This is a genomic window from Vibrio sp. B1ASS3 (genome assembly GCF_905175355.1).
Taxonomy (GTDB): domain Bacteria; phylum Pseudomonadota; class Gammaproteobacteria; order Enterobacterales; family Vibrionaceae; genus Vibrio; species Vibrio owensii.
On the sequence record NZ_HG992742.1, the window covers coordinates 3,575,631 to 3,633,301 of the forward strand.

A 57,671-nucleotide genomic window follows, 5' to 3' on the forward strand; every position below is an offset into this window, starting at 1 on the left:
GGTAGTTCGTTGCGAATAAGCTGTAGTGCTTGGCGGATTGGGCCAAACAGTTGACGAGCGCGTTGAGTTGGTTGAATACCACGACCCTGACGCATGAATAGCTCATCATTAAACATTACTTTTAGGCGAGCAACCGCGTTACTTACCGCTGGTTGAGACATGCCTAGGTTGTGTGCTGCACGAGTGATATTTTGCTCTTGCATCACAGCATCAAATACAGTCAATAGGTTTAAATCTACACCACGCAATGTGCTTTCCATACGGTAGCTAGCAATTGCGCTCATCGCGTCTTTTTTATCTAACATGGAGTGCGCCTCTTATGTAATCGTCAACTTGGTTCAATGAATTCTTAACGAATAGAATCCCTTTGCGCACAAACGACCGTGGCTGGATTCAAATCATTTTTGAAGGAATAGAAAACCGAATTTGTATTATATTTATCGTCCGGATATTTCCGGCCTGAACTGTACTATCAACTAATCAATCAAGGTTTCGCAACTAGATTGATATTTAATCATTAAATTTTAGCCAATTAGGTATTTAATCCATATTTATCATAGCGTTAAGAAAAACATAAAAAAGTATAAAACAACTAAATCAGAGATTTCTGACAACCTATTTAGCACGTTAATGACAATCTACAGGGGTTATACAATCCATTTGCGGAAATTATTATTTCCATTTCACTTCAAAAACCAGCATCAATAGTTCCGTTCACAAAACACACAAATCAGTTAAAGAGGCAGCAAAATCGCAGTGAATAGAAATGATTTTGAGGGCATAAAAATGCAGCCAATCAGGTCATGAATGACTGCAAGAGAAATATGAGGTGAGAGTTAAATATTGGCTACATAACTTGGAAAATCCACTTGTTCCCAAAGTTGTTCAGAAAGCTTCTCCGGCGCGTCCCATGCACCCTGTAATACCCAACTTGCGATGGCTTTGGCTACATCGGGATACTTTACGCTTTCGGCATGTTGCTCCTTCAACCACTGACGTACGATCGAAATATCCAGATTATCCATAGAAGTCGCCAAACCAAGATCTTCTAACGTAGCGACATTACTCTGTTGCTCAAATTGTCCCGCCAGTGGTTTAAGCAGTAATTTCTTACCAAGCGACAGGGCCTCTGAAGGGAGTTCAAACCCACCGTTGGCAATCACGCCGCTACAACGCTGCAAATGATATTGGAAATTGGTGTGACACAACGGACGCAATTCAATGTTTTCGATACGCTCACACTCAATCACGTTTGGGTGGTAACAGACGAAAGACTGTTGATTAAAATGAAACAGCAAATCACTGATGTCTTCAATTGACTCAAACGGCAGATACACCAATACAAAGTCTTCACTGCCTGAGGCATGGTCAAGTGTATGAACAATAGGAGGAAGGATCGGCTGATCAAAGTGGTACCAATGCAAGCCTAGGTGATGTCGCGAAGGAGCAAAATGTTCAATCACCGATTTATCAAACCAACTCGCCCCTTTAAGAGGTACTGGGTAGCGAAATGCATTTTGATGACTGATCCCAATACAAGGTTTGTTTTGCTTACGAGCCGCCCAAGCCGAAACGGGTTCAAAGTCATTGATGACTAAATCATAAGAAGAAAGATCAAGCTGCTTCACTTCTTTGAAAAACTGAATGAGATTATTGTTCAAAGCCGTTTTGGTGTAGTTCACCGATCCTTTTTCCGTCACAAAAGTGAATCCACGACGTGTCTGATAGTCCCCAAATGCTTCCATGGAAAAGTACTTTTCTGGCTCACGTCCTGAAAAAAGAAAATCGACCTGCACATCGTGCTCTTTGAATGCTTCACTCATGGCTCTTGCCCGAGCGATGTGACCATTCCCCGTACCTTGAACACCGTAAAGGATTTTCATCCACTAGCCTCCTACTATAGCAATTGCTAAAGAACCACAAAGGCTGCCCAACAAGGCGCCAATAATGATGTCCGTAAAGAAATGCACGCCGAGCAAAATTCGTGACGTGCCAATTAAGCTCGCCCATACAAAGGCGAAAGTTCCAAGCTCTGGGTAAAAGTGATTGATGATGGTCGCCATAACAAAACCGGCAGCAGTGTGACCAGAGGGTAAGCTATAGCGATCAGACGGCGTGATAAATGCAGGTAGAAGTGCACTCAATTCTTCAGGACGACGACGCTTGAAACTGTTCTTAAGCATCCAATAGATTGGCAGTTCAAACGCAAATGCGGTAAGCCCTGCGAGTAAAAACCATTGCCCATGCTGCTTATCAAGGAACCAGGCCAGTAAACCTAGCACCAAATAAAGGTGCCCATCCCCACTGTGGGAAACACCTTTACTGATGTTTGCAACTTGTTGGTTAAAGCGGTGCTGTAAGCACACACTAGAAAACGCCAAATCAAATTTAGCGATGCTTGCTATTGGCTGTGAAATTGTCTCTAAAGCTCGCATGTGACTTCCCTATACTTTGACAACGCCCTTGTATGAAAAGTAGGCGCAGAAAGTGACAGCTACATGACGAGAATTTGGACAATTAATGACACGTGATGGCTTAGGAGAAAGAGATAAATAACCAATGATTAGACGGTACTAAAATGCTCGGTGACAAATACATGATCGACCGAGCTTTATAATTGAGAGGGGCGATTACTTAAGATTGGTTCGAGCTCGCCATCGGAACATCGATATACCAAACTTTTCTTTTTTTACGGCATGCTCTGAGTGAACCCGCAGTTATATGACCGTCTTTCGTCAGCTCATAACTCAAATCACGGCAAGTGTAGTTACCGAACAGCTCACTTTCGGCCGGCTCTACTGGCGCAGGCTCATCACCACATAACAAAGGGTTTGGCTTGATAGAAAGAATATCGTGATTGACTTGGTTAGTGCGCGCATAGTCCTTATGAACATAACCTCGAACCATGCCCTTTTGCTCGACTAACAGCCAAGGTTCACCCTTAACTTTTGCAATCGCATTAAACTCTTCATCCTTATTTAGCTCCCCGAGCTTTTCTCCGTCTAAGCTTGGCTTTGAGCGTAAATTCAGGTTGGCTTTAGAGCGGTATGACACATCCATAAACTCTAGTGTTTTGGAGGTGTCCACTCCGTCGACGATTGGGCGACTGACTTCCGCCTCTTTCCATTGGTTAGGCTGAACTCGAATCTTCCACCATGAATATGTATCGGGGTCTTTGCCTTTGAACTTGTTACGATTGTCAGACTCCAACGCCACCAGCATCTGATTCAGAAATGATGCCCGTCCATCTTCACTCAGGTACTGATCCATCTGTTGATTGATCACCATAACGCTTTCAGCATGATAATCCATCATCACAGAAGAAACCGTATGGGGCTGAGAACCAAACTGCAACAATTGGCACCCAGATAAAGAAACCACAGCGATTGCCAGCGCAGAACGTCCAAATTGTTTTGCTAAATCCATTAATCCCTGACCTATTTACTTTGAAACTCTATAAATGCATCCGCTCTACTATAAAACGCTCTGATGGAATTATGCCAACCAATTGACCCCTTTGTGTGATACCTCGCAAAGCGTGCGGTATAAAAAGTCATCTCAACCGTGCTCCGCTTTCTTGTTCACCTAAGAAACAGCTCGTTCTATAAAAAAGCGGCTACCGAAGTAACCGCATTCAGACTTATTAATGGTTGGTGGATGTTCGATTCCACACTTCTGTTGACCAGGTGTTATTGCTTCGCTCTCGCTGTACGATACCCTTGCTATCGTAGCTATCGGTCTGACGTTGCCACTCGGTCATATCGTTTAACTTTGTGCCTGATTCATCGAAGTATTCCGATGTGCTGTAGCTAAACTGTTGGCATACCTCAGCCTGATATTGCTGACCATCCACATCGTAATTAATCGTTTTCTTGCCCGCGTAGGTTTGGCTGTACATCACGTTACCAGTGCGCCAATCGACGAGCTGGTCGTCATCACTATCGCCGCCATACTGAGTTGAAGGATCATGGATTGAGAATTGACTGTACGTGACATTAGGAATTCGATAATAAGCATTTTCACCCCACGCTAATTGCTTAGTCGTTCGAGAGCCCCATTTAATATCAACGTCACTATTCGGCTCATACCCTTCTACGCCCAGCCAATCTCCGTTTTGACTAGTGTGATAGTGCTCTTTAAACCAAGCAGAACTATCGAGTAACGTCGCAAACAATTGCTCCAGACGAACATTCATGTCATTCCACTGATAGTTTTCATTCACTAACAGGTGCCACTCGTAATTCGCCTCCTGCTCAACATACTCATCAAACTCATTGAAGCGAGAGCGCTGCATTCGGTAGGTGTTGATATCGCCAACCTCTGCGACATATTCACCCTCTTCTAGAGATGCCAAACATTGCTCGAAAGTCGCGAACTCACCTTCTGGGACTCTAGAGAGTATCGGGTCTTTACCATAAGCTTGATTATTGATGGTAAAGCCTTCCAATTGCTTGACGTAGTTACTCAATCCCCAGACAGGCGTCACTTTTGCCTCGTCTGCATACTCCATGTATGAACGTTCACTTTTCACCACAAGATTTTGGCCAGCGGTGTAGTTTGTCGTTGTCTCTGAAATATATACTGGCGCAGGCTCGCTGCTGCCATCGTTGTCTACAAAGGCATAGTTGCCCTCATGTCCTGAAATACACACTTCAACTAGAGTGCCATCCACATTTAAAATATCTTTTCCTTTGTAGAACAACGTGGTGGCATCTTGATTAAAGGTTGGAGACTCGGCATCAGTGTTCCATTTATGGATGCGAGTGTAATCAACAACTAGTGGAGTATTGAGTACCGCGTCGTGCTCTTGCTGAATCGTAGGGACAAAACCCCACCAGCGGTAGTAGGTATCATGGAAGCCGTAATACATACCGCTTACCGCGTCGGTATACTCTAACTCTGCAATCGGATCCCATTCGCTAACAGCACCACCAAAATCAGGTGTCACTTGGGTAACGTGGAAAGTTCGATCCGACAGTAATCCATTAGGTAACCCTGATTGCTGGCCAAGTAAGATTTCGGTTTGAGAAAACTGTTGGGTGTCGCCATTGTTCATTTCTCGCGTAATGGAATAAAGCTTACTGTCTCGCCTTTCATCAATCCCCACTGTAGAGAACTGATTCTCAGGTAAAGAAGCAACACATTGCGCTAACGTATTCGGTATGTTGAGGGCTTCAAGTGGTTGGTTATCTTCAGCATCTAAGTAACCATCACCATCATCATCTGTGTCAGCATTGTTACCTATTCCATCCCCATCGGTATCGAGTGTTTCCGTCGGGTCGTTTGGCAAAGCATCAGCATTATCGCCTACACCATCTTTGTCACTGTCTTTCGATTCTGAGGCATCACTTGGGAAGGCATCATTGTTGTCACCAACACCGTCCTTATCGCTGTCTTTAGATTCTGATGCATCATTTGGGAAAGCATCGCTGTTGTCGCCCACGCCATCTTTATCGCTGTCTTTAGATTCTGTCGCATCAGATGGGAAAGCATCGCTATTGTCACCAACACCATCTTTATCGCTGTCTTTAGATTCTGATGCATCAGTTGGGAAAGCATCACTATTGTTGCCGACACCGTCTTTATCGCTGTCTTTAGATTCTGATGCATCAGTTGGGAAAACATCGCTATTGTCACCAACGCCATCTTTATCGCTGTCTTTAGACTCTAATGGATCATTTGGAAACGCATCGTTATTGTCACCAACACCATCCGTGTCACTGTCTTTAGACTCTGAAGCATCATTTGGGAAGGCATCGCTGTTATCACCGACACCATCTTTATCACTGTCTGTCGTTTCTGATGGATCGTTGGGGAAAGCATCAGCATTATCGCCAACAGCGTCTTTATCCGTATCTTTGCTCTCACTTGGGTCGAGAGGGAAAACGTCTTGATTATCCCCAACTTTATCACCGTCGGTGTCGTACCATTCGGTATCATCATTAGGGAAAGCATCAAGCGCATCAATAATAAGATCGCCATCGCTGTCATGAGTGGAAACCAGCATCAACTCATTCGTTTCAGGATCTTTAATCACGATATGATCATCACTAGCATTCTCGACCAAAAGGTTCACTTGCTCAGAATCTGCGATAATATTTTGGGCTTGTTCAAGCTCTTGAACGGAGGCAGGCATAGCGCCAGAAGCAACTAAAGAGACCGCACTTTTTTGTACTTTCTTCGCCTCTTCTGTTTGAGATGCAATATAGTCAGAAACCACCGATGCTTCACTTACCCCAAGAGCTTGTGCAACCTCGCTTATTGCCTGCTGATAAGCATCCGCTTCACTAGTATTGGTGACGCCAATGCGCATTTTAGCTTCAACCAATGTCGTTAATGGCGTAACAACCTTACCCTGATAAGCGACCATCAACAGATCTTCAGCAATGGGTTTACCATGATCTAAGTCGATCGCGACACCTGCTTCAGCAAAGGTGATGAGTTGGTAGTCGTTAATGTCATCGATTTGAGTCAGATCCAGAGAAACCGCACCAGTTTCATCAGTGATACCACTTAGCTCTCCGTCTTCCAAAATGTAGTTAACGCTGTCTTTTCTTTCTAACCATACTTTTGCATTTTGAATGTAGCCATCTATCACCTTAACGGTTAACACATTGTCGGTAACCGTTGGCTGATTGGAATCGTCACCGCCACAGGCAGAAAGAACCAAAGCACTACTGATCGCCAATGCAACTCGGGATTTATAAAACATAACTCACCATCCTTGATTAATTTGCCCTCCATTTTAAATATCTCTCCGCTAGCCGTAAGGCATTCACTAAACTAATAACAAGAACTCGATCGAAAACAGTTAAGAAATATTACGTAACTAAAACGCAGCAAAACAAACGGTTACATTTAGTATCAAAGCGCAATAAACACCTGCATTTAAAAGCTATTGTGAGACTGAAAAATCTCCTCCTCTGAGCAAACTAAAAACGATTCACGCTGCGAATAACCGCCAGCGCTTGAGTCCTCCTAAAAACCATTAACAGAAATCCACTCATCCGATATGAATAAAAAATCGACTTTAGGGTTGACGTGCTCCATTGAGTGCGGTACTAATTTGTTAACTTAATTTTGTGGAATGCTTAACAACTATGTCAGCACGTTTTTCTATCCTGCTTAGCCTCCTCCTTATCGTGACCAATTCGCGCGGGTAGGCTGTGGAAGAAAAATAACCACACCAATTTCTAAGAAACCCGCATGAAAATGCGGGTTTTTTTATATCTAAATACCGGAAGTAAACGATTAAATTGCACGAAAAGTGCAGAAATCATGAAGGAAGCAAACATGAACGATCAGGTCATTATATTCGACACCACATTGCGTGATGGCGAACAAGCGTTGTCAGCAAGCTTGACGGTTAAAGAAAAACTGCAGATTGCCTATGCGCTGGAAAGGCTAGGCGTTGATGTTATCGAAGCGGGTTTTCCTGTTTCTTCTCCGGGTGATTTCGAATCCGTACAAACTATTGCAAAACACATTAAAAACAGCCGAGTTTGTGCCCTTTCGCGTGCCGTTGCGAAAGACATCGATGCTGCCGCTGAAGCGCTAAAAGTCGCAGACGCATTCCGAATCCACACTTTCATCTCGACTTCGACTGTTCACGTTCAAGACAAATTGCGCCGTAGCTACGACGATGTGGTTGAAATGGGCGTGAAAGCCGTAAGACACGCACGTAATTACACGGACGACGTTGAGTTTTCTTGTGAAGACGCTGGTCGCACGCCAATCGACAACCTATGTCGCATGGTTGAAGCGGCCATCGATGCTGGCGCAAGCACCATCAACATTCCTGACACCGTTGGCTACACCGTACCAAGCGAGTTTGGTGGCATCATTGAAACCCTATTCAACCGTGTACCAAACATCGACAAAGCGATCATCTCTGTTCACTGTCACGATGACTTGGGCATGTCTGTTGCCAACTCTATCGCAGCGGTTCAAGCAGGCGCTCGACAAGTAGAAGGTACCATTAACGGTATCGGTGAGCGTGCAGGTAACTGTTCTCTAGAAGAAATCGCGATGATCCTAAAAACTCGCCAAGAGTTCATGGGCGTGCATACGGGTCTAAAACATGACGAAATCCACCGTACCAGTAAGTTGGTCAGCCAGCTATGTAACATGCCAATCCAGAGCAACAAAGCGATCGTTGGTGCTAACGCGTTCAGCCACTCTTCAGGTATTCACCAAGATGGCATGTTAAAGAACAAAAACACTTACGAGATCATGACGCCTGAGTCGATTGGCCTTAAGAACCAAGCATTGAACCTAACCAGTCGCAGTGGCCGTGCTGCGGTTAAGAGTCACATGGACGCAATGGGCTACAAAGAAGAAGAGTACAACCTAGATGCGTTGTACGAGGACTTCTTGAAACTTGCTGACCGCAAAGGTCAGGTGTTCGACTACGATCTAGAAGCACTAATGCACTTCTCGAACTTGCGCGAAGAAGACGACTTCTACAAGTTGAACTACCTAAGCGTTCAATCTGGCAGCGTAATGGCAACCACCAGCGTCAAAATGCAATGTGGCGATGAAGAAATGTGTGAAGCTGCCGTCGGTAATGGTCCGGTTGATGCGCTATACCAATGTATCTACCGCGTGACAGGTTACGAAATCGTCCTAGACAAGTTTGACCTAACCGCAAAAGGCGAAGGTGAAGACGGTCTTGGTCAAGCAGACATCATCGCTAACTACAAAGGCCGTAAGTACCACGGTACCGGCGTTTCTACCGATATCGTAGAAGCATCTGGCCAAGCGCTATTACACGTTATCAACAGCATTCATCGTGCCGATAAGATTGAAGAGATGAAGCAAAAGAGAATTGCGACGGTTTAATGATTAATTCATTGGAGCATGAGCCTCACAACTCAGGCTCCAACCAAATTCGTTTTAGACAAGCTCAAAAATTTAGAAAACTTAAAGGATTACCATGACAGACAAATCATACAAAATCGCCGTTTTACCAGGCGACGGCATCGGCCCAGAAGTAATGGCGCAAGCACACAAGGTGCTAGATGCAATCGAGAAGAAACACGGCATTGCGTTTGAGCGTGACGAGCACGATGTAGGTGGTATCGCGATTGATAATCACGGCTGTCCACTTCCAGAAAGCACAGTAAAAGCGTGTGAAGAGTCTGATGCAGTCCTATTCGGCTCAGTTGGCGGCCCTAAGTGGGAACACTTACCACCAAACGACCAACCTGAGCGCGGTGCCCTACTGCCGCTACGTAAACACTTCCAATTATTCTGTAACCTACGCCCAGCGCAGATCCACTCAGGTCTTGAAGCTTTCTCACCACTACGTGCAGACATCTCCGGTCGTGGTTTTGATATCGTTGTTGTCCGTGAACTGACGGGCGGCATCTACTTCGGCCAACCAAAAGGTCGTGAAGGTGAAGGTCCAACAGAGAAAGCGTTCGATACTGAGGTGTACCACCGTTACGAAATCGAACGTATTGCAAAAATTGCTTTTGAGTCTGCTCGTCTACGTCGCAAGAAAGTGTGCTCTATCGACAAAGCGAACGTTCTACAAAGTTCTATTTTATGGCGTGAAGTGGTCGAAGAAATCGCAAAAGACTACCCAGATGTCGAGCTGTCACACATGTACATTGATAACGCGACTATGCAGCTTATCAAAGACCCTGCTCAGTTCGACGTAATGTTATGTTCAAACATCTTCGGCGACATCATTTCTGATGAGTGCGCGATGATCACAGGCTCTATGGGTATGTTGCCTTCAGCGAGCCTAAACGAAAGCAAATTCGGTCTGTACGAGCCAGCAGGCGGCAGTGCACCAGATATCGCAGGTAAGAACATCGCTAACCCAGTGGCACAAATCTTATCTGCTGCACTGATGTTGCGTTACAGCCTAGGTGAAGAAACTGCGGCGCAAGACATTGAAGCCGCAGTATCAAAAGCACTTTCAGCTGGGGAGCTAACGGGCGATCTTGCTGGTGACAACCCTGCACTTACAACATCTGAGATGGGCGATAAGATCGCTGAGTACATCTTAAACTCATAATACAGAACAGATTCATAATAAATACTAAATCCTCTATCCACCAATGGCTTACCTCTCAGTCATTGGTGCTAAAACAAAGCGACAAGGATAACGAGGAAAGGAAGCAAACCAATGGGCAAAACACTATACGAAAAAGTCTACGACGCACACGTTGCCGTCGCAGCAGAAGGGGAAAACCCAATCTTGTACATCGACCGTCATTTGGTACACGAAGTGACGTCTCCGCAGGCATTTGACGGCTTGCGTGAAAAAGGTCGTAAAGTGCGTCAGGTCAGCAAAACTTTTGCGACTATGGACCACAACGTTTCCACGACGACAAAAGACATCAATGCTTCCGGCGAGATGGCCCGTATCCAGATGGAAACGCTATCGAAAAACTGTGAAGAATTTGGCGTTACGCTTTACGACATTAACCACAAATACCAAGGCATTGTGCATGTAATGGGACCAGAACTTGGCATTACGTTACCGGGTATGACCATTGTTTGTGGTGACTCACATACCGCAACTCACGGTGCATTTGGTTCACTTGCATTTGGTATCGGTACTTCAGAAGTGGAGCACGTGCTAGCAACTCAAACGCTAAAACAAGCACGTGCAAAAACGATGAAAATCGAAGTGAAAGGCAAAGTAGCTCCGGGCATCACTGCTAAAGATATCGTACTTGCCATTATTGGTGAGACCACCGCTGCTGGCGGTACAGGTTATGTCGTCGAGTTCTGTGGAGAAGCCATCACTGATCTTTCCATGGAAGGTCGTATGACGGTATGTAACATGGCGATTGAGCTAGGCGCAAAAGCAGGCTTGATTGCACCAGATGAAACCACATTCGATTACATTAAAGGTCGTAAGTTCTCGCCACAGGGTGCTGAATTTGATGCGGCAGTGGAATACTGGAAAACCTTAAAAACAGATGATGATGCTCAGTTTGATGCCGTAGTAACGCTGAACGGTGCAGACATCAAGCCACAAGTCACTTGGGGCACAAACCCAGGTCAAGTAATCGCTGTAGACCAGCCCATCCCAACACCAGAGAGCTTTGCAGATCCAGTAGAAAAAGCCTCTGCTGAAAAAGCGTTGGCTTACATGGGACTTGAAGCTGGCAAAGCACTTTCTGATTACAACGTCGATAAAGTCTTTATTGGTTCTTGTACTAACTCACGAATCGAAGACATGCGTGCAGCAGCAGAAGTAGCGAAAGGTCGTAAAGTCGCAGGGCATGTTCAAGCTCTTATCGTTCCGGGCTCAGAACAAGTAAAAGCCCAAGCTGAAGCGGAAGGCTTGGACGTTATCTTTAAAGAGGCAGGATTTGAATGGCGTCTACCGGGTTGCTCAATGTGTCTGGCCATGAACAACGACCGCTTGGGTCCCCATGAGCGTTGTGCGTCTACTTCAAACCGTAACTTTGAAGGTCGCCAAGGTCGTGATGGTCGCACCCACTTGGTTAGCCCTGCTATGGCAGCGGCAGCGGCAATCGCTGGTCACTTTGTTGATATTCGCGAATTGACTTCTTTTGAGAACCAGGACTAGGAGAGAACAGATGTCAGGTTTTAAACAACACACAGGCTTAGTTGTTCCTCTAGATGCAGCGAACGTAGATACCGATGCCATTATTCCTAAGCAGTTCCTACAAAAGGTATCTCGTCTAGGTTTTGGTAAACACTTGTTCCATGACTGGCGTTTCTTAGACGATGCTGGCGAGCAGCCGAACCCAGAGTTCGTGATGAACGCTCCTCGCTACAAAGGCGCTTCTATTTTGCTAGCGCGTGAAAACTTCGGTTGTGGTTCTTCTCGTGAGCACGCACCGTGGGCACTAGCGGATTACGGCATCAAAGCGATGATCGCACCAAGCTTTGCCGATATTTTTTACGGCAACTCGATCAACAACCAAATGGTGCCAGTTCGTTTGACTGAGCAAGAAGTGGATGAAATCTTCCAGTTTGTTGAGGCTAACGAAGGCGCAGAAGTGGAAGTAGATCTAGAAGCGAATGTGGTTCGCGCCAACGGCAAAGAATATGGTTTTGAAATCGATTCGTTCCGTCGTCACTGCTTACTAAACGGTTTGGACAATATCGGTCTTACCCTTCAACACGAAGATAAGATTGCTGAGTACGAGGCGAATATCCCAAGCTTCTTAAGCTAATTAAAATCGCAATTTAAACAAATAAAAGGTTGGCTTATGCCAGCCTTTTTTCTTTTATTTTCATTGCCTCAAGAAAGAAACTTCGCCTTATGCAGGTCTACAATATCAATAAGGTTTAACCCAAAGGTATCTCTATGAAGCGTCTGTTATTACTCTTGTGTGCGCTCGTTTCTTTCTCAACATTTGCCGCACCTAAATCCGACTTATGGCCATATTGGAAACAATCGAATCAAGCCAATCAAAGTCAAATCTCTCCTCAAGATTGGCAGCAATTACTCGATGCTTATTTAGTTGAACAAGGCGAGAATACCTTGTTTCGTTACAGCCAAGTCACCTCGGCCGATAAAACTAAGCTGAAACAATACATCCAACGTTTGGCAAAACTCGACCCTTTACAATACAGCCAAGCAGAGCAATACGCCTACTGGGTAAACCTTTACAACGCCATCACTGTAGACTTAATCCTAGATAACTATCCTGTCGAATCGATTACCAAACTTGGTGGGCTATTCAGCTTTGGCCCTTGGGGGGATGATGTGGTCGTGGTCAACGGGAAAGATCTGACTTTAAACGATATTGAACATCGCATTTTACGTCCAATTTGGAATGACCCGAGAACACATTACGCAGTTAACTGTGCCAGCCTAGGATGCCCTAATCTGCAGTCTCAAGCATTCACTGCTGAAAACACGCAAGCTCTACTAGATAGTGCCGCCAAAACATTTATCAACAGCAGCAAAGGCGTATCCATTCAAGGTAACACGGCACAGCTGTCTTCTATTTATGATTGGTTTGCAACGGACTTTGGTGGAGAAAAACAAGTCTTCAACCACATCGTAAAGTACGCACCGCAATACAAAAATTTCTCTGGCAAAGTGAAATACGAATACGATTGGGACTTGAATCAGGCCAACTAAACTGGGGGATTTGAGGTCAATTAGCATTAGGATCATGATAGGTCAAAAGCTAAAGACACCGGCAACTCAAAGACTAAGACATGAAAAAAGGGCACTCTGTGCCCTTTTTAAATCCAATACTTGATAGAAAACGTCCGACTACTTAAAGCCTTTGACTTTCTTAATCAGATCGTAAGCGTTTTGAATCTCTTGAGATTTCTCTTTCGCAACGTTCATCATCTCTGGTGGCAAACCTTTTGCCATCAATTTATCTGGGTGATGTTCATTCATTAACTTACGGTAAGCACGTTTGACCGTTTTGCCGTCCGCATCTGAAGAGACATCAAGGATCTTGTAGGCATCCGCCAGTTGATCCGCTTGTGAAGCTTGCTGCCAACCTGCCCCTGAAGATTGATATTGTCCTTGTTGCTGACCATGGAAACCACCTTGGCTTTGAAAACGAAACGCGGCTTCTTGCATGTTCAGGCGACGTTCTAATTGCTCCGAAGAGAACCCTAAACCGCGGGCAATTTTGTGTAATACACTGCGTTCACTCGGGTGGATGGAACCATCAGCAAACGCCGCTGAGATTTGTAGTTCCAAGAAGAACTGCAACAGGTCAAAACGCCCTGCTGAAGAGATTTTCACGCGAACCAATACATCTTCAAGTGGGAAATCACTCTCTTTACCATCACGGAACGCTTCTTGTGCTGCACGACGTTGCTCGCCATGCAAGCTCATGCGGTCCATCATTGCAGACGCAAGTTGAATCTCTTCTTTGGTCACTTGACCTTTGGCTTTTGCCACATGTCCCATAACTGCGAATGCAGCCTTAAAAAATTCTTCTTGGCGCTGGGCTTGGCTTGGACCTTTACCAAAGCCTCCGGTAGAAAACCCAGCTTGGCTTAAACGACGAGCTTTATCGAATTGGTGACCGATAAATAGGCCAAACAACAAACCGAATGGACCACCGAGTAACAAGCCAAAAAAGGCACCCAAAATTTTGCCAAAAATATGCATTATGTGTTCTCTATCAATGAATTTTTATCGACGACGGCGGTCTTATAGTGCCGGACGCAACGATTTCCTTTATGATAATGGAATTAGTTTTTTTATGATCAGGCTATTTCGCCTGCTTATCTTTGCAGCTATTTTATATCGGCATTATGCCACAGCGAATCCATGCTCTGGGATAATTGCAAACTATAGTTGATTCATTTGGCTATAAAGCGAGGGTACAACAAGCCCTATAGCCATCGAGTAGTAGTGACACAGGAAAGTTCAATTCAATGCAACATTTCTCCCGCACATGTTTAGCGGCCTCTATCAGCACCGCCTTGTTTGTACCCACCACTCAAGCTGAAGCGAATATCAATGATAGTGTGCAGGAAATGCCCACCACAGATCAATGTTTGGTCGAAACAAGTGGTGAGGAGGACGCGCTTAACTCCGAAGTCGTAGTACAAGCAGACCGCTTACAAGCCATCAATGGTGACAAAGCTCAGTACTCTGGCAACGTAGAAGTCACGCAAGGTCCGAAGAAAATCACCGCGGATAGCGTAACGCTTCACCAACAAGACAATGTTGTTGTCGCTGAAGGTAACGTAACCTTCAACGATGGCAAAGTAAAAGCACGCTCAGATCGCGTCACCAACGACATTAATCAAGATACTTTCTCGCTAGAAAACACCGATTACCAATTCCTCTGCCAACAAGGTCGCGGTACAGCTGCGTACATTGCACGCACGGGCCAATCTGTTTACGAACTAGAAGATGGTTCCATTACCTCTTGCCCACAAGGTGATAACTCTTGGCGGTTAGTGGCATCAGGAATCGATGTTGACCAAGACGAAGAAACCGCAACTCTGCACCACCCTCGTTTTGAGGTGTTGGATGTGCCAGTGTTCTACGTACCTTATTTGACCATGCCAATTGGCGATACGCGTAAAACAGGTTTCCTCTTCCCTTCTATGTCGTACGGTTCAAGCGATGGTATGGAAGTTGAAATTCCGTTCTACTGGAACATCGCCCCTCAATACGACATGACGATTACGCCTCTGTACATGCAAAAGCGTGGTACTAAGCTAGATACTGACTTCCGATACTTAACCAATGGTTGGGGTGACGGTGAGCTCAAAGGCGAATACATGGGCAGCGATAAACGTTACCAAGACGAATCGCGCTGGGGTTACCAATTCAAACATGATGGTATTATCAATAAACAATGGGTTGTCAGTCTTGATTACTCCAAGGTAAGTGATATCGACTACTTCCGAGACCTCGACTCTGACATTGGTAACCGCGAAGATGGTCAATTGCTACAAGAAGGCGAAGTTCAATACCGTTCTGACTTCTGGGATGCGTCACTGCGGGTACGTGATTTCCAAATCCTACTCCAAGAAGACAACCAACCATATCGCTTGCTTCCCCAGCTCGATCTTAACTACTACACGCCGCTTTGGGGTAACTACGTTAACTTCGATGTGAAGAGCCAAGTGAGCCGCTTCGACACCGATGACGCTGCAAAACCAAACGCAACTCGTGTTCACGTCGAACCAGGTATTACGATCCCACTATCAAACTCATGGGCAGATTGGACGACTGAAGCACGCATCTTATCGACGTACTACTCTCAAGACCTTACTGGCCTGACTGATACCGACTTGCGCAACACACTGGATGAAAACGTGTCACGTGTGATCCCAGAGTTCCGCACGCACGCTCGTATGTACTTAGAGCGTGATACTAGCTGGATCGAAGGTTACACACAGACGTTAGAACCACAGTTACAGTACTTGTATGTTCCTGATGAAGATCAGAGCAACATTTACAACTACGATACCACCTTGCTGCAAACCGACTATTACGGCCTATTCCGCAGTCGCAAATACAGTGGCATCGATAAAATTGCTTCAGCAAACCAGTTAAGCTACGGTGCAAGTACTCGCTTTTTCGATGATGACTACAAAGAGCGCTTGAACGTCTCGTTTGGCCAGATCTATTACTTTGATAAGAAGACTAAGATCAGTAACAACCCAAGCTTGCCGGATGAAACATCAAACTACTCATCGTGGGCGGTTGAGACTGACTTCAACTACAACGATTACCTGTTCTACCACGGCGGTATCCAGTACGACATCGACTTGAGCTCGATGCAGCTCGCAAACAGCACGTTGGAATACCAATTTAATGGTGGCTTTATTCAAGGTAACTACCGTTATGTAACGCGTGAATACATTGAAGATACGATCATTGTCGAAAACCTAGATACGATCACTCGTAAAGGTATTTCACAAGCAGGTATCGTGGCGGCATACGAGTTCAACCCGAACTGGTCTGCAAGTGGCCAGTACTACTACGATCTGAATGAAAACATTGATATGGAATGGCTTGCTAGCGTTCGTTACCAATCAGATTGTTGGTACTTTGGTCTGACTTACTCGAACCAACTACTGGGTTGGGATGACAGAGCAATCGGCAGTGATGGTGCATCACCAGAATACGAAAACAACATCAGTGTGAACTTCGGTATTCAAGGCTTTGCAACCAACCAACGCGCAGATTCGGCCGCGAAAGAGCTTGATGGCTCGGACAACGCGATTAAATACGGTCGTCCATTCTATTTGAACAATTAATTGAATTAAGCGTCTTACCTATAACAAGACGCTTAAACACCATTACTGACGGAATTTTTAATGAAAATTTGGAAATCACTCTTATTCACCACCCTACTATCTTGTGGTGTAACAGCAGCGCCAGTAGAGCTTGATAAGGTTGCAGTCATCGTTAACGATGGTGTAATTCTACAAAGCGACATCAATACCGCGATGAAAACGCTGCAAGCTAATGCTCGCCAAAGTGGCAAGAGTCTCCCTTCAGCAAGTGTGCTGAAAGACCAAGTGGTAGAGAAACTGATCATCGACACATTGCAAGGCCAAGAAGCGGAGCGTATCGGTGTTCGTATTGATGACAACCGCCTGAACCAAGCGATCGCAGAAATTGCTCGCAACAACAATCAAAGCGTGGAGCAACTAGCTGCGTCTGTTCAAGCAGAAGGTCTCAGCTACCCAGAATTCCGTGAGCAGATTCGTAAAGAAATTGCGGCTTCTGAAGCTCGTAATGCACTAGTTCGTCGTCGTATCAACATTTTGCCAGCGGAAGTCGATAGCCTTGCCGACCAATTAGCGACCGAAACTAACGCTACAGTTCAATACAAGATTGGCCACATCCAACTTCGTTTCTCTGACGATAAAGACAAGTCAGAAGTCGAAGCAGAAGCCAATGCATTGGTTAAGAAACTAAAAGACGGTGCAGACTTCTCTGAAATGGCATACACCTACTCAAAAGGTCCTAAAGCACTACAAGGTGGTGATTGGGGTTGGATGCGTAAAGAGGAAATGCCAACCATCTTTGCTGACCAGATTAAGATGCAAAACAAAGGCAGCATCATTGGTCCATTCCGCAGCGGCATCGGCTTCCACATCCTAAAAGTAGAAGATGTGAAAGGTCTTGAGACCGTAGCGGTAACAGAGGTAAATGCTCGCCACATTCTGATCAAACCAACCGTTATCTTGAGTGACGAAGGTGCCCAGAAAGAGCTAAACGAGTTCATTCGTCGCATCAAAGCAGGTGAAGCAACCTTTGCTCAACTGGCAACACAGTACAGCCAAGATCCTGGTTCAGCGGCTCAAAATGGTGAGCTAGGTTACCAAACACCTGATTTGTACGTACCAGAATTTAAGCACCAAGTAGAAACGCTGCCTGTAGGCTCAATCAGTGAACCTTTCAAAACGGTACACGGTTGGCACATTGTTGAAGTTCTAGACCGTCGCCAAGTCGACCGTACAGACTCAGCAATGAAGAACAAAGCTTACCGAATTCTATTTAACCGTAAGTTTAATGAAGAAGCTGGCGCATGGATGCAAGAGCTACGCGCAAGCGCATTCGTTGAAATCGTGGATGACAATGATGGCAACTAATTCGATTCGCAGAATCGTCGTAACCGCAGGGGAACCTGCGGGTATCGGCCCGGATTTGGTACTGGCTCTGTCTAAGGAAGACTGGGCTCACCAGATTGTCGTCTGCGCAGACAAGAATATGCTGTTGGAACGTGCCAACTTGCTTGGCATTGATGTTCAACTGACTGATTACAATCCAGAAGAAACGCCAAAGGCACAAAAAGCAGGCACCTTGATCGTTGACCATATCGAAATGGCAGAAAATGTCATCGCGGGTCAACTCAATGAAGCCAACGGCCACTACGTGTTAAAAACACTAGAAAGAGCCGCTTTGGGCTGTATGAATGATGAATTTGATGCTATTGTCACCGGCCCTGTACATAAGGGGGTGATCAATCGCTCTGGTGTTGCGTTCAGTGGGCATACTGAATTCTTCGCCGAGAAGTCCAACACACCGTTGGTCGTGATGATGCTAGCCACCGAAGGGCTGCGAGTTGCTCTAGTAACAACGCATATTCCTTTGGCTTACGTATCTAAAGCCGTCACGGAAGAGCGATTAGAAAAAATCATCGATATTCTTCATAAAGATCTTGTAGAAAAATTTGCCATCTCCCAACCAAACATCTATGTTTGCGGGCTAAATCCACATGCGGGAGAAGATGGCTGTTTGGGTCGCGAAGAGATCGAGACCATCACTCCGACATTGGAAAAGATTCGACAAGAAAAAGGAATCAATCTGATCGGTCCATTACCGGCAGACACCATTTTCAATGAAAAGTATTTAAACGATGCTGATGCTGTTTTAGGCATGTACCACGATCAAGTATTGCCAGTTTTAAAATACAAAGGCTTTGGTCGTTCAGTAAACATTACTCTTGGTCTACCTTTTATTAGAACATCGGTGGATCACGGTACTGCATTAGAACTGGCAGGGACAGGTCAAGCGGATACAGGGAGCTTCCGAACAGCGCTCACGCATGCGATAGAATTGGTAGAGAAGAAACAATGAGAAATGATGTCCATTTAGGACACAAAGCGCGTAAACGTTTTGGTCAAAACTTCCTGAACGACCCATACATTATTGATGGCATCGTATCAGCAATTAACCCAAGACCAGGGCAAAACCTGGTTGAAATCGGCCCTGGTCTAGGTGCAATCACCGAGCCTGTTGGTCGCGAAGTCGATAAGTTCACGGTTATCGAATTGGACCGTGACCTAGCAGAACGTCTACGTAACCACCCTGAATTGGCAGACAAACTTACGATTCATGAAGGCGATGCAATGCGCTTTGACTTCACGCAGTTAGTGAAGCCAAACAACAAGCTACGTATCTTCGGTAACTTGCCATACAACATCTCTACACCATTGATGTTCCACCTATTTGAATTCCATAAAGACATTCAAGACATGCACTTTATGCTTCAAAAAGAAGTGGTAAATCGCTTAGCTGCAGGTCCTGGTAGCAAAGCATACGGCCGTCTAACCGTAATGGCACAGTACTACTGTAAAGTGGTTCCAGTACTAGAAGTACCGCCAACGGCATTTGTTCCGCCACCGAAAGTAGACTCTGCCGTAGTACGCTTGGTTCCTTACGAAGAACTGCCACACCCAGCAAAAGATCTACGTTTGTTGGAGCGTGTATGTCGCGAAGGTTTTAACCAACGCCGTAAGACTGTACGTAACTGCTACAAGTCGCTATTGAGTACTGAAGTACTTGAAGAACTGGGTATCAACCCTAGCATGCGTCCAGAGAACCTAACGCTACAACAATTCGTCGCCATGGCGAACTGGCTCGCGGACAACCCGCAGCAATAAAGAACTCAAACGATAAGCCAAACCCTTGCCGGTTTGGCTTATTATTATTGGGATACAACGTTTCTCGAGGAGTGCACATGGACGTCATTCAACCTTGCATCAAAATCCAAGTTCATACCAAATACATTGAAGAACAGTCCAACCCAGAACTGCAGCGATACGTCTTCGCTTATATCATCACAATAAAAAACCTCAGCCAACAAACTGTCCAATTAATTAGCCGTCGTTGGTTAATCACCGATTCAAACGGTAAACAAATGACGGTCGAAGGTGAAGGTGTGGTTGGTCAACAGCCTTTTATTCCGGGCAACGACGAATACACTTACAGCAGCGGAACTGCGCTTGAGACACCGGTTGGCGTTATGCAAGGACACTACATGTTGTTGGATGAAAAAGGACAGCAGTTTATCACCGAGATTGATCCATTCCGTTTAGCGGTTCCAAACGTCTTAAATTAATCAGGAGATTCAGTGGCAACTTATATTGTTGGTGATATTCAGGGCTGTTTTGATGAACTTCAGCAGTTACTAGAACAGGTTAATTTCTCTTCACAACACGACCAACTTTGGCTAGCCGGAGATCTCGTCGCTCGCGGACCTAAATCTCTAGAAACATTACGTTTTGTAAAGTCTCTTGGTGACAGTGCCAAAGTGGTACTTGGTAATCATGACTTACACCTTATGGCGGTGTCGCACGGACTGAAAAAAGTCAAAGACAAGGACAAGACGGCACCTATTTTTTCAGCTCCAGATAAACAAGAGCTGCTTACTTGGTTGGCTCAGCAACCTCTTATGGCCGAACATGACGAGTTCGTTATGTGCCACGCTGGTATCTCTCCATTGTGGGATCTTGATACTGCAAGATCGTGCGCACGTGAAGTTGAAAGCATCATACAAAGTAAAGAGCTACCTTGGTTGCTAGAAAACATGTACAGCAACCAACCCGATCTTTGGGATGAGTCCTTATCGGGTCTCGATCGTTATCGCTACACCATCAATGCGTTTACTCGCATGCGTTTTTGCTTTACTGATGGTCGCTTAGATATGGATTGTAAACTGCCACCGCAAGAAGTATCTGAAGATGAGCTTGTACCTTGGTTTAAGCTGCCACAACGAGTCCCACTAGAAAAAGCAGTGCTATTTGGGCACTGGGCAGCACTACAAGGTCATATCGATGAAAGCATTATTGGTCTTGATACTGGCTGCGTTTGGGGTGGTTCACTCACCATGATTCGTTGGGAAGACAAGCAAGTCTTCACTCAAGAAGCACTCAGTTAACGGCTCTGATTGCCTGACGAGAAAACAAAAAGCACCGCATTTGCGGTGCTTTTCTCATTCTATCCGATTACTTTTCTAGGACAGTAAAGCGCATGTTATAAGCGTTTTTCTCATCCGCTTGGTATGCTTCAGAGTACGTTTCTTTGAACTCAATTCCCCAATCTGGGAACTGAGTATCTCCATCAATTTCAGCTTCAATATGAGTAACATACAGCTTGTTAGCCATGGGAAGGCACGCAGCATAAATCGCCCCGCCACCAATGATCATGACTTCTTCTACTTCACCAGCAACCTCAAGTGCTTGCTCAATTGATGTGACCGTCGTAACACCTTCAATGGAAAGTGAAGCATCACGGCTGATGACAATATTCAAACGACCAGGTAATGGACGCCCAATAGACTCATAGGTCTTACGCCCCATAACAACTGGTTTGCCCATGGTGCAACGCTTAAACCATGCAAAATCGGCAGGAAGGTGCCAAGGCATCTGGTTGTCTTTACCGATGATTCGGTTGTCTGCCATCGCGGCAATCATGCTGATGATCATATTGGATCCTTATACTATGGGTCTGCGGCGATAGAATAACAGCCCCGGAACCGCCAAGCCAACCGCTAAGCCAGCAATAATAAACATCGCCTTAAGAAAGTTTTCCATGCACGTCGCAATAAGCTCAGGTGAGTAACCTAAGTGGTTTATCTCCACCATGGCGATCATGGCCTTATATGCGAATACACCCGGAACCATAGGAATCAGAGCAGCCACAGTGAAGACTTTAGGGTGAGCAAGAAAACGATGGGACCAATGCACACCGATCAAACCGACTAGCGTCGCTGCAAAAAACGTTGCCCATTCAATTGGCAAGCCAAAGTGCATCATTAGGTAACGACTGCCATGACCAATCGCACCACCTACCGCGCAGTACTTGAGTGCTTTCTGCGGCACATTAAACACCATAGCAAAACCAACGGCAGGAATAGCGGCGAAGAACATATCGTTCAACAGCCCTAAGATGAGTTCAAATACGCTCATTAGCTCATCCACCCCCAAATCCCCGTTACTTCCATTGCCGCAACAATACCGAGACAAGTCGCTAAGGTTAATAAGCTCGCCATGGTAAATCGCGCAATGCCCATATTGATATGACCTTTCAGCATATCAGCAACCGAGTTAATCAATGGGAAACCAGGTACTAGCATCAACACCGATGATGCCATCGCAACAGTTGGCAGGTTGCCAATGTCAAAAATCACCGCTTGAGCAGAGATTAGGGTGGTCACAAACGCTGTGACAGCGAAGTTGAGAAGAGGGTTAAAGTGGCGGTGGCCAATTTCTTGTCGAACGGTCATGCCGCCTGCGGAAGCAAGAAACGTCATGACAAACACACCTAAATCTCCACCCGCTAAATGACTGAAGGCCGCACAAGAAAGGCCGATCATGAACACCACCAACCAACGGTTATAGCGCTCAGGGCTAATGGTATTGAGTTTCTTCTGCGCCATTCTCACATCGAGTAAGCCGCGCTCCATCATGATACAAATTCGTTGGATCTGGGTGATCACTCGCATGTTGATCCCGCGATCGGCGCAACTTCTGGTCGTTGTAATGCAATGATCGTCTTTGACTGTCGTGACAACCAAAGCATTCGCAGATAATGCCACTGCCACTTCGCTGACACCACAGGCAATACCGATGCGCTGCATGATGTCACTCACAAGCGTACTTTCTGCCCCGTGGGCTAAGAGCATTTGCCCTGCTTGGGCAACGAGCCGAGAAATGGCCCTTTGGTTGGATGCCGTCGTTGCACAAGACGGTATAACTTCCGATGTCATAAATACTTCCTAAGTCCGTTAAGCTCATTATTGTGCCGCAAATCACATCGTCTAAACATGATTTAGATACAAAAAAAGCCGCAATAAACATTGCGGCTTAATGAATTAGCTAGCGATTAGTCGCGGACGTAAACAACGTGACCGTCGTCTTCTTCATCGTCCCAATCATCCCAATCGTCGTCATCTTCTTCAGTGATAACGTCTTTACCAGCGATTGCGTCTTTATGGTAATCATCCCACATGAAGTTTACTTTATCTTCTTCAGCAACTTCTTCCTCTTCACGAGGTAGGTTTTCCATAAAGTCAGCGAGCTTGTAGCAAAGCTCTTTTGTACCATTACGGTTGATCGCTGAGATCTTAAAGAACTCGTCTTCCCAACCTAGCGCGTCCAAGATCTCTTGGATCTTTTCATTCGCTTCTTCTTCTGGCATCAGATCCGTTTTGTTGAAGACTAGCCAACGAGGTTTACCTGCTAGTTTCTCACTATACTGCTCTAGTTCATCAATGATGGTTAGGGCATTTTGAATTGGATCTGACTGATCGATAGGCATGATATCAATCATGTGTAGCAATACGCGGCAACGCTCTAGGTGCTTAAGGAAGCGAATACCTAGACCAGCACCGTCAGCTGCGCCTTCGATTAGACCAGGGATGTCTGCAACCACAAAGCTCTTCTCAGGAACCACACTCACCACACCCAAGCTTGGGATTAGCGTTGTAAATGGGTAATCTGCTACTTTTGGTTTTGCTGCTGATACTGCGCGGATAAAGGTTGATTTACCTGCGTTAGGTAGACCAAGCATACCAACGTCAGCCAATAGCAATAGCTCTAGACGGATTTCACGGATTTCACCTTTAGTACCTAGCGTTCTCTGACGAGGCGCACGGTTTACTGAAGATTTAAAACGCGTGTTACCAAGACCGTGCCAGCCGCCTTTTGCGACCATCACTTTCTTACCGTGTTCTGCTACTTCTGCAACGATTTCGTTAGTGTGGATATCAACCGCGCGAGTACCTACTGGTACGCGAAGTGTGATGTCTTTACCACGTTTACCAGTACAGTTACCGCCGCGACCGTTTTCACCGCGTTCTGCTTCGTAAAAGCGTTGGAAACGGTAATCGATCAGGGTATTTAGGTTTTCATCGGCTTGGATGTATACATCACCACCATCACCACCGTCGCCACCATCTGGGCCACCTTTAGTGATGAATTTTTCACGCCAGAAACTTACAACGCCGCTACCGCCGTCACCAGCCTGAACTTTTACTACCGCTTCATCTACGAACTTCATCTTTTACTCCGACTACTTCGTGCGTGGATTAAATCTGATTTGCCATCAAACAATTTTAGCAGATGACAGATCTAAGCTCCCAGATTCCAACCGCCCAGGGATAAAACGAGAAACTTGAATATGTCGACTGCTACAAATAAAAAACCCCGCCGAATCGGCAGGGCTTTTGAATTCAGCTATAAAGCTTTAGTAATTAACCTAAAAGGTAAAATTACTCAGCTTCGATGCTTACAAACTTACGGTTCTTAGGACCTTTAACCTCGAACTTCACCTTACCTTCAGTAAGAGCGAATAGAGTGTGGTCTTTACCGATACCTACGTTGTTACCAGCGTGGAACTTAGTACCACGTTGACGAACGATGATGTTACCTGCAAGAACAGATTCACCACCGAAACGTTTAACACCTAGACGTTTGCTTTCTGAATCGCGGCCGTTACGAGTAGAACCACCAGCTTTTTTGTGTGCCATTGTTAAACTCTCCTAATAGATTAAGCGTTGATACCAGTGATCTTCACTTCAGTGAACCACTGACGGTGACCCTGTTGCTTACGAGAGTGCTTACGACGACGGAACTTAACGATTTTAACTTTATCGCCACGACCGTGTTGTACTACTTCAGCAACAACTTTGCCGCCCTCTACAAGAGGAGCGCCAACTTGGATTTCTTCGCCGTTAGCAACAAGAAGAACTTTATCAAATTCAACAGTTGCGCCCGTTTCAACGTCTAATTTCTCTAAACGAAGAGTTTGACCTTCGCTTACACGGTGTTGTTTACCACCAGATTGGAAAACAGCGTACATATTTTACTCCGCTTTTTCCGCACAGCCTTTTCATGAGGGTGTGCGCTAAACTAATCATCAATAGGGCGCAGATTCTACAGAAGAGATGCCCCTATGACAAGCCATATTTTGAAAAAATTGGCGAAAAGCTAATCGCCAAAGAAAAGTGCGGCAATCATGCCCTTTAGTAATGTATTAATCAACGTTTTTTAGTGTATTATTCGCCAATTATATAAATCGAATAAGCCTTGCAGGGTCTAACTTCAGCCGGATATACGATGGATTTTAAAACTATCCAAGCGCTTACTGCCGATGACATGGCAAAAGTGAATGAAACAATTCAAGCCCAACTAAATTCTGATGTCTCTTTAATCAACCAACTCGGTTTCTATATCGTGAGTGGTGGAGGCAAACGCTTAAGACCACTTCTGGCGATATTGTCAGCACGTGCTCTTGGTTACCAAGGTAACGGCCATACAATGGCAGCTGCGTTTATTGAGTTCATCCATACGGCAACCTTGTTGCACGATGATGTGGTAGACGAATCAGACATGCGCCGTGGTAAAGCGACAGCAAACGCTGCGTTTGGTAATGCCGCTAGCGTGTTAGTTGGGGACTTTATTTATACTCGCTCATTCCAAATGATGACTGAGCTAGGATCAATGAAGATCCTTAAACTGATGAGCGACGCAGTTAATGTGATCGCAGAGGGTGAGGTTCAGCAGTTGATGAACTGTAATGATCCTGACACGACAGAAGAAAGCTACATGCAGGTCATCTACTCTAAGACCGCACGTTTGTTTGAATCCGCTACACAGATTGGTGCGATTCTTAACGATGCGCCGGAAGAAGTAGAAGTGGCATTCCAGAATTACGGTAAATATTTGGGCACAGCATTCCAACTGATCGACGACGTGATGGATTACACGTCTGACGGTGAGGATATGGGTAAGAATGTTGGTGATGATTTGGCTGAAGGCAAACCAACGCTTCCTCTACTTCATGCAATGCGCAATACCACGCCAGAGAATGCGCAGATGATTCGTGAAGCGATTGAGAAGGCCAATGGCATGGATCGACTAGAAGACATTCTAGCGGTAATGCAGGAAGCTGGTTCGCTAGAATACACCACGCAAAAGGCGATGGATGAAGCAGACAAAGCAATTGCAGAACTCGCAATCCTTCCAGAATCTGATTACAAGCAAGCGCTGATTACTCTAGCCCACATGGCAGTTAAGCGTACCAGCTAAGCTAGTAAAAGAAGACCCTGATGAAAAAAGGAAGAGTGTTGCTCTTCCTTTTCATTATGTTTGGCGCTCAAGCGATGATTCGTTAGTAATAACGGTCACAACTGTCGTGAAGCTGTGGATTGTCTTCTATTTCATCGAAGCTAACTGCGAGCTGCTCTTCTGAACCTTGCTTAGCAAGCAGCACTGTCTCTGCCTCTTGGTCGATGACTAAAATCGTACCGACACCTTGCTGACACTCAACGACCATACCTTTACGGATTCGATTTGCTTCCATCACCCTCTCCTTCACAAAGTTACCCAATTCAGACTCTGTTACGCGAGATAAGGTGAAAGGATCAAAAAAGCCGATCATCAGATCGGCTTTTCATTTAAATTGTCTTCTTTATATAACGAATATAAAAAGACGCTTATTTCGCAAATTCAACACCAATGTTGATATCGCCATTTAGTGTTTCTAGCATGCCATCTAATGCTGACTTCTCGTAGTCGCTTAGCGCACCGTAGCTTAGAACTTCTTCTACGCCGTCTTTACCTAATTTCACAGGTTGTGCGAAGTATGGTGCATGTTCGCTGCCACCGTCTACGTAAGCACACTCCACTACGCCGTCTTCACCTTGAAGAGCACGTACTAGCGCTAAGCCAAAGCGACATGCAGCTTGGCCCATAGATAGAGTTGCACTACCGCCACCCGCTTTCGCTTCTACTACTTCTGTACCCGCATTCTGGATACGTTTCGTTAGCGCTTCAACTTCTTCAGCAGTAAACTCAACACCTTCTACTTGAGATAGAAGAGGAAGAATTGTCACACCAGAGTGGCCACCGATAACAGGAACGCGAACATCACCTGGATCTTTGTCTTTTAGTTCAGCCACGAAGGTTTCTGAGCGGATAACGTCCAGCGTTGTTACACCAAACAGTTTGCGCTTGTCGTAAACGCCTGCTTTTTTCAACACTTCAGCAGCGATTGGCACAGTTGTATTCACTGGGTTAGTGATGATACCAACACATGCTGTTGGACATACAACTGCGATCTTTTCTGCTAGCGACTTAACAATGCCAGCGTTTACGTTGAACAGATCCGCGCGATCCATACCAGGTTTACGAGCCACACCAGCTGAAATTAGAACGACATCCGCACCTTCAAGTGCAGGTGTTGGATCTTCGCCAGCGTAACCTTTAATAGAAACCGGAGTTGGGATGTGGCTAAGATCTGCAGCCACACCAGGAGTTACTGGAGCAATATCGTATAGGGCTAAATCTGAACCTGCAGGAAGACGGTTCTTAAGTAGAAGGGCCAGAGCTTGACCGATGCCGCCAGCGGCACCAATAACGGCTACTTTCATGTAGTTCTCCTTGAGAGTATTTCTCTTATAAACGTATTCGTAGGGTATTTTGTAACCAGCTGAAACAAAGCTATCGGAATCACAACTTGATTACAATCAATTAACGCCAGCTTTGCGACCTCGCGCAACTCGCTGTTACCGTGCTACAAACAAAGGCTTGATTATTCGTTTATTCTGTTGAAATGACAAGAAATTCAGTGCAATAAATAGGTCAACAATTTCATACTTAAAGAACCCTATCCTGTTTAGGGTTTACAGTGATGGAATTAACATAATGTCGTGACTTTTTGGCACTGCATGAATATCTATGCGAGAATATGCAAAATTGCTGACCCTTGATAAGAGAATCATAACGACTATGCGCAATTCAGAAAAACAAGATAACTTAGTTCGCGCTTTTAAAGCCTTATTAAAAGAAGAGAGCTTTGGCTCACAGGGTGAGATCGTTGATGCACTAAAACAACAAGGTTTTGAAAGCATCAACCAATCCAAAGTTTCTCGCATGTTGACTAAGTTTGGTGCCGTACGTACACGTAACGCAAAAATGGAAATGGTTTACTGCCTACCAGCAGAGTTAGGCGTACCAACAGTTAGCAGCTCTTTGCGTGAACTGGTGTTAGATATCGACCATAATGCAGCTCTTGTCGTTATCCACACCGGCCCAGGTGCCGCTCAGTTGATTGCTCGCCTACTGGACTCATTAGGCAAATCAGAAGGCATCTTAGGTGTGGTTGCTGGTGATGACACCATCTTCATTACCCCGACAATGCCAGTTTCTACAGAACAATTGTTCAAATCTGTGTGTGAGCTTTTCGAGTACACAGGCTAAGTAACTGTTTGTGGGCTATGAAATTAGTTGAGTTTTGTAGCCCATGAAAAATGTAAATTTTTTGATTTTTTAGCTTGTTTTTTACCCATCCCATTTGTGATTTACATCACGCTATTGGTTTTTTTAATACCCTCGCCAACATGCAAGATAAGTAATTGTTCTAAAAAGAATTAGTCTACGAATTTATCCCCACACACCAACGCACACTTTAGACTTATTCGCTATAGTTTTTAACAATCGGATAATTTTCTGCCAATTTTTTGTTATGATTCGCTCGCTTTTTCAAACGATTGGATTGGAAAAGATGCCGTTTCCAAATAGGAAACTCCTGAAGTAATTTTTGGTTATTTCCGGGTTAATAATGAATATAAGGAAGGGAAATTCATGGCATTTAACAAACTTCTTAAAGTAGGCGCTATCGCTGCAGCAGTTATGGGCGCAGGCGCAGTTAACGCTCAAGAGTTTATTACTATCGGTACTGGCTCTGTTACAGGTGTTTACTACCCTACTGGTGGTGCTATTTGTAAATTGGTGAACAAAGGTCGTAAAGATCACAACATCCGTTGTTCAGTAGAATCGACTGGTGGCTCAATTTACAACGTCAACACAATCCGTGCTGGCGAGCTAGACTTTGGTATCGTGCAATCGGATTGGCAGTACCATGGCTACAACGGTACGAGTAAGTTTGCTGAACAAGGCCCGTACAAAAAACTACGTGCAATGTTCTCTCTTCATACCGAACCTTTTAACATCATCGCACGTGCAGATTCTGGCATCGAAAACGTTCAAGACCTTAAAGGTAAGCGTGTAAACATCGGTAACCCTGGTTCTGGTGACCGCGCGACAATGGGCGTAGTGATGGACGCTATGGGCTGGACTAACGACAGCTTTAAACTTGCATCAGAACTAAAAGGTTCAGAACGTTCTCAAGCACTATGTGATAACAAGATCGACGCGTTTATCTACATGGTTGGTCACCCGAACGGTTCAATCAAAGAAGCAACAACCTCTTGTGATGCGAAGCTAGTTCCAGCAACTGGTCCAGAAATCGAGAAGATCGTTGCTGATAACCCTTACTACGCATTCAGCTCAGTTCCAGCTGGCATGTACCGTGGTACAGACAAAGACGTAAACAGCTTTGGTGTTGCGGCAACAATGGTAACGACTTCTGATGTTTCAGATGACGTGGCTTACAACGTTGCAAAATCGGTATTCGAAAACTTCGATACCTTCAAGCGTCTACACCCTGCATTTGCAAACCTGAAGAAAGAAGACATGGTGAAAGCTGGCCTTTCAATCCCTCTTCACCCAGGTGCAGAGAAATACTACAAAGAAGTAGGCCTGCTTAAGTAAGCAACTACTAACTTCAAGCTCAGACAGAAAAGGATGGTTTTCTGTCTGATTGAGTATGCTGGTCGAGCACCTTCAACCAGCATACTTTGTTCAATTTTGCCGATTTCTCCCGGAAGTCGCGCTCACACACCTAAGAAAAAGAAAACGCACTTTTCCATACCTATGTATCAATGGGTTGAAGGATTGTAGCGATTCACTCGAAAGCAAACTTCGCTCTATTCACTACACTGTTATAGCGAAGCGCGGTTCTCGATACACAATACAGACAGGACCATCAATAATAAGGAAAAAGTACATGGCGACGAACAACACTCCGTCACAAGATGTGCAAGAGATGGTGGCTCAGGCAGATACAGGTGCGCGTAGCCCAATGGGCATGCAAGGTCGAATCTTATGGTTCGTTCCGCTGTGCTGGTCGCTATTTCAATTATGGTATGCCTCTCCGCTACCATTTATTTTTAATTTTGGCGTACTCAACGACACTGAAGCGCGAGCAATTCATCTAACTTTTGCCACTTTTCTCGCTTTCACTGCTTACCCAGCAATGAAGAACTCTCCGCGTGATCGTATCCCACTCATCGACTGGGTATTAGCACTCGCGGGTAGCTTTGCTGCGGCTTACATTTATATTTTCTATACCGAGCTAGCAGGACGTTCCGGAGCACCTACGACGGTGGATATCGTCGTTTCGGTTACTGGTATGGTATTGCTACTTGAAGCAACCCGCCGTGCATTAGGTCCACCGCTCATGGTGGTCGCAGCGGTATTCTTAACTTACACCTTTGCTGGCCCATATATGCCAGACGTCATTGCCCATAAAGGGGCTAGTTTAAACAAAGCGATGTCGCATCTATGGTTAACGACAGAGGGTGTATTTGGTGTTGCACTTGGCGTATCAACGTCTTTTGTATTCTTGTTCGTACTCTTCGGTGCGATGCTTGAACGTGCTGGGGCTGGTGCTTACTTCATTAAAGTGGCTTTCTCATTGCTTGGTCATATGAAGGGCGGTCCTGCAAAAGCGGCAGTTGTTGCATCTGGTCTATCGGGTTTGGTTTCTGGCTCATCGATTGCCAACGTAGTAACCACGGGTACCTTTACCATTCCATTGATGAAGCGAGTTGGTTTCCCTGGCACAAAAGCCGGTGCGGTAGAAGTTGCAGCTTCAACTAACGGTCAGCTTACACCACCGATCATGGGTGCAGCGGCCTTCCTAATGGTGGAGTACGTTGGTATCTCTTACGTAGAAGTAATTAAAGCGGCCCTACTTCCTGCGCTTATTTCCTACATCGCTCTGATTTACATTGTCCACCTTGAAGCATGTAAAGCCGGTATGACTGGCCTTCCTCGTCGCCACAACCCAACCATGCTACAAAGCCTGTTGTCATTTACTGGCACCATCCTCGGCTTGTGCGTGATTAGTGCTTTGGTTTACTACGGTGTGGGTTGGACGAAAGATGTCTTCGGTGATGCAGCAACACCAATCGTAACTGTAGCACTACTGATTGCTTACATCGGCCTGGTGAAAATTTCAGCCAACCACGCCAAAGACGGCGCAATTGAAATTGATGCAGAACTCACAGAAGTTCCTGACCCAGGTCCGACGATTAAATCTGGCCTGCACTATCTGCTACCAATCGTTGTGCTGGTTTGGTGTTTAACCGTTGAGCGCTTCTCTCCGGGTCTATCGGCATTCTGGGCAACCGTGTTCATGATCTTTATCTTGCTAACCCAACGCCCATTGATTGCTTTGCTATCCAAACAAGGTGACTTGGTTGAGCAAACGAAAGATGGCTTTGTTGACCTAGCAGAGAGCTTAGTATCTGGTGCGCGCAACATGATCGGTATCGGTGTGGCAACGGCTGCGGCCGGTACGGTTGTTGGTGTAGTAACACTAACCGGTATTGGTCTGGTGATGACAGACTTCGTCGAGTTCATCTCTGGCGGCAGCATTATCCTAATGTTGTTGTTTACTGCAGTGATCAGCTTGATCCTTGGTATGGGTCTGCCAACGACAGCAAACTACATCGTGGTATCAACTCTGATGGCTCCAGTTATCGTAACTCTGGGTGCAGCTCATGGCTTGATCATCCCATTGATTGCGGTGCACTTGTTCGTGTTCTATTTCGGTATTCTAGCTGATGATACTCCTCCGGTAGGTTTGGCAGCCTTTGCGGCGGCAGCTATTGCTAAATCCGACCCAATTCGAACGGGTATCCAAGGCTTTACCTACGATATCCGAACCGCAATTCTGCCATTCATGTTCGTCTTCAACACCCAGCTATTGTTGATGGGTATCGACAGTTGGTGGCACCTTGCTCTTACCGTGATCTCCTCAATCATTGCGATGTTGATCTTCTCAGCAGCCACGCAAGGTTGGTGGTTCACACGTAATAAGTGGTGGGAAACCATCTTGTTGCTTGTACTGACATTCTCTTTCTTCCGTCCAGGATTCTGGTGGGACATGATCTACCCTGCAAAAGTTCTTTCCCCTGGGGTTGAGATAGCTCAAATCACTGAAGGGCTAAATGTAGGAGAATCCATTGAGCTACGAGTCGCAGGTGAAAACCTAGAAGGTGACTACGTAGAGAAAACGGTACGTCTTCCGTTCGAAGATAAAGCTAAAACTGCAGAAGAGCGCATCTCTTCTATGGGTCTAATGCTAACCGAGAACGACGGCAAAATGATCGTAGACATGGTCGAGTTTGGTAGTCCGGCAGAATCGTCTGGCGTCGACTTCGACTGGGAGATCAAATGGATTGTTCAAGACGCAGAGCGCCCAATGAAAGAATGGGTATTTGTGCCTTGCTTAATGATCTTGCTGGTACTTGCCATGAACCAAAAACGTCGTGCTCGTAGGGAACAGTTGAGCGCATAACCGATTAGGCCCCGAGGACAAAGGGGCCATGATGAGAGACACTGAATGTATAAACAAATTCTTGTTCCGGTTGATCTAAATGACCAAGGCTTCTCTGACCGAGCTGTTGAGTTGGCTGTTTGGCAAGCAAAACAAGCCAACGCGGAAGTTCACTTACTGACTGTACTGCCTGGCATTCATATGTCGATGGTCGCAACTTACTTCCCGAAAGATGCGGCAGCGAAGATGAAGCAAGACGTGAAGCAACAACTCAAAACGTTTGCTGACCAGCACATCGATGATGAAGTGATTTACAAAGTACACGTTGCAGAAGGCAAAGCGTATGCAACCATCCTTGATTACGCTGAGCGCTTAGGTGCCGACCTTATCATCATGCCAAGCCACAAACGCTCAAAGATCAACAAAGTGATGTTGGGCTCTGTAGCGAGCAAAGTGGTAGAGAATTCACCAATCAATGTGATGGTAGTGAAGCCACAAGGCTAACGTACTCATTCAAACTCCCAAAATAAAAAAAGGTTGATGCTCGCATCAACCTTTTGTTTTTCTAAAGCCTAATTCATCAAAGATAAACGGCGCTCTACCCTGCCGCTCGCACAAACGCGGTTAAAACATCGCTAGAGTGCGATACCGCTAATTCATCAATGTCACCTGACGCTTCGACCTGACCACCAGCGATAAAAGCAAAGTGACTCGCAATCGCTCTTGCATCACTCAAGTGGTGCGTCACTATTAACACGGTAATACCACGATCAGTCGCAAGCTGTTTAACCAGTGTCAGCATCTCTTCACGCAACACGGGATCAAGTGCAGAGAAAGGTTCATCAAGTAGCCACATTGAATGCGGCTGAACAAAGCAACGTGCGAGTGCCACACGTTGGCGCTGACCGCCAGAAAGGTGTTCCGGTAAGCGATCTAAATACTCAGCAACGCCGACTTGCTTGGCTGCTTGCTCGACAAGAAGCTTTTGGTCTGCCGTAAGCTTTAACCCCGGATGCAGCCCTAAACCAATATTGTCCCTCACTGACAGGTGAGCAAACAGATTGTGTTCTTGGAACAGCATTGAAAACGGGCGCTGGTACGGCTCTTTACTCACGATAGATGTGCCATCAACCAAAATATCGCCTAGGTCAGGATTAATGAATCCAGCGACCAAAGCGAGCAAGGTTGATTTACCTGCACCGCTCGGTCCCATCAGCGACACGATTTGTCCGCGCTTAATCTCTAAATCAAAGCGAAACAGCTCACGTTGATAGGTGTACTGAACATCATCCAACACTAACATTATGCTTTCCCCTTTGTTTTTAATACTTTTTCAATCACAGCAAAGCAGCCTACGCTGAGTAACAACAAAGTAACCGACACAACCGCTGCTGCATCCATCTGATAACTGCCGAGCAGTTGGAATAGGTACAACGGCAAGGTTCTAAATTCTTGTCCGCCAAATAAGGCGATCGCACTTAAGTCACCAATCGCAAACATAAAGCTAATAGCAAAAGCATGGGCAAACGGCTTACGCAGTGCTTGCCATTCCACGACTTTAAATCGTTGCCAACCACGCATGCCTAAGCTGGCACACACGTACTGATATTGCTGCTCAATGTGCAACATAGGTTGAGATAAAGTCTTAATGACGTAAGGCAATGCCATCAAGCCGTTAACCAAAATAACGACAAAAAACGCTAAGCTGAATACATCGGTAAACGATCGTAGTAACAGGAATAATCCCGTACTGATCACCAATCCCGGCGTTACTAAGATAATGGTTCCGATAAGCTCAATTTGATCGGCGCGAGTATTTTTATACTGCAATCGCCAACGTCGACTGGTCAGCAAAATCGATACGCCTGCGGCAACGGCAAGAGAGCTCGCCAGTACCGCAACTTTGAGCGAATTAAACAGTGCAGACCAAAAACGCTCATCGGTCAGTACCGACCAAACTTGCTGATTGATACCACTGAACACCACCATCACAAGCGGCGGTATAACTAGTAAAAAGGCACCTATGATCCAAAAGCTATCCCAAGCTTTTGACCACCCATGATCCTTCGTTAAATATTGCTGTACCGATGTGCTGCCAGCGCTTACTGATACTGGCTTCGTCAACTTCTGTACGCCAATTGCTAACAAGCCACATAGTAGCATTTGCCACAGTGCCAAAAGTGCTCCAGCCTGCAGATCAAAATCGAACTTAATCGCTTGATAAATGGCGAGTTCAATGGTGGTCGATTTCGGTCCGCCGCCTAATGCCATCACGGTGGCAAAACTGGTAAAGCAAAGCATAAACACCAAGCCGCTTACGTGTGGCAATTGCTGTCTTAGGCGTGGCCATTCCACCCAACGAAACTTGTCCCAATGGCTCATTCCAAGGTGTGCACACAGTTTATGTTGTTCTGCAGGTATCGACTCCAATGCCTGCAAAAGGAGTCGCGCTGCATAAGGCATATTGAAGAACACATGCGCAAGCAAAATACCGTTCAGACCATAGATGGAAAACGGTAGCTCAGCGTCGATACTTTTCAGCCATTGCGCTAATAAGCCGCTGTTACCGTAAATCGCCAATAAGCCAAATACACCAACTAACACCGGCAGAACTAAGGTAGACGCAAACAACTTGAGTAATAGAGACTTCCCAAAGAACTCACGTCGAGAAAGTGCGTGAGCAACAGGAATAGCAAAGCCAACACTCAATAGTGTAGAAAGGAAAGCTTGGTAGAAGCTGAACTTGGTGACGTGTTGATAGTATGGGTCTCCCCACACCATAGACACATCAAGTGAAGGAGCTTGAACAATCAAAGCACCTAGGGCAGAAACAACAAAGGTCGCGATAATCATCGCGACCCCTAACCCTATTTTCGGAACAGAATTCAAAAGTAGAACCTATATTAGAACGTCAATGCGCTTTGCCACTCGCGAATCCAAGTCTTGCGCATTTTCGCTACTTCGTCTGCACTAAAGCTCAGTGGTTTGCTTGGTACGCTCAGAGTTTCAAAACCTTTTGGCAACTCAACGTCAGTCACTGGGTACATCCAGTTACCAGTTGGCATCGCAGATTGGAAATCATCACTCAAAATAAAGTTCATGAACTCATCTGCTAGCTCAGCATTCTTTGAGCCTTTCACCTTAGCCGCTACTTCTACTTGCATGTAGTGCCCTTCAGCAAAATCTGCGCTTGCGTATTTCGCGTCATCTTCTGCAATCAAATGGTACGCGGGAGAAGTCGTGTAAGACAGCACGAGATCGGACTCACCGTTCAAAAACATCGAGTAAGCTTCTGACCAACCTTTTGTAACCGTAACCGTTTTAGTCGCCAGTTGCTTCCACGCTTGAGTCGCATCGTCGCCATAGATGGACTTCATCCACAACATCAAACCTTGTCCCGGCGTCGAAGTGCGAGGGTCTTGGTAAATCACTTTCAGATCGTCACGCTCTTCCACCAGCTCTTTCATGCTTTTTGGAGGATTCGCCAACTTCTCCTTGTTGTACACAAACGCAAAGTAGCCGTAATCGTACGGTACGAAGGTCTTATCGTCCCAACCATTAGGCAAGGTCGTCTTCGATGTATCAACATTGTGCTCAGCCAGAAGCCCAGTCTTTTTCGCTTCCGCCATCAGGTTGTTATCCAAACCTAACACGATATCCGCTTTGCTATTGTTTCCTTCCAAGCGAAGGCGGTTAAGGATTGAAACACCGTCATCCAGAGCAACGAAATTAACGTCGCAACCGCATTTGGCTTCGAACGCTTTTTCAACTTTAGGACCAGGTCCCCAATCGGCAGCGAAAGAGTCGTAAGTGTAGACAGTTAGGGTGTTTTCAGCGGCAAACGCTGAAGTAGAAGTGATGGCTGCAAGGGCAATCAGACTAAGAGTGGTTTTCACTGCTCGCTCTCCATTTGCATTAGTAAACATGAGTTGAGCGGCACAGGGTTGAGGCGGTATCTAGGACTTCCAATATCCAGACTCAATTCCTACGCCAGCATTATCTGGTTCAGGTAATACGGGTCCCTGTTTGCTCAACAACGTTAAGCGATTAGGTCTCAGCACCCAATGGTATTGATAAGGTCAATGCCAAATGGGTTTGCTCCCCGATGAGTTGGATGGATTGTAAAGGTCTTTTATTGATTACACAATCAACGTTGGTCATAACCCCAACGTGGCACCAAGCCTTGCTCAATACCGAGGTGATCAAGAATTCTTGCCACCATAAAGTCAACCAAGTCTTCGATGCTCTTAGGCTGATGATAGAAGCCCGGTGCCGCAGGCATAATGGTGACGCCCATCTGCGAGAGCTTGTGCATGTTTTCCAGATGCAGCGTCGAGAATGGCGTTTCACGCACCACAAGTAATAACTGTCCGCGTTCTTTCATCACCACGTCTGCTGCGCGTTCAATCAAGTTATCCGACATGCCGTGTGCAATGGCCGCGACACTGCCCGCGGAACATGGACAAACCACCATTTGCTTTGGTGCCGCAGAGCCAGACGCCACTGGTGAGAACCAATCGTCTTTGCCACAAACGGTGATGTTATCTGGATTGCAGTTAAGGTGTTCCACCAAGGCTTTTTGCGCCGCTTCAGGGCCGCTTGGCAATTTCAGGTCATGTTCAGTCGCCATTACCACTCGCGCAGCCGAAGAGATCAGCACATACACGTGGTAGTCCGCGGCAACCAAACATTCAAGAAGACGAAGCCCATACGGGGCACCAGAGGCGCCCGTTAATGCTAATGTGATGGCTTTTTTGGGGGTTACTTTTTGCTGCATAGATGTCATTAAGCTTTTTGTTTCAGTTGTTCTAGAAGCTTGCCGTGGATACCACCAAAGCCACCGTTACTCATCACGAGGATTTGATCACCTGGCTGCGCTTGCTCTACGATTTTTGCGACAAAGCTATCCATCTCTGCATCCACAAAAGCAGGTTGTTTACACTGATCTGCAATCTCTTGTACCGACCAATCAATGTTATCTGGTTGGAAAAGGAACACCTCATCAGCACTGTGCAGAGAAGCCGCCAAAGTATTCTTATGAACACCGCGCTTCATCGTCGCAGAGCGTGGTTCCAAAACGGCAAGAATACGTTTTTCGCCAACCTTGTTACGTAAACCGCCCAATGTCAGTTCAATCGCCGTTGGATGATGAGCAAAATCGTCGTAAACCGTCACGCCCTGCTCTTCACCTTTCAGCTCTAAGCGGCGTTTGGTATTGATAAAACGACCGAGAGCCTGACAAGCCAGTTCTGGCGCAACACCAACATGACGTGCAGCTGCAATGGCCATAAGAGCGTTATCCACGTTGTGGTCACCAACAAGGTCCCAATCTACGACACCCACTTTCTCGCCTTGCAACGACACTTCAAATTTAGAACCATCAACAACCAGTTTGTGTGCTTGCCAATCACCATCCACACCAGAGAACTGCTTTTCAGTCCAACAACCGCGCTCGATCACGTCTTGCAACGACTGATCTTGCTTCGGTGCAAGGATCAAACCGTTCCCTGGAACAGTACGCACTAAGTGGTGGAATTGACGTTTAATCGCTTCAAGATCGTCGAAGATGTCTGCATGATCAAATTCAAGGTTGTTCATGATCAATGTGCGTGGGTGGTAGTGAACAAACTTAGATCGTTTATCGAAAAAAGCACTGTCGTATTCGTCCGCTTCGACGACGAAAAACATACTTTCACCTAAGCGTGCTGAGACACCAAAGTTACCCAACACACCACCGACAAGGAAACCAGGCTGGTAGCCACAGTCTTCCAAGATCCAAGCTAGCATGCTTGAAGTGGTGGTTTTGCCATGGGTACCCGATACCGCCAGAACCCAGCGATCGTGCAATAAGAACTCTTGTAACCACTGTGGGCCAGAGGTGTAACGCATATTGGTATTCAACACATGCTCAACACATGGGTTACCACGGCTCATTGCGTTACCAATCACCACAAGATCAGGTTGAGGGTCAAGTTGAGAAGGGTCAAAGCCTTCAATAATTTCAATACCTTGAGACTCCAACAGGGTGCTCATTGGTGGATAAACGTTGGCATCCGAACCCGTCACTTTATGACCTAGCTGACGCGCTAAAATTGCCGCACCGCCCATAAACGTGCCGCAGATACCCAAGATATGAATGTGCATAAACTTAACCTTGTAATGCTTTCTTTAATCCTTTCATTATCGTGATAACCACCAGAAAAGCGAGTGCCTTTCGCCCTGTTCGTGCAGTCTCTTTCACAAATCTGACAGGGCTTAGTACTGACTGACCAAGCATTAACCAAGTGACAGACTTCTTATGCAATAAGACAAATAAATTGAGATCTCAGTCGGTTACTTCATTACCATTAATAAGATCCGCGTCATAAACTTACATCTAGCGCAATCGTTTAACATCCATAAAGAGATGACCCATTGCGCGACACCCCCAACGAAATGAAAAATGTAAGGATAAACCATGTCAGGACTGCGCACCCTAGGCGAATTCATTGTTGAGAAACAAGCGGATTTCCCCCACGCTAGCGGTGATCTTTCATCTCTCTTAGCTTCCATTCGTTTAGCTGCCAAAATTGTTAACCGCGAAATCAACGCGGCAGGTCTTGGTGATATCACCGGCGCTGTAGGTACGGAAAACGTGCAAGGCGAAGATCAGCAAAAGCTTGATGTATACGCGAACGACAAGTTCAAAGCAGCACTTGAAGCACGTGACCAAGTGTGTGGCGTTGCAAGTGAAGAAGAAGATGAAGCGGTTGCGTTCAACAAAGAACTAAACCAAAACGCAAAGTACGTTGTACTAATGGACCCACTCGATGGCTCATCAAACATCGATGTGAACGTATCAGTCGGTACGATTTTCTCTATTTACCGTCGAGTTTCTCCTATTGGTACCCCGCCAACAGAAGAAGACTTCCTACAGCCTGGTCACAAACAAGTGGCGGCGGGCTATGTGATTTACGGCTCATCTACTATGTTGGTTTACACCACGGGTAATGGCGTAAACGGCTTCACTTACGATCCATCGATTGGCAGCTTCTGTCTTTCTCATGAAAACATGATGATCCCAGAAGACGGCAAGATCTACTCGATCAACGAAGGTAACTACATCCGCTTCCCGCAGGGCGTGAAGAAGTACATCAAGTACTGTCAGGAGAATGTGCCTGAAGATGGTCGCCCATACACTTCTCGCTACATCGGCTCACTGGTTGCGGACTTCCATCGTAACTTACTTAAAGGCGGCATTTACTTGTACCCAAGCACACAAAGCCACCCTCAAGGCAAACTGCGTCTGTTGTACGAGTGCAACCCAATGGCATTCTTAATTGAGCAAGCTGGCGGTCTGGCGTCTGACGGTGTAAACCGCATTATGGATTTGAAACCGACCGAACTGCACCAACGTGTGCCTTTCTTTGTAGGTTCAAAGAACATGGTCAACAAAGTCGAAGAGTTTCTTGAGCTGAATCGCGAAGAAGACTAATTTCAGACCTTTGTCCAACGCGGCAGGTGTTTACCTGCCGCGTTTTTGTCGTTAAAGTGAACTGCGTAAATGTTAGCCAGATTAAGCCTCTAAACGCTTAATCCTCAATGAAAAGGAATATTCAAATGAGCTTAAACAACGTACCAGCAGGTAAATCACTGCCTGACGATATCTATGTCGTTATCGAAATCCCTGCTAACGCGGATCCAATCAAATACGAAGTAGATAAAGACACTGGTGCTGTATTTGTCGACCGTTTCATGTCTGCGCCAATGTTCTACCCATGTAACTACGGCTACGTGAACGACACTCTTTCTCTAGATGGTGACCCAGTTGACGTACTGGTTCCTACTCCTTACCCATTGATGCCAGGTTCTGTGATTCGTTGCCGTCCAGTTGGCGTATTGAAGATGACGGATGAATCAGGTGAAGATGCGAAAGTCTTCGCTGTGCCACACTCTAAAATCTCAAAAGAGTACGAAGGCATTCAAGATGTAGACGATATTCCAGAATTACTCAAAGCCCAAATCACGCAGTTTTTTGAACGTTACAAAGAGCTTGAAGCAGGTAAATGGGTGAAAGTGGATGGTTGGGCAGATGTTGCTGCCGCAAAAGCAGAAATCCTAGAATCTTACGAGCGTGCGCAAAGCAAATAACCGCGAACGTTAAAAAGAGAAAGAGCTGCACACAGGCAGCTCTTTTTTGTTTTCACGATATATCGTTAGTAACCACCAGCCGTCGATAGCCTGCCTGATTCATAATCGTTTTGAAAAAATGGATCAACGTCATCGCAGATACCAAAGTAAGGCGCGCCCTGTACGCCAAGAATGTAAGCACTTTGCTCGCAGTATTCTTGTTTACCTTCTTGATAGCCAGTTTTGTATGCCGTGATGAGTTCAGGAGTAGCACGATTAGTGTCATCTAACTTGGCGATGCGCTCTTCCGATAATTCAATCGCTCCGTCTAACGCTGATTGCTTACCGAAGGCCTGCCAGTCTGTCACGCTCACAGAGGTTGGTAACGTTGTCTGAGCACAAGCGTTGAGGAAAAGTAACATAGCGCCGACCACGAATAATCTCATAATCACTCCTTACATCTTACTGATTGCTTGCTAGTAACGTTTACTGCCCTTTGCTGTGCGACCCAACTCGTATTCACGACGGAATCGGTCATCTAGGTCATCACAGATACCACGGTAGTAACGCCTACTTTCACCGAGTGTAAAAGCGTCTTGAGCGCAGTAATTAGCTCGACCACTTTCGTAGCCATTACTGTAAGCCATGTATAGCTCATCGTCTTTATTGAACTCTTGCATAGACAGTTTGATATCGCCCGCTTCTGCACGCTGCATACCATATTGCTTCCATTCCATGCTGTCGTTGCCACTAGGTGGTGCGGTATTTGAACAACCGACCAGTAGCAGCAGTATGATTGGTGAAAGATATTTCATCGCAGACCTCCCAAGTCTTTGTTGTATATATCGTCAATGCATACGTTACTGGTCTAAGTATAGTTCACACGCGTTGGCACCAATCGCCAGATGCTATCTCTTCCGTAAGTTGTTCTGTGTCTTGATATAAGTAGATCCAAGCTTGGCCAAATGGCGTCGCAATGGTTTCTCTTCGATACTCAACCGGCACATCTTCCAGCTTATCTAGCTCAACCAAGGTGTCATTATCAATCAAGTACACTTCGCCTTGTATGACTTGCTGCCCCGTCGACAAAGCGGGGTAAGGCCCCAAGTCATAAAGCGCGAACTGGGCATCGGTTTGATGATGCCCAAGAAATTCAGCAGTACTCAAAAAGTGATGGTTGTGCTCTCCTTTGCGCAAGGTGCCATACACAAAAACCAAATGCTGCATAACCACTCCTTAGTTATGTTTAAAAGCTAAGCTTAGTTGAATTCAAATTGGTAAAGCAGATCAACCGCACTATCGACACCGGATACCGCTTCTAAGTACAAATCTTTCATCAAACGATAACGAACAGTGAACTCGCCTAAAGAGGTAAAGATACCCACGCCGTATTTCACTTGAAGACCCGGCAGAATGTAACCACTCACCGTCACCTGAGAGTCATCACCCGAACCTGCCGTATCCAATTGCAGGTCTTGTACACCAAAGGCTTCACCGATTTCACCCACTACTTTACCGCTCTTCGCCAAGCTGAGACCGATCAAGGTTGTGGTCATCGCGTTACCGCCCGACTCCGCATCGATATCTTGACCACGCAATAGGTAAGACAGCGCGTTTGCTTGTGGCATTGCAGGATCCGAGAAGATTTCTACCGTTGGGTCACTCGCAGGGCCAGTCACTCGAACACCTGCCGTCACATCATCTTGCGTGTTGTCTGGGTTACGAATCGCTTTAATCGATACGTAAGGTTGATCCGCTGGACCATTCATCATGATCTTACCTTCTTCAATCACCAAGTCTTGGCCGAATGAACGGTAAGAACCGTCGACGATATTCACTTCACCGACAATGAATGGACCTTTGTCTTTTTGCGTCACGTTCAAGTTTCCTTGCAAGTCGCCTTTTAGGCCAAATGCAGATAACTGGAAGTCATCGCCAATCTTAATGTTGATGTCGGTTTCGACGTTAAACGGCAGCGCTGGCTCACCATCGACCGGTTGCATGTCTTTGTTCAAGATAACCGTATCGCTCGAGACACCAACTGCGCTTGGCGGCAATTCATCCACCAAGATACGTCCCCACGGTAGATTGATATTACCTTCTACCTTGGCAAGCTTCGGTGTGACATCAATAGTCATGTCTGGCTCGACCTTGATTCGCACCATCGGCGGCATATCAACTTTTAGCTCTTTAGCAAACACACGAGCTTTGGTGTGCCAGTTTTCTAGATCGCGCCAATCTGCATCACCGTTAATTTCCAACTTGCCATCTGGCGTAATAATGCCAGCGTCTAAATCCGCTTGGTGACCTTTAAAGTTAATCGCGACTTGGCCAGAGTTGATATCGATTGGCGTCACTTCACCTTGCAGCTTCATTTGGTCAATCAAGAATTGGCCGTTGACCTTCGGATGCATCACATCACCCGACAGAGCCAGATCCGTATTCATGTTCGCTTTGAACAAGCTGTATTCACCAATCAGCGGGGCTAAGAAATCGAGATGGAACGTCGATAGCGACACTTTACCATCGATAGTTGGCTTTTCTGAAGAAACGTCATTCAACGCTACCTTACCGGATAAATCACCGTTGTCTGTGACGTCAAGTAGCCACTCGGCATCTAACTTATCCTGAGCCAATTTTGCTTTGAGGCTCACGCTTTCCCAACCGACCTTGATTGGTTGCTCTAGTGTTTGCTCAACCTGACCTTTTGGCATATCCACATTCACCGTGACTTCCGGTTTAATGTCTGGTGCCCATTTCGCAAACGCGTTCGCATTCACCGAACCTTGCAGTTTGGTTTCTGGCGGTAAGAATTGTTTGATTTGGTCAAAGTCAAAGTTGGTGATGGCTAACTTCGCTTCGCCGCTCTTACCTACGCTGATGTCCTCACTCAAACACACACTCGACTTAGACTGTAACCAACAGTGCGCTTGTACATCAGCCACTTGCTTGTCGATGTTCACTTTCACTGCCGTCGATTTCTGCAGTGCCCAAGGGCCTTGTGGTGTGCTTAGCGTGAGTCGGCGCAATGCACCATCCCAGATCATTTCAGGTTTCTGCTTAAACGTACCTTCAATTTCTAAGCTGCTTGAAACGATGTCTGATACCACATCCAATGTCAGTTGATGCAGTTTCTCATCACCCGTCACTTCAAGATCTGCGCTGTCGATTTTGATGTCATCGTAAGTGATGTTTTTCGCAATCAAACTCACATCAGCTTTCGGCGCAGGCAGAGGTGTCACATCACCCTTCAGGGTAATCGTCTCGACCTTCGCTTGTTGTTGCCAATTCACTTGGTTAAGCGCGAGATCTAATTTGATATCTGGCTGTTTCAGGCTACCGCGAAGTGCGATATTACCATTCATCTTACCGCCAAGATCCGGCACGCTTTTCGCGAAATCAGGGAAGTTAACCTCAACATCCATTAAAATTTGCTTGTCGATCTTACCTTTCGCTCGCAATGAGTTAGGGCCATGCGACAAGGCTAAACCTTGAGTATTAAGTTGAATGTCTTCGCCTTTGCCAGTCTTATCCGCGGCGTCTAATTGGCCTTCAATGTTTAACGGGTAGCCACGTAGAACACCGTCGATGTCCAGTTTAGGCAGACTCACTTGCCAGCCACCTTGATCGGTTAGTGAGCCTGAAGTCGATAGACTACCGCTGATATCACCTTCGGCTTCTGGCCACTGTAAACCAGGTTGAATGTTCTTCAGGTTCAGATCGGCTTGCCAGTTGATTGGTGCCGCCCAGTTAGCCATTACCTTACCCGCTAACTCACCACCTAGCGTTTTGATTACAATGCTGTCTAAATCAATCTGCTCAAGCGTACCTTTGCCGTTCAGCGCCACATCGACTGCTGGGATATCTTTACCCGATGCCTTCGTTTCTAGCGCAACGGTGTAGCCATCTAGTGAGCCTTTCGTCTCTAAACTCGGCACAGAGACTTGATAGTCACTTTTTCCACTCAATGGCCATTGCGCTTCGACATCTTTCAGTTTGATATCAAATGGCAACTCTGGTTTAAGCGGTTGAACTTGGCCTTCAATCTTGGCTTTAACCAGATCAGAAAGCGTTGCTTGTAATGACAAATCACCCACGGAGCCAGACGCAGATAACGACAACTTCTGGCCTTTCACGTCCGCTTGTTTAACTAAGGCATCAATCTGCGCTTGAATTGGGTAATCAGCCGATAATGTCACTTGCGTACTTAGCTGACCTTCCACTTCCGGCATATCAAGCTCAAGCGTTTTAACATCGACTTTATCACCGCCCGCCGTTGCTTTGAGTCCTAAGTGATGAACGATAACCGGCGTGTCACCAGACAATTTAAAGTCATGAATATCAAGACGCTGCGCGTCGATGGTCAGTGGAATCCATACCTCTGGTAAAACAATACCTTCAGGCTCAGCTTCTGCCGTCGCTTGGGGCTGTGTCTTATCTTGTTGTTTTGCAGCAACCTCTTGAGTTGAGGCTTGTTCTGATAGTTGCGTTTTATCTGTCGCTTCAGATGCCGTATTTGCCGACTGTTGAGCCACTTTGGTTTGTGACTCGCCTTTCTCGTCTGCAGCTTTGGCCTCTGGTGCTTGTGTAGATTGCTCTTCTGTCGCCTCTTCACTTGGTGCAAGAGCAACATTGATGGCTTTCAATGCCGTTGGTGCAATGACTAAACGGTCACCCTGCATCGACAACGCCGTCGAGAAATCTTGCCAGTCAATTTTGTTTCCTAAGATGTTTAGGTTGATGTCGTTAAAGCTGACTTTATTGACAAAAATTGGCACAGGAGTGCTGATGGAACGCAGCGGCGGGGTTTCTTCTTCCGGCTCTTCACTTGCAGGAGGCAGCTCCGGCATTTGGAAGTTCACACCTTGCAGAGCTAGCTCATCCACACACACTTTCGGATCAAAGAAACAACGGAAGTTGATCGCGAGCGTTAAGCTCTCAACCTTTGCATCAACATTCAGCGACTCGTCAACAAAGCTGACGTTGCGTAAAGCAAATCGAGGGAACAATGAACCTTGAATTTGCTCAACTTTAAGTTGTGGTAAAGCTTTCTCTGCGCCCCAAAGCGCCAGCTTTAAACCTGGATGCGTAAATAGAATGGTGCCGACGAAGATCGCCAGCAAAAGAATTAGACTCAGCAGACCGATTGAGAACCATTTCGTCCACTTCAAGGTTGTTTTCATCATAGCTCAGGCCCCAATGAGAAGTGGATGCGGAATTCAGGATCTGGCTCAGAGTCTAGACCCCAAGCAAAGTCAAAGCTGACCGGACCAACTGGAGATGCCCAGCGAATGCCCACACCCGCGCCCGATTTCCAGACTGGGGTTTCATTAAATGCGTCACCGATATCGTAGAAGACTGCGCCCCACCAGTTACCAGTTACGCGATATTGATACTCAAGCGTGCTGGTCACCATGTACTTCGCACCAGTCAATGCCCCACTGGCATCGGTTGGCGAGATAGACTCATAACCATAACCACGAATGTTGTTGTCACCACCGGCGAAGAAACGCAGCGATGGCGATAGCTTTTCAAATTCATCAGTGATGTTGGCACCACCTTCTAGACGGAATAAGCCACGATGGTTCTGACCAATCCCTCGAATCCAAGACGTACGACCCAGAAGACGAAGAACGCGAGTTTCAGACAACAATGCAGGGTCGCCGTATTCAACGGTCACACTCTGCTTATCACCCCACATTGGCATGTTGCCGCCACGAGTTCGTGTACGAGAGAACGACGCACCCGGCAGAACAAATTGCACACCATCTTCTTGCAAACCTTGCGAGAAGTTTTCGTACAAGTGGCGAACGTACAGAGTCTTGTGCCAACCACCATCAGTGATCCAGTGACGCTCTACCGCAAGATTCGATTCCAAACTCTCCGTATCGCGGTTATCAAGGTGCTTCAAACCGAACTGAAGTTGGTAGTACTCATGCAGTACATCATCAAGTGGGATTTTGTAGCCCGCTGTAATGGTTTGTTCAGGTTTCGATAGCGAAAGCGCGGTATCAAAACTGTGGCCACGAGCGCTTACCCATGGTTTTTTCCATTTCAGCGTACCGCGCACACCGGTATCGGTAGAGTAACCAATACCCGTCTCCAATTGGTTTTTCGCAGCAGGAGCAAGAGAGACTTTGATTGGCAAGTCACGACCGTCATCCAACTTACTCAGATCCGGCTCGACAAACACCGAAGAGAACCAATCGGTGTTAGATAGGTTTTGGTTATATTCACCCACTTCGGAAACCAAGTAAGGCTCACCAGTTTTAAATGGACGCAGAGAGTCCACTCGATCTTCCCAGATCTGACTGCCCAGAATTTCAACCGTACCAAAGTGATAGCGAATACCACTGTCATAATGCAAACGAACATTCGCTTCGTTTAGCTCTGGTACAATTTCTAGGCGGCTCAGCTTAAAGTCGCCATTAAAGTAACCGCGTTGCAGCGCTAAGTTGCGAATTCCTGATTTTAGAGCGTCGTATTCCCCTTGATTGAGGATACGACCTTCTTTCAATCGTGATTTGTTGATGAGATTCGTGAACTCTTCGTCTTTCTCGGCTTCACCCGAAATCACCACGTCCATCTTTTTTATTCTGACCGGCTCGCCAGGTTTGACGTTGACGATCAGTTCATCATTATCTTTCGTAATAGTGTATGAAATTTTCGCATGATAATAGCCGAGCGCATTCAACGCTTCAGTGATACTTTGTTCCAATCGCGCCTGAAAGCGCAAAGACGTAGAGTAGTCGTCTTCGGGAATTGAAGACAAATAAGCGTTCACATTATCTTCTAGCGCGCCATCGATGCCCTTGATCGTCAGGGAAACATCGGCGTAAGCGCTATGAGAAAAGGCAAGGAGGCTAGCAATTATCGGGGTAGCTTTTCTTATCATGCTTTTTAGCTGGACGAGGTTAAATAAACGTAAACAATAATAACGCCAATTAAAGGCTAAGTCTGTAATATTAATAGGTTTACTACGGTCTATGTCATCACAACATCATATTCAGACTGAATAAAATAATTCGCAAAATTAAGACACGTATTGAAGGACAAATACCATGCTCAACAAACAGACAATGATCAGTATAGAAGATGCACTGCCTGGTCGAGAGGCATCAATGCAAATCGATGACACTCATTTTGTAAATCAATCGAGTTTAACGGCTCAGCCACAATCTCACCAACAACAAATTTTATTCGGAATGGGCTGCTTTTGGGGCGCTGAACGCCTGTTTTGGCAACTTGAAGGCGTCGTATCAACATCCGTCGGCTACGCAGGTGGCTACACACAAAATCCCACTTACGATGAAGTTTGCACAGGCAAAACTGGCCATACCGAAGTGGTTCGCGTCGTATTCGACGAGCGCATTATTTCTCTGGAGCAATTACTGGCAACGTTTTGGGAAAGACACGACCCTACGCAAGGAATGCGCCAAGGTAACGATTTAGGAACTCAGTACCGTTCTGCGATTTATACCTACTCGCCAGAACAACAAGATGCGGCAGAAAAATCAAAAATCCAGTATCAACAAGCTTTGCAAGAAGATCAGCGCGCGGCAATCACGACGGAAATCCAAGCGGCGGGCCCTTACTACTTTGCTGAAACCTACCATCAGCAATACCTAGCAAAAAATCCAAACGGTTATTGTGGGTTGGGCGGCACAGGTGTTTGCTTCCCACCGAGCCTTCAAGGTTAATCCGAAACGAAAAAGAGCGACGAAAGTCGCTCTTTTACAAATCTTGTCATTATACCGGGAGCGATAATATCGCTTGGTTTACTTCTCTAAATACAGAGAGTTGTTTGGGATTTTTTACGTCAGGTAGTAGTACTTTTCCATTATCAAAACGGAACTCACCCACACCTGCAATTGAAAACTGACCTTTGAATAAAGTCTTAACGAAACGCGCCACCTGACGTGGACGGTAAACAGCAAACTCACGTAGCATAACCAACCTCAACATCCTTTTGAGAAAACACTGATTGCTCTTTCCTTGGCAACCTTTATGCGCAATTTGCGACGTGGTTCATTCTATCAAATTTCAACGTTAACGCAACAATATTAGACATCATACGTTAAAGAATTGTTATAAACGGTTCTACATTTTTATTCACTGTAAGTATATACTTGGGAAGTCTCACAACCCATATGGAACATAACAATATGAAAACTAAGACTCTCCTCCCTCTTTTCCTTGCTCTTACTCCGGGTCTAGCGCTTGCTCACAACCTGTCTCTTGGAGAGAGTGTACCCGCAGCAAAAGTTGATGCTTATGGTGAAATCGTACTGCAAGGTGAAGGTGTGGCTTACCAACCTTGGGCAACTCAACAGATGCTAGGTAAGGTCCGAGTTATTCAGGCTATTGCAGGACGCAGCAGCTCAAAAGAAATGAATGCACCATTGATGGTCGCACTTACTGACGCAAAATTCCCAGCAGACGCTTACCAAACCACAACCATCATCAATCAAGATGATGCAGTTTGGGGAACAGGCTCGTTTGTGAAGTCTTCAGCACAAGACAGCAAACAAGAATTTCCTTGGTCTTCTATGGTTCTGGATGAAAACGGTGTAGTAGCAAGCTCTTGGGCCCTAAAAGAAGAAAGCTCTGCAATCATTGTGCAAGATAAACAAGGTAAAGTGTTGTTCATCAAAGAAGGCGCACTGACTCCTGATGAAATCACGCAAGTACTTGGACTTATCAAACAAAACATCTAGCTGTTTTACGCTCCTTGCCACACTTGGCAGGGAGCGACTTCCTTATCTCTCCCAGATTACTCTTCTCATAAGCACTTCTTTCACCAAAGATAATTTGCTCTGCACTAACAAAAGAGTGAACTTTTAGCGAAAATGGATGTTATATTATAACACCAAGTATCATTTCGGGCTTTAAGATGCACTATCGCTGGCTAGCAACCACACATCATTGGCGTCGCACTGTTGTCTTGCTCAGTGTTGCGTTACTGATCGTATGGAATTTCGCTACCATTGCCCATGAACTTGACCTAATTCCAGAACATCACAGCCACCATCACTGCCAAATGTTTGCAGGAGCTCATCATGGTCTGGTTAAGGCTCTACCAGAAATTCTCGCTCCAACGTATCAACGTTCAACGCATTCTGACGTTATCGAAAAGCACTTAAATGTCAGTGATGTGCGCTACACAGCACGTGCGCCGCCGATATTTGCTTAAACTTAAGAAGTCCCCATACTAGAAACAAAACTGGTTGCTAACCTCATGATTTAATTCAGCAACCACAGCAAAATAATTAAGCAAATTAGGAAAAAGAAAATGCCATCTAAACACGCTCTAGCTCTTGTTATCGGCCTATCACTAGCAGCAACTGCTAACGCAGAAGAATACCGTCAGCACGAAGCGCACGTTCACGGTCACGTAGAATTCAATATTGCTCAAGACGGTAAAGACCTATTGATTGAAATCACTTCTCCAGGCGCTGACGTAGTGGGCTTTGAACACGCACCAGAAAATGCGGAGCAAGAGCAAGCACTTAAACAAGCGATTGCTGCGCTAAAAGATACAGACAAGCTATTTGCTATCAACCAACAAGCAAAATGTGTGATTGAAGATGTTCATGTATCTCACACACTAGGCCAAGATTCTCACGAAGGTCATGACCACCATGATCATGAAGGCCACGACCACGATAAGCATGACCACGAAGGTCACGATCATGACAAACATGAGCACGACCATGAAGGCCACGATCATGAACACGGCGGCCACGGTGAGTTTACTGTTGAATACCGTTACCACTGTGATTCAGTCGCAGACCTAAACAGCATTGATACAACTTGGTTCAAGCAGTTCCCAGCGACAGAATCAATCAGCGCAAATCTATTCACTGACACTACTCAGTCAGCGACAACGTTGAACAAAGGCAACACAAAGATCGCAATTAAATAACTCACATGGCGTGTGAGTACTTACTCACACGCCATTGCTTTGGTAATTTATTATGACTGAAACCACGTCAAACGTTGTTGAGCTTGCTAATGCCCAGTTTGTCTGGCCCGGCTCTGAAAACGCGACCATTAATATTCCACACTTACACATCGCTCAAGGTGAGCATGTCTTTATCAAAGGCCCTAGCGGCTGTGGTAAATCGACTCTGCTTGCCCTACTAACTGGAATCAATACTCTTACATCGGGTTCTCTGTCTGTACTTGAGACCGATCTTGCTAGCTTAAGAGCAAGTCAAAGAGACAAATTTCGTGCCGATCACATTGGCTATATCTTCCAACAATTCAATTTGTTGCCTTACTTGAATGTGATCGAAAACGTCCTAATCCCATGCCAATTCAGCAAAATTCGCCGAGATCGAGTTGCACCAAACGCTTCGACTGCAACGCTTGAAGAGCAAGCAACATCACTGCTAGAACGTTTGCATCTTCCGAAAGCACTGCACCATAAGCCAGTCTCTGAGCTGAGTATTGGCCAGCAACAACGCGTTGCAGCTGCCCGTGCACTGATCGGCCAACCTGAACTGGTGATTGCTGACGAGCCAACTTCAGCCTTGGATCATGACAACCGCAAAGCGTTTATTGAGTTACTGATGGAACAGGCCAATCTTGCCAAAGCCACATTGGTTTTTGTTAGCCATGATCCAACTCTGGAATCTCTCTTCCACAGAACACTAAACTTGCCTGAAATCAATCAAGCGCAAACCCTAGGAGCCGCATCATGAGTGCCGTAGTAAAGCTCGCTTGGAAAAGCCTGATGAACCGCAAAGCGACGGCGATTCTTACCATCATGACCGTCGCGATTTCTGTTGTCCTTCTGTTAGGCGTAGAGCGAATTCGCACTCAAGCCAAAGACAGTTTTGCCAACACCATTTCTGGTACTGATTTAATTGTCGGCGGGCGTTCAGGGCAGGTAAACCTGCTGCTGTACTCGGTTTTCAGAATCGGCAACGCAACCAACAACATTGACTGGAAAAGCTATGAAGAATTTGCCAATCACCGAGCCGTTGACTGGGCGATTCCGATTTCATTGGGTGATTCCCATAAAGGCTTCCGAGTCATGGGGACCAATCACAGCTATTTCGAACATTACAAGTACGGAAGTAAGCAACCACTAACCTTCTCTGAAGGTCGAGAATTCAACGGTTTATTCGAAACGGTTCTAGGTTCTGATGTCGCCAAAAAGCTGGGGTATAAAATCGGTAGTGAGATCATCATTGCCCATGGCATCAGCGATGTTGGCTTTAGCCGCCATGACAATTTGCCGTTTAAAGTCGTCGGTATTCTTGCACCAACAGGCACACCCGTCGACAAAACTGTCCACGTCTCATTGGAAGCAATTGAAGCGATACATGTCGGTTGGGAAAGTGGCGCTCGTCTTGGTCCAACACCGAGCGCAGAAGAGCTCAAGGCAAGAGACTTCCAGCCTAAGCAAATTACTGCGATGTTGATCGGCTTGAAATCACGCATTCAAACCTTCGCCTTACAGCGACAAATTAACACCTATCCGCAAGAGCCGCTTAGCGCCATCATGCCGGGTGTCGCCCTACACGAATTGTGGGGAATGATGTCTATTGCTGAGCAAGCGCTAATGGCGGTATCAGGGTTTGTCGTGGTCGCAGGCTTATTGGGGATGTTGAGCAGTCTACTCACTAGCTTACAAGAACGTCGCCGAGAAATGGCCATCCTACGAGCAATGGGAGCAAGACCAAAACACGTGTTCTCTTTGCTGATCAGCGAAGCAAGCTTACTGACATTTGCAGGTATCATTGTTGGGGTCGCGGGTTTGTATTCTATGCTTGCCCTCTTGCAACCGATAATCCAACAAAGTTATGGTATACACCTAACATTAACGGCACTGTCGCCGTATGAATGGATGTTGCTTGGCTTTGTGCAGTGCGCAGGCATTGTGATTGGCTTCATCCCTGCATTCCGTGCTTACCGACAATCGCTCAGTGATGGAATGACAATTAGGATTTAGTAAAGATGTGGAAAAAGATACTCGCTAGCTGCTTGCTACTGATTTCGTTCACTGCGCCAGTATTGGCAAGTGATGAACCGTTGAAACTCGACTGGATTGATCTAGTCCCTGAGAATGAGCGCAAGATGTTCGACAGCGTAGGCATGCCTGCGACTGACCACACCGGTGGCGCGGCATTACAGTCAAAGATTGGTAATGTTCGTCCAGAACTGAACGGTAGCAAGGTAAAAATCCCTGGCTTTGTGATCCCATTAGAGGGTGACGCGAATACAGTGACGGAATTTTTGCTGGTGCCATATTTTGGCGCTTGTATCCACGTTCCACCGCCACCACCAAACCAGATCATCTACGTGAAGTTTCCGAAAGGAGCGCCAGTACAAGAGTTGTGGGATGTTATTTATGTCGTGGGGACATTAAAGACCGAGACCATAGAACATGAACTGGCAGAAACGGCCTACGTGATTGATGGCTCAGCAATTGAAGCCTACGATGACATGTAGCTTGTAGCTCAATGAGCTCGTATAGCTCATTAAGTAGATACACCAAGGCGTCGATTCGGCGCCTTTTTTCTTTCTGTTAGTTAGACAATGTAGCGCGACAAATACGCTAATACACCAACATATAAAACCAAAAGTAGCGCTATCGACAGGTGCTTTCTCAGTTTGCTTACGCCTGAATATTTCATCACCCCTCCAAAATAACGATAACAATTTTAACAACTCATTATCATTTTGAATAGCCTTTATTCTGTCAATTTCAAGACATGCCTCTCTGGTCGAGAAAACAGGAAAGGTGTAAATTTAAACAAGCGCTAATCGCCAGTCTTGGTAGGAAATGAAATGGCAGAACCAACAAAGCAACCTGTTGTTATCGAACACGAACCCACACAACAAAAACATACTCACCATGAAAAGAAGTCTGGCTACATTAAAGACAGTGCAAGTCGTGTTCAAAGCATTGCCCAAATCTACGGGCTAGACGCATTGTTGCAAAGTGATCCTCCAGCCAAAACCGCACTTGAGCGAGCTCAATTAAGAGAACAACGCCGCCAAGAACAAAGACAGAAGAACTTAGAGCAGATCCTCAAACTGGCACACAGTTCGTGTCGAGATGAGACCGCAGGTGAACCTGACCAAGACTGGTTGTATCGATTTTTCGATATGGCTCAGGACATCCACAACAGCTCGATGCAAAAACTCTGGGCTCAAGTTATGAAACGCGAAGTCACCAACCCCGGTTCAACTTCGATGAAAGCACTTAAAGTGCTGAAAGACATGTCGCCGAGAGAAGCCCAAACTCTGCAACGTGCCGCGACGTTAGCGTGCAGTTTTGGTGGTGATTCAAGTAGAAAGCTATTGATTGGCTACAAAGCGCATGGCGGAATATTCAGTTTTGGCAAACGCGATACCACCAGCAATCTCAACATGGGCAGCTTCCAGCTTCCTTATTCAAGTTTGTTAGTGTTGATTGAGTTAGGGCTGCTACACAGTACTGAATTAGAGTCTGGCGAAATTGGTATTGAAACGCCTTTGATGCTCAGCTACCAAGGTAAGAACTTGTCCTTACAGGTGAATACAAAGGGCGTGCGTCTGCTTTACTATCGCTTTACTCCGACAGGTAATGAGTTGTGTAAGCTGCTTGGTAACAAGCCTAACAATCAATACTATGACCAGATGCTAGCGCTTCTAAATCAAAGGTTTAGCGTTCATAGTGAAGCAAAAACCACAGTAAACCACACCGTTTAGTACATAAAAAAGAGCTTTTGGTCACCTATGTTCCAAAAGCTCTTTTAACTGCTCAGTGACTTTTTGGCCACCCATGATCCAAATGCTTTTTTATCGGATCACACCACGTTGTTTAAGGTCGATTAAACACAACTCCACCAGCTCTTCGACACTCTTTTCACCCGCTGGCAAATCAATTTCTGGGTTTGCTGGTGCTTGGTATTCAGAGTCAATACCGGTGAAATTCGGAATTTCTCCTGCGCGTGCTTTCTTGTACAAGCCTTTCGGGTCACGGTCTTCACACACTTCTAAAGACGCATTGACGAACACTTCAATAAACTCCCCCTCAGGCAGTAGATCACGTACCAATTGACGCTCTGCACGATGAGGAGAAATGAACGCCGACAGAACAATCAAACCCGCGTCTGCCATCAGCTTCGCCAGTTCACCAATGCGACGAATATTCTCGCGACGGTCTTGCTCAGAAAAGCCTAAGTCGCTGCACAAGCCATGACGCACATTGTCGCCATCGAGCAAATAAGTGTGGTAACCCAGTTCGGCTAAGCGATTTTCCAATGCACCAGCCACCGTTGATTTGCCCGCGCCAGACAGCCCAGTAAACCAAAGTACTGCAGGCTTCTGTTTTTTTAATCCAGCACGAAACTGTTTATCAACCGAGTGCTGATGCCAAACGATGTTTTCATCTTTTACCGGAGTTTCGGCAGTCATAACGTATCCTTGTAAATTTACAGATTAAAACGGAAAGAAGACCGGAATCAGCGTCAGTACTAGCACTGAATACACGATAGAAATCGGCACGCCAATTCGCACATAATCGGTCAATTTGTAATTCCCTACGCTGTATACCAATAAGTTGGTTTGGTACCCGTAAGGAGAAATAAAACTGGCGCTGGCGCCAAACAGCACCGCCATAATGAAAGGCATTGGATCAACGCCATAACCTACCGCCATGCTATAGCCAATAGGGAAAGACAGCGCTGCCGCCGCGTTGTTAGTAACAAGCTCGGTTAACACCAGAGTCATGATGTAAGTGGCAACCAACGCACCAAACACACCCCACCCGTTAAATGCCTCAATAAACATATCGCCCATTCGCACCGATAAACCGGACGAAATCATCAACTGTGCAATAGATAACGCTGAGCCGACAATCACCACAATATCAATTGGGAAACGACGACGAAGTTCAGACAGTTGAATCACGCCAAAGGCGAGCAGTGCTATCAAATAAGCAGCCAAACCTTTGATAATAGGGACGAGCTCCAACAACGCACAGCCAATCACTGCGGCAAAGCCAAACAGTACTAGAGCGGATTTATTCGAGTCCAAGCGCGCGCTGGAATCCAGATCGTTCACTAAAACAAACTCTTTGCGGTGCGCACGTCGCTCTGCCTCAAATCGTTTGCCGGGAACCAAGACCAATGTGTCACCCGCGGCTAATGTGATATTGCCTAAGCCACCTTCAAGGCGTTCATGTCCACGACGAATTGCCACGACTACCGCGTCAAATCTGTCACGGAAACGACTCTCTTTAAGGGTTTTATGACAGAAGGTCGCCGATGAACTGACTACCACTTCAATGAAATTTTGACCATTGAGATGTTGATGACCAAACAGCGTTAATCCGGGGATCTCTTGCAATGTCGCCACGCTTTCTACATCACCACAAAACAGCAATCGGTCTTTGGCATTCAAAACAAAGTCAGGACCAACAGAAGAAACCGTCACGCCATCGCGAATCACTTCAGCAAGGAACAATTTTCTCAAGGCACGCAGGTTATTTTCGGTAATGGTACGACCGACCAAAGGTGAACCAGGCTCAACACGAGACTCTAAGAAGTAAGGTAAATCCTCTTGGTTTTGGTCATCGTAATTAGGTAATAGATAGCTCAGCGGGATAAGAATAAGCACACCGCCAACCAACACCGCTAAGCCAATCATGGTTGGAGTAAAGAAGCTCAAGCTTGGCAGGCCGGCATCTTCAACAAAACTGTTGATGATTAAGTTGGTCGAGGTACCAATCAACGTCAACGTGCCACCAAAAATCGCCGCATAAGAAAGCGGAATCAAAAGCTTAGAAGGCGCATGTTGTTGGTTGCGTTTAATCGCGCCAATTAATGACACCACAACCGCCGTGTTGTTCGTGAAAGAGGAAAGTAAAGCGGTAGAAAAGCCCAACTTGGCAATCACACTACCAAGATGGCCTTCAGAAATACTGCGACTGACCCAGCTGATCAATAAGGTTTTTTCTAACGCGCTCGATGCGAGGATCAGCAGCACTAAGGTCAGAAGTGAAGAATTAGTAAAGTTTGCCGCAATGGTATTGAGCTCAATCATGCCCGCCATAAAGGCGATGAAAGCAGCTCCAGCAAATACGTAACTCGGTTTAATTTTGGTTACGAGTAAACAAGTGATAATGCCAAGCAAAATCGCTAATACAAATCCTTGTTCCCACATAGCCAATCCTTACCAATAAACCCGATACGGGCACAACAACGACTCGTGCAAACTTAGCTGCACGGAGTGACAAACGAGTAACCAGACAAAAAAGCAAAGCAAGCGAAAAAGAACGCCAGAATGCTCGGTTTCTTGGGCTTCCGGAGCATTCTGGATTCGGGGGAAATCAGCCTGACGGGTTTCGCAATCCCGTCAGGCTAGGTGAACCAATTACTTCTTCAATAACTGGCTCAGGTCTTTAGCTTCCCAATGCGGGAAGTGCTTACGAACCAAAGTATTGAGTTCAAGTTCGAACGCTGAAACATCCGCAAGACCACGCTCAACAGCCGCTAGGCTTTCTTTCACCATGCCCGCACCAACCGTTACATTGGTTAGACGGTCGATGATGATAAAGCCGCCGGTATCGGCACAATCTTGGTAGTTATCCAGCGCGACAGATTCGTTCAGCGACCATTCACACAAACCAATGCCGTTGAGCGGCAGTTCAGCTGCACCGTGAGTCGAAAGATTGTTGATGTCGTATTGGTGACGAATGGCTTCAACATGACCTACCGTCTTTTTACCAGCAATCTTAATGTCGTAATCACGACCCGGTTGTAGCGGTTGCTCTGTCATCCACACTACGTCAGCCAACAAGTGGTTAGTTGACTCTACTTGTGCATTTTCCAGCACCAGCAAATCACCACGACTGATGTCGATTTCATCATTCAATGTCAGCGTCACAGCCAGACCTGCTTGTGCTTCCTGTACA

Annotated in this window: 54 protein-coding genes and 1 riboswitch (2 of these 55 cut by a window edge); of the genes, 26 read left to right on the forward strand and 28 right to left on the reverse strand. The window is 46.0% G+C overall.

Going from position 1 to position 57,671, the window contains the following annotated elements:
* From calR to KJB05_RS16160, 5 genes are all read right to left on the reverse strand, one after another.
* On the reverse strand, positions 1-305 hold the beginning of the coding sequence (calR, locus tag KJB05_RS16140; RefSeq protein WP_005437396.1) for a LysR family transcriptional regulator CalR. Its footprint begins 655 nt before the window's first position; 305 of the gene's 960 nt are visible here — the first part of the coding sequence; its start codon is at positions 303-305; the stop codon falls past the left edge of the window.
* A gap of 531 nt (positions 306-836) precedes the next feature.
* Positions 837-1,883, reverse strand: coding sequence for an MJ1255/VC2487 family glycosyltransferase (locus KJB05_RS16145; RefSeq protein ID WP_039841410.1), 1,047 nt, complete (start codon positions 1,881-1,883; stop codon positions 837-839).
* Positions 1,884-1,886: 3 nt separating this feature from the next.
* Positions 1,887-2,435 carry a phosphatase PAP2 family protein gene (locus KJB05_RS16150; RefSeq protein WP_033005531.1) on the reverse strand — a complete coding sequence of 183 codons (549 nt, stop codon included), beginning with the start codon at positions 2,433-2,435 and terminating at the stop codon, positions 1,887-1,889.
* Positions 2,436-2,634: 199 nt separating this feature from the next.
* On the reverse strand, positions 2,635-3,426 hold the full coding sequence (locus KJB05_RS16155) for an SH3 domain-containing protein (protein WP_208444326.1): 792 nt from the start codon (positions 3,424-3,426) through the stop codon (positions 2,635-2,637).
* Between the two features lie 217 nt (positions 3,427-3,643).
* Positions 3,644-6,712: a thrombospondin type 3 repeat-containing protein gene (locus KJB05_RS16160; protein WP_208444327.1), complete on the reverse strand. Its 3,069-nt coding sequence runs from the start codon at positions 6,710-6,712 to the stop codon at positions 3,644-3,646.
* A 581-nt stretch (positions 6,713-7,293) separates the two neighbouring features.
* Here KJB05_RS16160 and leuA point away from each other — a divergent pair.
* The 5 genes from leuA to KJB05_RS16185 all read left to right on the forward strand — a co-directional run bounded on the left by leuA (position 7,294) and on the right by KJB05_RS16185 (position 13,087).
* Positions 7,294-8,841: a 2-isopropylmalate synthase gene (gene leuA / locus KJB05_RS16165; RefSeq protein ID WP_005437391.1), complete on the forward strand. Its 1,548-nt coding sequence runs from the start codon at positions 7,294-7,296 to the stop codon at positions 8,839-8,841.
* Positions 8,842-8,935: 94 nt separating this feature from the next.
* Positions 8,936-10,027: a 3-isopropylmalate dehydrogenase gene (gene leuB / locus KJB05_RS16170; RefSeq protein ID WP_208444328.1), complete on the forward strand. Its 1,092-nt coding sequence runs from the start codon at positions 8,936-8,938 to the stop codon at positions 10,025-10,027.
* A gap of 111 nt (positions 10,028-10,138) precedes the next feature.
* Positions 10,139-11,557: a 3-isopropylmalate dehydratase large subunit gene (gene leuC, locus KJB05_RS16175; protein ID WP_208444329.1), complete on the forward strand. Its 1,419-nt coding sequence runs from the start codon at positions 10,139-10,141 to the stop codon at positions 11,555-11,557.
* Positions 11,558-11,567: 10 nt separating this feature from the next.
* Positions 11,568-12,170 (forward strand): 3-isopropylmalate dehydratase small subunit, encoded by a 603-nt coding sequence (leuD, locus tag KJB05_RS16180; RefSeq protein ID WP_208444330.1) that lies wholly within the window; start codon positions 11,568-11,570, stop codon positions 12,168-12,170.
* 134 nt (positions 12,171-12,304) lie between these two features.
* Positions 12,305-13,087 (forward strand): DUF547 domain-containing protein, encoded by a 783-nt coding sequence (locus KJB05_RS16185; RefSeq protein ID WP_208444331.1) that lies wholly within the window; start codon positions 12,305-12,307, stop codon positions 13,085-13,087.
* Between the two features lie 138 nt (positions 13,088-13,225).
* Here KJB05_RS16185 and djlA read toward each other — a convergent pair whose 3' ends face one another.
* Positions 13,226-14,086, reverse strand: coding sequence for a co-chaperone DjlA (gene djlA / locus KJB05_RS16190; protein ID WP_005437387.1), 861 nt, complete (start codon positions 14,084-14,086; stop codon positions 13,226-13,228).
* 269 nt (positions 14,087-14,355) lie between these two features.
* Here djlA and lptD point away from each other — a divergent pair, with 269 nt between their 5' ends.
* The 6 genes from lptD (at position 14,356) to apaH (ending at position 21,116) form a co-directional block, all read left to right on the forward strand.
* A complete protein-coding gene (gene lptD / locus KJB05_RS16195) occupies positions 14,356-16,701 on the forward strand; it encodes an LPS assembly protein LptD (RefSeq protein WP_045482159.1) in 2,346 nt (781 codons plus the stop codon).
* A gap of 60 nt (positions 16,702-16,761) precedes the next feature.
* Positions 16,762-18,045, forward strand: coding sequence for a peptidylprolyl isomerase SurA (surA, locus tag KJB05_RS16200; protein ID WP_005437385.1), 1,284 nt, complete (start codon positions 16,762-16,764; stop codon positions 18,043-18,045).
* Positions 18,035-19,033: a 4-hydroxythreonine-4-phosphate dehydrogenase PdxA gene (gene pdxA / locus KJB05_RS16205; RefSeq protein WP_038893913.1), complete on the forward strand. Its 999-nt coding sequence runs from the start codon at positions 18,035-18,037 to the stop codon at positions 19,031-19,033. Before surA ends, pdxA begins: the two co-directional genes overlap by 11 nt.
* A complete protein-coding gene (gene rsmA, locus KJB05_RS16210; protein ID WP_009707797.1) occupies positions 19,030-19,839 on the forward strand; it encodes a 16S rRNA (adenine(1518)-N(6)/adenine(1519)-N(6))-dimethyltransferase RsmA in 810 nt (269 codons plus the stop codon). Before pdxA ends, rsmA begins: the two co-directional genes overlap by 4 nt.
* 77 nt (positions 19,840-19,916) lie before the next feature.
* A complete protein-coding gene (apaG, locus tag KJB05_RS16215; RefSeq protein WP_045416471.1) occupies positions 19,917-20,297 on the forward strand; it encodes a Co2+/Mg2+ efflux protein ApaG in 381 nt (126 codons plus the stop codon).
* Between the two features lie 12 nt (positions 20,298-20,309).
* Positions 20,310-21,116 (forward strand): bis(5'-nucleosyl)-tetraphosphatase (symmetrical) ApaH, encoded by an 807-nt coding sequence (gene apaH, locus KJB05_RS16220; RefSeq protein ID WP_208444332.1) that lies wholly within the window; start codon positions 20,310-20,312, stop codon positions 21,114-21,116.
* A 67-nt stretch (positions 21,117-21,183) separates the two neighbouring features.
* Here apaH and folA read toward each other — a convergent pair whose 3' ends face one another.
* The 6 genes from folA to rplU form a co-directional block, all read right to left on the reverse strand.
* Positions 21,184-21,663 (reverse strand): type 3 dihydrofolate reductase, encoded by a 480-nt coding sequence (gene folA / locus KJB05_RS16225; RefSeq protein ID WP_038893911.1) that lies wholly within the window; start codon positions 21,661-21,663, stop codon positions 21,184-21,186.
* 9 nt (positions 21,664-21,672) lie between these two features.
* Entirely contained in the window at positions 21,673-22,146 is a 474-nt protein-coding gene (locus KJB05_RS16230; protein WP_005437379.1) for a threonine/serine exporter family protein, read from the reverse strand.
* On the reverse strand, positions 22,146-22,946 hold the full coding sequence (locus KJB05_RS16235; protein ID WP_005437378.1) for a threonine/serine exporter family protein: 801 nt from the start codon (positions 22,944-22,946) through the stop codon (positions 22,146-22,148). The genes KJB05_RS16230 and KJB05_RS16235 overlap by 1 nt, the downstream gene beginning before the upstream one ends.
* Positions 22,947-23,062: 116 nt before the next feature.
* Complete coding sequence (gene cgtA / locus KJB05_RS16240; protein WP_005437377.1) at positions 23,063-24,238, reverse strand: Obg family GTPase CgtA; 1,176 nt, start codon at positions 24,236-24,238, stop codon at positions 23,063-23,065.
* Positions 24,239-24,449: 211 nt separating this feature from the next.
* Positions 24,450-24,707 carry a 50S ribosomal protein L27 gene (gene rpmA, locus KJB05_RS16245; RefSeq protein WP_005383095.1) on the reverse strand — a complete coding sequence of 86 codons (258 nt, stop codon included), beginning with the start codon at positions 24,705-24,707 and terminating at the stop codon, positions 24,450-24,452.
* A gap of 20 nt (positions 24,708-24,727) precedes the next feature.
* The gene (gene rplU / locus KJB05_RS16250; protein WP_005437376.1) at positions 24,728-25,039 is read right to left on the reverse strand and encodes a 50S ribosomal protein L21; all 312 of its coding nucleotides are present in this window, start codon (positions 25,037-25,039) and stop codon (positions 24,728-24,730) included.
* 257 nt (positions 25,040-25,296) lie between these two features.
* On the opposite strand from rplU, the gene ispB reads away from it, so the two are divergent.
* Positions 25,297-26,268 (forward strand): octaprenyl diphosphate synthase, encoded by a 972-nt coding sequence (gene ispB / locus KJB05_RS16255; protein ID WP_005437375.1) that lies wholly within the window; start codon positions 25,297-25,299, stop codon positions 26,266-26,268.
* Between the two features lie 82 nt (positions 26,269-26,350).
* Here ispB and KJB05_RS16260 read toward each other — a convergent pair whose 3' ends face one another.
* Together KJB05_RS16260 and mdh are read right to left on the reverse strand one after the other, a co-directional pair.
* The gene (locus KJB05_RS16260) at positions 26,351-26,542 is read right to left on the reverse strand and encodes a hypothetical protein (RefSeq protein WP_020196546.1); all 192 of its coding nucleotides are present in this window, start codon (positions 26,540-26,542) and stop codon (positions 26,351-26,353) included.
* Positions 26,543-26,675: 133 nt separating this feature from the next.
* A complete protein-coding gene (gene mdh, locus KJB05_RS16265) occupies positions 26,676-27,611 on the reverse strand; it encodes a malate dehydrogenase (RefSeq protein WP_208444333.1) in 936 nt (311 codons plus the stop codon).
* A gap of 358 nt (positions 27,612-27,969) precedes the next feature.
* Between mdh and argR the strand changes: the two genes are divergently transcribed.
* From argR to KJB05_RS16285, 4 genes are all read left to right on the forward strand, one after another.
* A complete protein-coding gene (gene argR, locus KJB05_RS16270; RefSeq protein ID WP_005430583.1) occupies positions 27,970-28,440 on the forward strand; it encodes a transcriptional regulator ArgR in 471 nt (156 codons plus the stop codon).
* A gap of 384 nt (positions 28,441-28,824) precedes the next feature.
* Complete coding sequence (locus KJB05_RS16275; protein ID WP_208444334.1) at positions 28,825-29,793, forward strand: TAXI family TRAP transporter solute-binding subunit; 969 nt, start codon at positions 28,825-28,827, stop codon at positions 29,791-29,793.
* 295 nt (positions 29,794-30,088) lie between these two features.
* Complete coding sequence (locus tag KJB05_RS16280) at positions 30,089-32,668, forward strand: TRAP transporter permease (protein WP_199482561.1); 2,580 nt, start codon at positions 30,089-30,091, stop codon at positions 32,666-32,668.
* Positions 32,669-32,713: 45 nt separating this feature from the next.
* Complete coding sequence (locus KJB05_RS16285) at positions 32,714-33,151, forward strand: universal stress protein (protein WP_005437370.1); 438 nt, start codon at positions 32,714-32,716, stop codon at positions 33,149-33,151.
* 94 nt (positions 33,152-33,245) lie between these two features.
* On the opposite strand, the gene thiQ is transcribed toward KJB05_RS16285, so the two are convergent.
* The 5 genes from thiQ to mpl all read right to left on the reverse strand — a co-directional run bounded on the left by thiQ (position 33,246) and on the right by mpl (position 38,791).
* On the reverse strand, positions 33,246-33,950 hold the full coding sequence (gene thiQ, locus KJB05_RS16290; protein WP_208444335.1) for a thiamine ABC transporter ATP-binding protein: 705 nt from the start codon (positions 33,948-33,950) through the stop codon (positions 33,246-33,248).
* On the reverse strand, positions 33,950-35,536 hold the full coding sequence (thiP, locus tag KJB05_RS16295; protein WP_080642195.1) for a thiamine/thiamine pyrophosphate ABC transporter permease ThiP: 1,587 nt from the start codon (positions 35,534-35,536) through the stop codon (positions 33,950-33,952). The genes thiQ and thiP overlap by 1 nt, the downstream gene beginning before the upstream one ends.
* Positions 35,537-35,550: 14 nt before the next feature.
* Positions 35,551-36,543 carry a thiamine ABC transporter substrate binding subunit gene (gene thiB, locus KJB05_RS16300; protein WP_045456300.1) on the reverse strand — a complete coding sequence of 331 codons (993 nt, stop codon included), beginning with the start codon at positions 36,541-36,543 and terminating at the stop codon, positions 35,551-35,553.
* Between the two features lie 69 nt (positions 36,544-36,612).
* Positions 36,613-36,762, reverse strand: a riboswitch (TPP riboswitch).
* Between the two features lie 32 nt (positions 36,763-36,794).
* Positions 36,795-37,433, reverse strand: a complete 639-nt coding sequence (locus tag KJB05_RS16305) for a flavin prenyltransferase UbiX (RefSeq protein WP_005450501.1) — start codon at positions 37,431-37,433, stop codon at positions 36,795-36,797.
* Positions 37,433-38,791: a UDP-N-acetylmuramate:L-alanyl-gamma-D-glutamyl-meso-diaminopimelate ligase gene (gene mpl, locus KJB05_RS16310; RefSeq protein ID WP_039841394.1), complete on the reverse strand. Its 1,359-nt coding sequence runs from the start codon at positions 38,789-38,791 to the stop codon at positions 37,433-37,435. Before mpl ends, KJB05_RS16305 begins: the two co-directional genes overlap by 1 nt.
* A gap of 313 nt (positions 38,792-39,104) precedes the next feature.
* Here mpl and fbp point away from each other — a divergent pair, with 313 nt between their 5' ends.
* Together fbp and ppa are read left to right on the forward strand one after the other, a co-directional pair.
* The gene (gene fbp, locus KJB05_RS16315) at positions 39,105-40,121 is read left to right on the forward strand and encodes a class 1 fructose-bisphosphatase (RefSeq protein ID WP_005430527.1); all 1,017 of its coding nucleotides are present in this window, start codon (positions 39,105-39,107) and stop codon (positions 40,119-40,121) included.
* A gap of 125 nt (positions 40,122-40,246) precedes the next feature.
* Positions 40,247-40,777: an inorganic diphosphatase gene (ppa, locus tag KJB05_RS16320; RefSeq protein WP_005437361.1), complete on the forward strand. Its 531-nt coding sequence runs from the start codon at positions 40,247-40,249 to the stop codon at positions 40,775-40,777.
* Positions 40,778-40,842: 65 nt separating this feature from the next.
* Here ppa and KJB05_RS16325 read toward each other — a convergent pair whose 3' ends face one another.
* The 5 genes from KJB05_RS16325 to KJB05_RS16345 form a co-directional block, all read right to left on the reverse strand.
* Positions 40,843-41,202 (reverse strand): DUF2799 domain-containing protein, encoded by a 360-nt coding sequence (locus KJB05_RS16325; protein ID WP_009707810.1) that lies wholly within the window; start codon positions 41,200-41,202, stop codon positions 40,843-40,845.
* 30 nt (positions 41,203-41,232) lie between these two features.
* Positions 41,233-41,571: a DUF2799 domain-containing protein gene (locus KJB05_RS16330; RefSeq protein ID WP_199453138.1), complete on the reverse strand. Its 339-nt coding sequence runs from the start codon at positions 41,569-41,571 to the stop codon at positions 41,233-41,235.
* Between the two features lie 64 nt (positions 41,572-41,635).
* Complete coding sequence (locus KJB05_RS16335) at positions 41,636-41,983, reverse strand: gamma-glutamylcyclotransferase (RefSeq protein ID WP_005437357.1); 348 nt, start codon at positions 41,981-41,983, stop codon at positions 41,636-41,638.
* 32 nt (positions 41,984-42,015) lie between these two features.
* The gene (locus KJB05_RS16340) at positions 42,016-45,942 is read right to left on the reverse strand and encodes a translocation/assembly module TamB domain-containing protein (RefSeq protein WP_208444336.1); all 3,927 of its coding nucleotides are present in this window, start codon (positions 45,940-45,942) and stop codon (positions 42,016-42,018) included.
* A complete protein-coding gene (locus KJB05_RS16345; protein ID WP_208444337.1) occupies positions 45,939-47,651 on the reverse strand; it encodes an autotransporter assembly complex family protein in 1,713 nt (570 codons plus the stop codon). Before KJB05_RS16345 ends, KJB05_RS16340 begins: the two co-directional genes overlap by 4 nt.
* Before the next feature lie 166 nt (positions 47,652-47,817).
* Here KJB05_RS16345 and msrA point away from each other — a divergent pair, with 166 nt between their 5' ends.
* Complete coding sequence (gene msrA / locus KJB05_RS16350; protein ID WP_020196535.1) at positions 47,818-48,456, forward strand: peptide-methionine (S)-S-oxide reductase MsrA; 639 nt, start codon at positions 47,818-47,820, stop codon at positions 48,454-48,456.
* A gap of 49 nt (positions 48,457-48,505) precedes the next feature.
* On the opposite strand, the gene KJB05_RS16355 is transcribed toward msrA, so the two are convergent.
* Positions 48,506-48,706: a DUF1107 domain-containing protein gene (locus tag KJB05_RS16355; protein ID WP_009707816.1), complete on the reverse strand. Its 201-nt coding sequence runs from the start codon at positions 48,704-48,706 to the stop codon at positions 48,506-48,508.
* 215 nt (positions 48,707-48,921) lie between these two features.
* Here KJB05_RS16355 and KJB05_RS16360 point away from each other — a divergent pair, with 215 nt between their 5' ends.
* The 7 genes from KJB05_RS16360 (at position 48,922) to KJB05_RS16390 (ending at position 54,463) form a co-directional block, all read left to right on the forward strand.
* Entirely contained in the window at positions 48,922-49,473 is a 552-nt protein-coding gene (locus tag KJB05_RS16360) for a YtfJ family protein (RefSeq protein ID WP_009707817.1), read from the forward strand.
* 176 nt (positions 49,474-49,649) lie between these two features.
* Positions 49,650-49,949 (forward strand): DUF2607 family protein, encoded by a 300-nt coding sequence (locus KJB05_RS16365; protein ID WP_005437348.1) that lies wholly within the window; start codon positions 49,650-49,652, stop codon positions 49,947-49,949.
* Positions 49,950-50,048: 99 nt separating this feature from the next.
* A complete protein-coding gene (locus KJB05_RS16370; protein WP_208444338.1) occupies positions 50,049-50,681 on the forward strand; it encodes a DUF2796 domain-containing protein in 633 nt (210 codons plus the stop codon).
* Between the two features lie 52 nt (positions 50,682-50,733).
* Positions 50,734-51,462, forward strand: coding sequence for an ABC transporter ATP-binding protein (locus KJB05_RS16375; RefSeq protein ID WP_208444339.1), 729 nt, complete (start codon positions 50,734-50,736; stop codon positions 51,460-51,462).
* Positions 51,459-52,718: an ABC transporter permease gene (locus tag KJB05_RS16380; protein ID WP_005437344.1), complete on the forward strand. Its 1,260-nt coding sequence runs from the start codon at positions 51,459-51,461 to the stop codon at positions 52,716-52,718. Before KJB05_RS16375 ends, KJB05_RS16380 begins: the two co-directional genes overlap by 4 nt.
* Before the next feature lie 5 nt (positions 52,719-52,723).
* Positions 52,724-53,218 carry a DUF3299 domain-containing protein gene (locus KJB05_RS16385; RefSeq protein WP_009707821.1) on the forward strand — a complete coding sequence of 165 codons (495 nt, stop codon included), beginning with the start codon at positions 52,724-52,726 and terminating at the stop codon, positions 53,216-53,218.
* A gap of 339 nt (positions 53,219-53,557) precedes the next feature.
* Positions 53,558-54,463, forward strand: coding sequence for a TIGR03899 family protein (locus tag KJB05_RS16390; protein ID WP_020196530.1), 906 nt, complete (start codon positions 53,558-53,560; stop codon positions 54,461-54,463).
* A gap of 90 nt (positions 54,464-54,553) precedes the next feature.
* On the opposite strand, the gene cysC is transcribed toward KJB05_RS16390, so the two are convergent.
* From cysC to cysN, 3 genes are all read right to left on the reverse strand, one after another.
* Positions 54,554-55,171, reverse strand: a complete 618-nt coding sequence (gene cysC / locus KJB05_RS16395) for an adenylyl-sulfate kinase (RefSeq protein ID WP_020196529.1) — start codon at positions 55,169-55,171, stop codon at positions 54,554-54,556.
* Positions 55,172-55,195: 24 nt separating this feature from the next.
* Complete coding sequence (locus KJB05_RS16400; RefSeq protein WP_005437336.1) at positions 55,196-56,920, reverse strand: SLC13 family permease; 1,725 nt, start codon at positions 56,918-56,920, stop codon at positions 55,196-55,198.
* Positions 56,921-57,130: 210 nt separating this feature from the next.
* A protein-coding gene (gene cysN, locus KJB05_RS16405; protein ID WP_208444340.1) for a sulfate adenylyltransferase subunit CysN crosses the window boundary here: on the reverse strand, positions 57,131-57,671 show its 3' portion. 890 nt of this gene lie beyond the right edge of the window; the window shows 541 of its 1,431 coding nt (coding positions 891-1,431); its start codon lies beyond the right edge, outside the window — the gene reads right to left on this strand; it ends in the stop codon at positions 57,131-57,133.

Excerpts from the sequence above, each read along its gene's own strand:
- KJB05_RS16145 (WP_039841410.1), bottom strand. The coding sequence starts at position 1,883 with ATGAAAATCCTTTACGGTGTTCAAGGTACGGGGAATGGTCACATCGCT.
- KJB05_RS16150 (WP_033005531.1), bottom strand. The coding sequence starts at position 2,435 with ATGCGAGCTTTAGAGACAATTTCACAGCCAATAGCAAGCATCGCTAAA.
- KJB05_RS16155 (WP_208444326.1), bottom strand. The coding sequence starts at position 3,426 with ATGGATTTAGCAAAACAATTTGGACGTTCTGCGCTGGCAATCGCTGTG.
- KJB05_RS16160 (WP_208444327.1), bottom strand. The coding sequence starts at position 6,712 with ATGTTTTATAAATCCCGAGTTGCATTGGCGATCAGTAGTGCTTTGGTT.
- leuA (WP_005437391.1), top strand. The coding sequence starts at position 7,294 with ATGAACGATCAGGTCATTATATTCGACACCACATTGCGTGATGGCGAA.
- leuB (WP_208444328.1), top strand. The coding sequence starts at position 8,936 with ATGACAGACAAATCATACAAAATCGCCGTTTTACCAGGCGACGGCATC.
- leuC (WP_208444329.1), top strand. The coding sequence starts at position 10,139 with ATGGGCAAAACACTATACGAAAAAGTCTACGACGCACACGTTGCCGTC.
- leuD (WP_208444330.1), top strand. The coding sequence starts at position 11,568 with ATGTCAGGTTTTAAACAACACACAGGCTTAGTTGTTCCTCTAGATGCA.
- KJB05_RS16185 (WP_208444331.1), top strand. The coding sequence starts at position 12,305 with ATGAAGCGTCTGTTATTACTCTTGTGTGCGCTCGTTTCTTTCTCAACA.
- djlA (WP_005437387.1), bottom strand. The coding sequence starts at position 14,086 with ATGCATATTTTTGGCAAAATTTTGGGTGCCTTTTTTGGCTTGTTACTC.
- lptD (WP_045482159.1), top strand. The coding sequence starts at position 14,356 with ATGCAACATTTCTCCCGCACATGTTTAGCGGCCTCTATCAGCACCGCC.
- surA (WP_005437385.1), top strand. The coding sequence starts at position 16,762 with ATGAAAATTTGGAAATCACTCTTATTCACCACCCTACTATCTTGTGGT.
- pdxA (WP_038893913.1), top strand. The coding sequence starts at position 18,035 with ATGGCAACTAATTCGATTCGCAGAATCGTCGTAACCGCAGGGGAACCT.
- rsmA (WP_009707797.1), top strand. The coding sequence starts at position 19,030 with ATGAGAAATGATGTCCATTTAGGACACAAAGCGCGTAAACGTTTTGGT.
- apaG (WP_045416471.1), top strand. The coding sequence starts at position 19,917 with ATGGACGTCATTCAACCTTGCATCAAAATCCAAGTTCATACCAAATAC.
- folA (WP_038893911.1), bottom strand. The coding sequence starts at position 21,663 with ATGATCATCAGCATGATTGCCGCGATGGCAGACAACCGAATCATCGGT.
- KJB05_RS16230 (WP_005437379.1), bottom strand. The coding sequence starts at position 22,146 with ATGAGCGTATTTGAACTCATCTTAGGGCTGTTGAACGATATGTTCTTC.
- KJB05_RS16235 (WP_005437378.1), bottom strand. The coding sequence starts at position 22,946 with ATGACATCGGAAGTTATACCGTCTTGTGCAACGACGGCATCCAACCAA.
- cgtA (WP_005437377.1), bottom strand. The coding sequence starts at position 24,238 with ATGAAGTTCGTAGATGAAGCGGTAGTAAAAGTTCAGGCTGGTGACGGC.
- rpmA (WP_005383095.1), bottom strand. The coding sequence starts at position 24,707 with ATGGCACACAAAAAAGCTGGTGGTTCTACTCGTAACGGCCGCGATTCA.
- rplU (WP_005437376.1), bottom strand. The coding sequence starts at position 25,039 with ATGTACGCTGTTTTCCAATCTGGTGGTAAACAACACCGTGTAAGCGAA.
- ispB (WP_005437375.1), top strand. The coding sequence starts at position 25,297 with ATGGATTTTAAAACTATCCAAGCGCTTACTGCCGATGACATGGCAAAA.
- KJB05_RS16260 (WP_020196546.1), bottom strand. The coding sequence starts at position 26,542 with ATGGAAGCAAATCGAATCCGTAAAGGTATGGTCGTTGAGTGTCAGCAA.
- mdh (WP_208444333.1), bottom strand. The coding sequence starts at position 27,611 with ATGAAAGTAGCCGTTATTGGTGCCGCTGGCGGCATCGGTCAAGCTCTG.
- argR (WP_005430583.1), top strand. The coding sequence starts at position 27,970 with ATGCGCAATTCAGAAAAACAAGATAACTTAGTTCGCGCTTTTAAAGCC.
- KJB05_RS16275 (WP_208444334.1), top strand. The coding sequence starts at position 28,825 with ATGGCATTTAACAAACTTCTTAAAGTAGGCGCTATCGCTGCAGCAGTT.
- KJB05_RS16280 (WP_199482561.1), top strand. The coding sequence starts at position 30,089 with ATGGCGACGAACAACACTCCGTCACAAGATGTGCAAGAGATGGTGGCT.
- KJB05_RS16285 (WP_005437370.1), top strand. The coding sequence starts at position 32,714 with ATGTATAAACAAATTCTTGTTCCGGTTGATCTAAATGACCAAGGCTTC.
- thiQ (WP_208444335.1), bottom strand. The coding sequence starts at position 33,950 with ATGTTAGTGTTGGATGATGTTCAGTACACCTATCAACGTGAGCTGTTT.
- KJB05_RS16305 (WP_005450501.1), bottom strand. The coding sequence starts at position 37,433 with ATGACATCTATGCAGCAAAAAGTAACCCCCAAAAAAGCCATCACATTA.
- mpl (WP_039841394.1), bottom strand. The coding sequence starts at position 38,791 with ATGCACATTCATATCTTGGGTATCTGCGGCACGTTTATGGGCGGTGCG.
- fbp (WP_005430527.1), top strand. The coding sequence starts at position 39,105 with ATGTCAGGACTGCGCACCCTAGGCGAATTCATTGTTGAGAAACAAGCG.
- ppa (WP_005437361.1), top strand. The coding sequence starts at position 40,247 with ATGAGCTTAAACAACGTACCAGCAGGTAAATCACTGCCTGACGATATC.
- KJB05_RS16325 (WP_009707810.1), bottom strand. The coding sequence starts at position 41,202 with ATGAGATTATTCGTGGTCGGCGCTATGTTACTTTTCCTCAACGCTTGT.
- KJB05_RS16330 (WP_199453138.1), bottom strand. The coding sequence starts at position 41,571 with ATGAAATATCTTTCACCAATCATACTGCTGCTACTGGTCGGTTGTTCA.
- KJB05_RS16335 (WP_005437357.1), bottom strand. The coding sequence starts at position 41,983 with ATGCAGCATTTGGTTTTTGTGTATGGCACCTTGCGCAAAGGAGAGCAC.
- KJB05_RS16340 (WP_208444336.1), bottom strand. The coding sequence starts at position 45,942 with ATGATGAAAACAACCTTGAAGTGGACGAAATGGTTCTCAATCGGTCTG.
- KJB05_RS16345 (WP_208444337.1), bottom strand. The coding sequence starts at position 47,651 with ATGATAAGAAAAGCTACCCCGATAATTGCTAGCCTCCTTGCCTTTTCT.
- msrA (WP_020196535.1), top strand. The coding sequence starts at position 47,818 with ATGCTCAACAAACAGACAATGATCAGTATAGAAGATGCACTGCCTGGT.
- KJB05_RS16355 (WP_009707816.1), bottom strand. The coding sequence starts at position 48,706 with ATGCTACGTGAGTTTGCTGTTTACCGTCCACGTCAGGTGGCGCGTTTC.
- KJB05_RS16360 (WP_009707817.1), top strand. The coding sequence starts at position 48,922 with ATGAAAACTAAGACTCTCCTCCCTCTTTTCCTTGCTCTTACTCCGGGT.
- KJB05_RS16365 (WP_005437348.1), top strand. The coding sequence starts at position 49,650 with ATGCACTATCGCTGGCTAGCAACCACACATCATTGGCGTCGCACTGTT.
- KJB05_RS16370 (WP_208444338.1), top strand. The coding sequence starts at position 50,049 with ATGCCATCTAAACACGCTCTAGCTCTTGTTATCGGCCTATCACTAGCA.
- KJB05_RS16375 (WP_208444339.1), top strand. The coding sequence starts at position 50,734 with ATGACTGAAACCACGTCAAACGTTGTTGAGCTTGCTAATGCCCAGTTT.
- KJB05_RS16380 (WP_005437344.1), top strand. The coding sequence starts at position 51,459 with ATGAGTGCCGTAGTAAAGCTCGCTTGGAAAAGCCTGATGAACCGCAAA.
- KJB05_RS16385 (WP_009707821.1), top strand. The coding sequence starts at position 52,724 with ATGTGGAAAAAGATACTCGCTAGCTGCTTGCTACTGATTTCGTTCACT.
- KJB05_RS16390 (WP_020196530.1), top strand. The coding sequence starts at position 53,558 with ATGGCAGAACCAACAAAGCAACCTGTTGTTATCGAACACGAACCCACA.
- cysC (WP_020196529.1), bottom strand. The coding sequence starts at position 55,171 with ATGACTGCCGAAACTCCGGTAAAAGATGAAAACATCGTTTGGCATCAG.
- KJB05_RS16400 (WP_005437336.1), bottom strand. The coding sequence starts at position 56,920 with ATGTGGGAACAAGGATTTGTATTAGCGATTTTGCTTGGCATTATCACT.